This window comes from Bradyrhizobium sp. 87 (assembly GCF_023073015.1).
Taxonomy (GTDB): domain Bacteria; phylum Pseudomonadota; class Alphaproteobacteria; order Rhizobiales; family Xanthobacteraceae; genus Bradyrhizobium; species Bradyrhizobium canariense_D.
On record NZ_JADPIQ010000061.1, the window covers coordinates 57,672 to 104,001 of the forward strand.

47 protein-coding genes, 1 tRNA gene and 1 pseudogene (1 of these 49 running past the window's edge) are annotated in these 46,330 nt (G+C 63.9%); 27 read left to right on the top strand and 22 right to left on the bottom strand.

The genetic code is table 11. The annotated features are described in order from the left end of the window. Positions 1 to 1,333, bottom strand: the 5' portion of a protein-coding gene (locus IVB50_RS15245) for an ABC transporter substrate-binding protein (protein ID WP_018457598.1). 263 nt of this gene lie to the left of the window's left edge; the window shows 1,333 of its 1,596 coding nt (coding positions 1–1,333); it begins with the start codon at positions 1,331 to 1,333; its stop codon lies beyond the left edge, outside the window. Positions 1,334 to 1,543: 210 nt separating this feature from the next. Here IVB50_RS15245 and IVB50_RS15250 point away from each other — a divergent pair, with 210 nt between their 5' ends. The 13 genes from IVB50_RS15250 to IVB50_RS15310 all read left to right on the top strand — a co-directional run bounded on the left by IVB50_RS15250 (position 1,544) and on the right by IVB50_RS15310 (position 16,219). Beyond that, the gene (locus IVB50_RS15250) at positions 1,544 to 3,202 is read left to right on the top strand and encodes an ABC transporter substrate-binding protein (protein WP_018457597.1); all 1,659 of its coding nucleotides are present in this window, start codon (positions 1,544 to 1,546) and stop codon (positions 3,200 to 3,202) included. Positions 3,203 to 3,397: 195 nt separating this feature from the next. After that, entirely contained in the window at positions 3,398 to 4,351 is a 954-nt protein-coding gene (locus IVB50_RS15255) for an ABC transporter permease (RefSeq protein WP_085349306.1), read from the top strand. Between the two features lie 2 nt (positions 4,352 to 4,353). Continuing rightward, the gene (locus IVB50_RS15260; protein WP_018457595.1) at positions 4,354 to 5,256 is read left to right on the top strand and encodes an ABC transporter permease; all 903 of its coding nucleotides are present in this window, start codon (positions 4,354 to 4,356) and stop codon (positions 5,254 to 5,256) included. A 2-nt stretch (positions 5,257 to 5,258) separates the two neighbouring features. Continuing rightward, the gene (locus IVB50_RS15265; RefSeq protein WP_018457594.1) at positions 5,259 to 6,320 is read left to right on the top strand and encodes an ABC transporter ATP-binding protein; all 1,062 of its coding nucleotides are present in this window, start codon (positions 5,259 to 5,261) and stop codon (positions 6,318 to 6,320) included. Then, a complete protein-coding gene (locus IVB50_RS15270; RefSeq protein WP_018457593.1) occupies positions 6,317 to 6,511 on the top strand; it encodes a hypothetical protein in 195 nt (64 codons plus the stop codon). The genes IVB50_RS15265 and IVB50_RS15270 overlap by 4 nt, the downstream gene beginning before the upstream one ends. Continuing rightward, positions 6,508 to 7,923 carry an Asp-tRNA(Asn)/Glu-tRNA(Gln) amidotransferase GatCAB subunit A gene (locus IVB50_RS15275; protein WP_018457592.1) on the top strand — a complete coding sequence of 472 codons (1,416 nt, stop codon included), beginning with the start codon at positions 6,508 to 6,510 and terminating at the stop codon, positions 7,921 to 7,923. The genes IVB50_RS15270 and IVB50_RS15275 overlap by 4 nt, the downstream gene beginning before the upstream one ends. Further along, entirely contained in the window at positions 7,920 to 8,897 is a 978-nt protein-coding gene (locus tag IVB50_RS15280; RefSeq protein WP_018457591.1) for an ABC transporter ATP-binding protein, read from the top strand. Before IVB50_RS15275 ends, IVB50_RS15280 begins: the two co-directional genes overlap by 4 nt. Before the next feature lie 97 nt (positions 8,898 to 8,994). Next, entirely contained in the window at positions 8,995 to 9,264 is a 270-nt protein-coding gene (locus tag IVB50_RS15285; protein WP_007605178.1) for a GlsB/YeaQ/YmgE family stress response membrane protein, read from the top strand. A 260-nt stretch (positions 9,265 to 9,524) separates the two neighbouring features. Then, positions 9,525 to 11,270 (top strand): type I secretion system permease/ATPase, encoded by a 1,746-nt coding sequence (locus IVB50_RS15290; protein ID WP_018457590.1) that lies wholly within the window; start codon positions 9,525 to 9,527, stop codon positions 11,268 to 11,270. Then, positions 11,267 to 12,601 carry an HlyD family type I secretion periplasmic adaptor subunit gene (locus IVB50_RS15295; protein ID WP_018457589.1) on the top strand — a complete coding sequence of 445 codons (1,335 nt, stop codon included), beginning with the start codon at positions 11,267 to 11,269 and terminating at the stop codon, positions 12,599 to 12,601. The genes IVB50_RS15290 and IVB50_RS15295 overlap by 4 nt, the downstream gene beginning before the upstream one ends. A 175-nt stretch (positions 12,602 to 12,776) precedes the next feature. Then, the gene (locus IVB50_RS15300; RefSeq protein ID WP_018457588.1) at positions 12,777 to 14,255 is read left to right on the top strand and encodes an AMP nucleosidase; all 1,479 of its coding nucleotides are present in this window, start codon (positions 12,777 to 12,779) and stop codon (positions 14,253 to 14,255) included. Positions 14,256 to 14,332: 77 nt separating this feature from the next. Further along, positions 14,333 to 14,608: a DUF1488 family protein gene (locus IVB50_RS15305; RefSeq protein ID WP_026233404.1), complete on the top strand. Its 276-nt coding sequence runs from the start codon at positions 14,333 to 14,335 to the stop codon at positions 14,606 to 14,608. A gap of 240 nt (positions 14,609 to 14,848) precedes the next feature. Continuing rightward, complete coding sequence (locus tag IVB50_RS15310) at positions 14,849 to 16,219, top strand: hypothetical protein (protein WP_018457586.1); 1,371 nt, start codon at positions 14,849 to 14,851, stop codon at positions 16,217 to 16,219. Between the two features lie 27 nt (positions 16,220 to 16,246). Here IVB50_RS15310 and IVB50_RS15315 read toward each other — a convergent pair whose 3' ends face one another. After that, positions 16,247 to 17,335, bottom strand: a complete 1,089-nt coding sequence (locus IVB50_RS15315; protein ID WP_018457585.1) for a Zn-dependent alcohol dehydrogenase — start codon at positions 17,333 to 17,335, stop codon at positions 16,247 to 16,249. A gap of 44 nt (positions 17,336 to 17,379) precedes the next feature. Beyond that, entirely contained in the window at positions 17,380 to 19,164 is a 1,785-nt protein-coding gene (locus tag IVB50_RS15320; protein WP_026233403.1) for an acyl-CoA dehydrogenase family protein, read from the bottom strand. A 231-nt stretch (positions 19,165 to 19,395) separates the two neighbouring features. Between IVB50_RS15320 and IVB50_RS15325 the strand changes: the two genes are divergently transcribed. Both IVB50_RS15325 and IVB50_RS15330 read left to right on the top strand, forming a co-directional pair. After that, a complete protein-coding gene (locus tag IVB50_RS15325; protein WP_018457582.1) occupies positions 19,396 to 20,097 on the top strand; it encodes an SDR family NAD(P)-dependent oxidoreductase in 702 nt (233 codons plus the stop codon). A 111-nt stretch (positions 20,098 to 20,208) separates the two neighbouring features. Continuing rightward, positions 20,209 to 21,039, top strand: coding sequence for an enoyl-CoA hydratase (locus IVB50_RS15330; RefSeq protein WP_018457581.1), 831 nt, complete (start codon positions 20,209 to 20,211; stop codon positions 21,037 to 21,039). A 51-nt stretch (positions 21,040 to 21,090) separates the two neighbouring features. Here IVB50_RS15330 and IVB50_RS15335 read toward each other — a convergent pair whose 3' ends face one another. Together IVB50_RS15335 and IVB50_RS15340 are read right to left on the bottom strand one after the other, a co-directional pair. Continuing rightward, the gene (locus IVB50_RS15335) at positions 21,091 to 21,714 is read right to left on the bottom strand and encodes a GNAT family N-acetyltransferase (protein ID WP_018457580.1); all 624 of its coding nucleotides are present in this window, start codon (positions 21,712 to 21,714) and stop codon (positions 21,091 to 21,093) included. Positions 21,715 to 21,794: 80 nt separating this feature from the next. Next, positions 21,795 to 21,998, bottom strand: a complete 204-nt coding sequence (locus tag IVB50_RS15340; protein ID WP_007599575.1) for a DUF1127 domain-containing protein — start codon at positions 21,996 to 21,998, stop codon at positions 21,795 to 21,797. A gap of 110 nt (positions 21,999 to 22,108) precedes the next feature. On the opposite strand from IVB50_RS15340, the gene IVB50_RS15345 reads away from it, so the two are divergent. Continuing rightward, positions 22,109 to 23,008, top strand: a complete 900-nt coding sequence (locus IVB50_RS15345; RefSeq protein ID WP_026233402.1) for a transcriptional regulator GcvA — start codon at positions 22,109 to 22,111, stop codon at positions 23,006 to 23,008. 37 nt (positions 23,009 to 23,045) lie between these two features. Here the strand turns inward: IVB50_RS15345 and IVB50_RS15350 are convergent, their stop codons facing one another. From IVB50_RS15350 to IVB50_RS15360, 3 genes are read right to left on the bottom strand one after another with little or no spacing between them, the layout of a single operon-like run. After that, positions 23,046 to 23,459, bottom strand: a complete 414-nt coding sequence (locus IVB50_RS15350; protein WP_018457577.1) for a Rieske (2Fe-2S) protein — start codon at positions 23,457 to 23,459, stop codon at positions 23,046 to 23,048. Beyond that, complete coding sequence (locus tag IVB50_RS15355) at positions 23,459 to 24,568, bottom strand: amidohydrolase family protein (protein WP_018457576.1); 1,110 nt, start codon at positions 24,566 to 24,568, stop codon at positions 23,459 to 23,461. The genes IVB50_RS15350 and IVB50_RS15355 overlap by 1 nt, the downstream gene beginning before the upstream one ends. Positions 24,569 to 24,591: 23 nt before the next feature. After that, positions 24,592 to 25,650, bottom strand: coding sequence for an amidohydrolase family protein (locus IVB50_RS15360; RefSeq protein ID WP_247296268.1), 1,059 nt, complete (start codon positions 25,648 to 25,650; stop codon positions 24,592 to 24,594). Between the two features lie 169 nt (positions 25,651 to 25,819). Here IVB50_RS15360 and IVB50_RS15365 point away from each other — a divergent pair, with 169 nt between their 5' ends. Then, the gene (locus IVB50_RS15365; protein WP_018457574.1) at positions 25,820 to 26,302 is read left to right on the top strand and encodes a CinA family protein; all 483 of its coding nucleotides are present in this window, start codon (positions 25,820 to 25,822) and stop codon (positions 26,300 to 26,302) included. 57 nt (positions 26,303 to 26,359) lie between these two features. Here IVB50_RS15365 and IVB50_RS15370 read toward each other — a convergent pair whose 3' ends face one another. From IVB50_RS15370 to IVB50_RS15405, 8 genes are all read right to left on the bottom strand, one after another. Next, positions 26,360 to 26,713, bottom strand: a complete 354-nt coding sequence (locus tag IVB50_RS15370; RefSeq protein WP_018457573.1) for a nuclear transport factor 2 family protein — start codon at positions 26,711 to 26,713, stop codon at positions 26,360 to 26,362. Positions 26,714 to 26,723: 10 nt separating this feature from the next. Beyond that, positions 26,724 to 28,196: an amidase gene (locus IVB50_RS15375; RefSeq protein ID WP_018457572.1), complete on the bottom strand. Its 1,473-nt coding sequence runs from the start codon at positions 28,194 to 28,196 to the stop codon at positions 26,724 to 26,726. Between the two features lie 230 nt (positions 28,197 to 28,426). Next, positions 28,427 to 29,398 (bottom strand): iron exporter MbfA, encoded by a 972-nt coding sequence (mbfA, locus tag IVB50_RS15380; RefSeq protein WP_247296270.1) that lies wholly within the window; start codon positions 29,396 to 29,398, stop codon positions 28,427 to 28,429. Between the two features lie 62 nt (positions 29,399 to 29,460). Beyond that, the gene (locus tag IVB50_RS15385; protein WP_026233401.1) at positions 29,461 to 30,612 is read right to left on the bottom strand and encodes an alpha/beta hydrolase; all 1,152 of its coding nucleotides are present in this window, start codon (positions 30,610 to 30,612) and stop codon (positions 29,461 to 29,463) included. Between the two features lie 134 nt (positions 30,613 to 30,746). Beyond that, complete coding sequence (locus IVB50_RS15390; RefSeq protein WP_018457569.1) at positions 30,747 to 31,616, bottom strand: MBL fold metallo-hydrolase; 870 nt, start codon at positions 31,614 to 31,616, stop codon at positions 30,747 to 30,749. A 15-nt stretch (positions 31,617 to 31,631) separates the two neighbouring features. After that, positions 31,632 to 32,243: a glutathione S-transferase family protein gene (locus IVB50_RS15395; RefSeq protein WP_018457568.1), complete on the bottom strand. Its 612-nt coding sequence runs from the start codon at positions 32,241 to 32,243 to the stop codon at positions 31,632 to 31,634. Between the two features lie 156 nt (positions 32,244 to 32,399). After that, positions 32,400 to 33,242, bottom strand: a complete 843-nt coding sequence (locus tag IVB50_RS15400) for a fumarylacetoacetate hydrolase family protein (protein WP_018457567.1) — start codon at positions 33,240 to 33,242, stop codon at positions 32,400 to 32,402. A gap of 128 nt (positions 33,243 to 33,370) precedes the next feature. Next, positions 33,371 to 34,219 carry an MBL fold metallo-hydrolase gene (locus IVB50_RS15405; protein ID WP_026233400.1) on the bottom strand — a complete coding sequence of 283 codons (849 nt, stop codon included), beginning with the start codon at positions 34,217 to 34,219 and terminating at the stop codon, positions 33,371 to 33,373. A gap of 136 nt (positions 34,220 to 34,355) precedes the next feature. Between IVB50_RS15405 and IVB50_RS15410 the strand changes: the two genes are divergently transcribed. After that, the gene (locus IVB50_RS15410) at positions 34,356 to 34,832 is read left to right on the top strand and encodes a DUF3775 domain-containing protein (RefSeq protein WP_018457565.1); all 477 of its coding nucleotides are present in this window, start codon (positions 34,356 to 34,358) and stop codon (positions 34,830 to 34,832) included. Between the two features lie 12 nt (positions 34,833 to 34,844). Here the strand turns inward: IVB50_RS15410 and IVB50_RS15415 are convergent, their stop codons facing one another. From IVB50_RS15415 to IVB50_RS15425, 3 genes are all read right to left on the bottom strand, one after another. After that, complete coding sequence (locus IVB50_RS15415) at positions 34,845 to 35,834, bottom strand: NADPH:quinone reductase (RefSeq protein WP_018457564.1); 990 nt, start codon at positions 35,832 to 35,834, stop codon at positions 34,845 to 34,847. Beyond that, positions 35,831 to 36,613 carry an SDR family oxidoreductase gene (locus IVB50_RS15420; protein ID WP_007605221.1) on the bottom strand — a complete coding sequence of 261 codons (783 nt, stop codon included), beginning with the start codon at positions 36,611 to 36,613 and terminating at the stop codon, positions 35,831 to 35,833. The genes IVB50_RS15415 and IVB50_RS15420 overlap by 4 nt, the downstream gene beginning before the upstream one ends. 127 nt (positions 36,614 to 36,740) lie before the next feature. Next, positions 36,741 to 37,253, bottom strand: coding sequence for a CvpA family protein (locus IVB50_RS15425; RefSeq protein WP_018457563.1), 513 nt, complete (start codon positions 37,251 to 37,253; stop codon positions 36,741 to 36,743). A 118-nt stretch (positions 37,254 to 37,371) separates the two neighbouring features. Here IVB50_RS15425 and IVB50_RS15430 point away from each other — a divergent pair, with 118 nt between their 5' ends. Continuing rightward, entirely contained in the window at positions 37,372 to 38,133 is a 762-nt protein-coding gene (locus IVB50_RS15430; RefSeq protein ID WP_247296272.1) for an SDR family NAD(P)-dependent oxidoreductase, read from the top strand. Between the two features lie 64 nt (positions 38,134 to 38,197). Here the strand turns inward: IVB50_RS15430 and IVB50_RS15435 are convergent, their stop codons facing one another. Continuing rightward, complete coding sequence (locus IVB50_RS15435; RefSeq protein ID WP_018457561.1) at positions 38,198 to 39,790, bottom strand: choline dehydrogenase; 1,593 nt, start codon at positions 39,788 to 39,790, stop codon at positions 38,198 to 38,200. A gap of 120 nt (positions 39,791 to 39,910) precedes the next feature. Further along, positions 39,911 to 41,368, bottom strand: coding sequence for a coniferyl aldehyde dehydrogenase (locus tag IVB50_RS15440; protein ID WP_247296274.1), 1,458 nt, complete (start codon positions 41,366 to 41,368; stop codon positions 39,911 to 39,913). A 312-nt stretch (positions 41,369 to 41,680) separates the two neighbouring features. On the opposite strand from IVB50_RS15440, the gene IVB50_RS15445 reads away from it, so the two are divergent. Together IVB50_RS15445 and IVB50_RS42690 are read left to right on the top strand one after the other, a co-directional pair. Continuing rightward, a tRNA-Met gene (locus IVB50_RS15445) sits at positions 41,681 to 41,757 on the top strand. A gap of 127 nt (positions 41,758 to 41,884) precedes the next feature. Beyond that, positions 41,885 to 42,262, top strand: a complete 378-nt coding sequence (locus IVB50_RS42690) for a hypothetical protein (protein WP_346658721.1) — start codon at positions 41,885 to 41,887, stop codon at positions 42,260 to 42,262. Between the two features lie 36 nt (positions 42,263 to 42,298). Here IVB50_RS42690 and IVB50_RS42695 read toward each other — a convergent pair. Then, a pseudogene (locus IVB50_RS42695) lies at positions 42,299 to 43,372 on the bottom strand (recombinase family protein); the annotation flags it as partial. A gap of 556 nt (positions 43,373 to 43,928) precedes the next feature. Here IVB50_RS42695 and IVB50_RS15455 point away from each other — a divergent pair. The 6 genes from IVB50_RS15455 to tnpB all read left to right on the top strand — a co-directional run bounded on the left by IVB50_RS15455 (position 43,929) and on the right by tnpB (position 46,303). Continuing rightward, positions 43,929 to 44,231, top strand: a complete 303-nt coding sequence (locus IVB50_RS15455; protein WP_026233395.1) for a hypothetical protein — start codon at positions 43,929 to 43,931, stop codon at positions 44,229 to 44,231. Next, positions 44,228 to 44,677 (top strand): type II toxin-antitoxin system VapC family toxin, encoded by a 450-nt coding sequence (locus IVB50_RS15460; protein ID WP_018457557.1) that lies wholly within the window; start codon positions 44,228 to 44,230, stop codon positions 44,675 to 44,677. Before IVB50_RS15455 ends, IVB50_RS15460 begins: the two co-directional genes overlap by 4 nt. Then, positions 44,674 to 45,078 carry a restriction endonuclease gene (locus IVB50_RS15465; RefSeq protein WP_018457556.1) on the top strand — a complete coding sequence of 135 codons (405 nt, stop codon included), beginning with the start codon at positions 44,674 to 44,676 and terminating at the stop codon, positions 45,076 to 45,078. Before IVB50_RS15460 ends, IVB50_RS15465 begins: the two co-directional genes overlap by 4 nt. 129 nt (positions 45,079 to 45,207) lie before the next feature. Beyond that, entirely contained in the window at positions 45,208 to 45,450 is a 243-nt protein-coding gene (locus IVB50_RS15470; RefSeq protein ID WP_018457555.1) for a hypothetical protein, read from the top strand. Positions 45,451 to 45,534: 84 nt separating this feature from the next. After that, on the top strand, positions 45,535 to 45,915 hold the full coding sequence (locus IVB50_RS15475) for a transposase (RefSeq protein ID WP_247296276.1): 381 nt from the start codon (positions 45,535 to 45,537) through the stop codon (positions 45,913 to 45,915). A 34-nt stretch (positions 45,916 to 45,949) separates the two neighbouring features. Then, entirely contained in the window at positions 45,950 to 46,303 is a 354-nt protein-coding gene (tnpB, locus tag IVB50_RS15480) for an IS66 family insertion sequence element accessory protein TnpB (RefSeq protein ID WP_247296278.1), read from the top strand. Positions 46,304 to 46,330: the final 27 nt, after the last annotated feature.

Below are 46,330 nucleotides of genomic sequence, written 5' to 3' on the forward strand. Positions count from 1 at the left end.
AATGGAAGAAGCGGACGATGGCGTAGAGCGGGTCAGAGGTGACATAGGCGATGTTGTTGGCGGTGATGCCGGCGTTCATCTCGTCGGCCGCGCCCTTGCGCCAATGCGTATAGAGTGTCTCGAGCTCGACGACCTTGAAATCGATGTCGATGCCGGTCTCCTTGAAGCTCTGCTGCAAAAATTCGTTCATCGGCAGCGACAGCATCTGGCCGGTGCCGCCCTGTGCGATGATGAAGGTCGCTTTCAGCGGCTTCGCCTTGGAGTAGCCGGCTTCCTCGACCAGCTTCTTGGCGGCTGCGACATCGTATTTCAGCTCGAAGCTCGGCTTGCCGAACCAGGGGCTCGACGGATCGACCTGTCCCTTGGCGGGTTTCGCAAGGCCATTCATCAGGCCCACCACGGCTTCACGATCGATCGCGAGGTTCAGCGCCTTGCGCAGGCGGATGTCGGTCCAGGGCGAACCCGGCAGCACGCTCAGATGATAATTCCAGACATGCGGCGTAACGTTGTCGACGAGCTTCATGCCGGCGGCCTTGAGCTGCGGCACGGCATCCGGCGCCGGCGTCTCGATCAGATCGACCTGCCCGGCCAGCAGCGCATTGGTGCGCGTCAGCGCTTCCGGCATCGGCACCAGCACGAGCTTGTCGACCTTGGGAATACGCTTCTTGTTCCAATAATCCGGATTCTTCGTGAGCTCGGCGAGTTCGCGCGGCACCAGTTTTGTCAGTTTGAACGGGCCGGTCCCCGAAGGCTGGCTCGCGAACTTGTCCCAGTCCTTACCGAGCTTCTCGTATTGCGCCGGGCTGGAGACCAGGAACCACAGCATCTGATAGGGAAAGAAGGAATCGACCGTCTTGGTGGTGATCTCTACCGTGAAGTCGTCGATCTTGGCGTAGCTCGCGACCGAAGGCAGGCGGGTCTTGACCTGCGCACTCTGGCGCTTGTCGAATTGCGGCGCCTTGTCATTGAGCACCTTGTCCAGATTCCAGATCACGGCGTCGGCATCGAACTCGCTGCCATCGTGAAACTTCACGCCCTTGCGCAAGGTGAAGCGCCATTTGGTCTTGTTCTCGGCATCGACCCTCCACTCGGTGGCCAATCCGGGCACCAGCTTTCCCGGCCGGTCGGCGACGTCCATCTCCCACGCCACGAGCGGATCGTAGATGGTGTAGGCCGTGAACTGATAGGCGCCCGCGCCGCGATCGGGCTGGCCGGTCGTCAGCGGGATGTCCGCCATCGAGATGCCGTAGCGCAGCACCGTTTCGGCGCCCGCCGGAATCGCGGACAACGCCAGTGCAAGCACGGCGAAACAGGTCGATAGTCGGATACGCATGGGCCAAAGCTCCAAGGAAGAATTCAAGGACAATCGGAGCCAAACCTGCAATCTTGATGCCAGAATAGGCAGCGAGGTGCTTTCGCCGACGTGTCATCACAAGGACTTGTCGTCGCAGGGGCAATTTGCAGAATAAGTTTCCCCATTGGCATAGGCATTGCATACGATTGCATCAAAATTAGTCATCGAAGCCGGAAAAGGATTGAGTCAATGTTGATCAAGAAAAACAAGACCCGCGCGGCGCTGATCGCGTTGCTGGCGCTCAGTAGCGCGGCTGCGTGGCCGCGCGCGGCCACTGCCGAAACCGTGCTGCGCATCGCCATGACGGCTGCCGATATTCCGCGCACGCTGGGCCAGCCCGATCAGGGCTTTGAAGGCAACCGCTTCACCGGCCTCACCATGTATGACGCGCTCACCGGCTGGGACCTTTCCTCGGCCGACAAGGCGAGCGTGGTGATCCCCGGCCTTGCTACCGAGTGGAAGGTCGACGATGCCGACAAGACCAAATGGACTTTCAAGCTGCGGCCGGGCGTCACCTTCCATGACGGCTCGCCGTTCAATGCGGACGCCGTGGTGTGGAATGTCGAGAAGGTGCTGAAGCAGGACGCGCCGCAATTCGACGCCAGCCAGGTCGGTGTCACGGCCTCGCGCATGCCGACGCTGGCATCAGCGAAGAAGGTCGACGACATGACGGTCGAGCTCACCACCAAGGAGCCCGACAGCTTCCTGCCGATCAACCTCACCAATCTCTTCATGGCGAGCCCGGCGAAGTGGCAGGCCTTCTACGACAAGGCGGAGGGCGCCGACGCCAAGGCCAAGTCGCAGGCCGCATGGACCGCGTTTGCCAAGGACGCCGCGGGCACCGGCCCGTGGAAGATGGCGGGCTTCACCCCGCGCGAGCGGCTAGAGCTGGTCAAGAATGCGAGCTACTGGAACAAGGACCGCGTGCCCAAGGTCGACAAGATGGTGCTGTTGCCGATGCCGGAGGCCAACGCGCGCACCGCGGCGCTGCTTTCCGGGCAGGTCGATTGGGTCGAGGCGCCGGCGCCGGACGCGTTGCCCGAGCTCAAGCAGCGCGGCTTCAAGCTCTACGCCAACGAGCAGCCGCACGTCTGGCCGTGGCAGTTCTCGCGCGTCGAGGGCTCGCCCTGGAACGACATCCGCGTGCGCAAGGCCGCGAACCTCTGCGTCGATCGCGAAGGCCTCAAGGACGGCCTGCTCGCGGGGCTGATGGTGCCCGCGACCGGCACGTTCGAGGTCGGCCATCCCTGGCGCGGCAGACCGACCTTCGAGATCAAGTACGACAAGGCTGCTGCACAGAAGCTGATGCAGGAGGCCGGATTCGGCCCGAACAAGAAGCTGACGGTGAAGACCCAGACGTCTGCGTCCGGCTCGGGCCAGATGCAGCCGTTGCCGATGAACGAATATATCCAGCAGGCGCTGGCCGAATGCTATTTCGACGTGCAGCTCGATGTCATCGAGTGGAATACGCTGTTCACCAACTGGCGCCGCGGCGCCAAGGATCCCAGTGCCAACGGCTCGAACGCGACCAACGTCACCTATGCGGCGATGGACCCGTTCTTCGCGCTGGTGCGCTTCCTGCAATCGGGCATGGCGCCGCCGGTCTCGAACAATTGGGGTTTCATCAACAATCCCAAATTCGACGAGCTGGTGAAGAAGGCGCGGCAGACCTTCGATCCCGCCGCGCGTGACGCCGCGCTCGCCGAACTGCACGCGGCCTCCGTCGATGACGCGGCCTTCCTCTATGTCGCCCACGACGTCGGTCCCCGCGCCATCAGCCCGAAGGTGACAGGCGTCGTGCAGCCAAAGAGCTGGTTCATCGACTTCTCACTGGTGTCGATGCAATAGTTCCCGCCTCATACGCAGTGCACCCTCTCCCCTTGCGGGAGAGGGTGGCTTCGCGCAAGCGAAGCCGGGTGAGGGATCTCTTTCCGCGGATGACCCTCTCTCTTTTTCGTTAACACTGCATCCGGGGTTAGAGCCCTCATCCGGCGCTTTGCGCCACCTTCTCCCACAAGGGGAGAAGGGAAGAAAAGAAACAACGTGCTCGCCTATATCGCCAGACGCATCGTCTACGTCATCCCGATCGTCATCAGCGTCGCGCTGGTGTGTTTTCTGCTCGTGCACATCACGCCGGGCGATCCGCTCGTCGCGGTGCTCCCCGCAGACGCCTCGCAGGAGCTCGCCGCGCAGCTCCGGACAGCCTATGGTTTCGACCGCCCGCTGCCGGTGCAGTTCGGGCTTTGGCTGCTCCGCGCGCTTCATGGCGATCTCGGCAATTCCATCGCCACGGGCCGCCCGGTGCTCGCCGAGGTCATGCGCGCGGTCAGCAACACGGTCACGCTGGCGATTGCGGCGGCGATCATCGGCTTCACCATGGGCATCCTGCTCGGCCTGATCGCCGGCTATTTCCGCGAGACCTGGATCGACAAGCTGGCGACCTCCTTTGCCATCGCCGGCGTTTCGGTGCCGCATTACTGGCTTGGCATGGTGCTCGTCATCATCTTCTCGGTCCAGCTGAACTGGCTGCCCGCTGTCGGCGCCGGACCCGGCGGCTCGGCCGCCTGGGCCTGGGACTGGGCGCATTTGCAATATCTCGTGCTGCCAGCGATCACGACCTCGGTGATCCCGATGGGCATCGTCACTCGCACGGTGCGCGCGCTGACCGGCGACATTCTCAGCCAGGACTTCGTCGAGGCGCTGCGTGCAAAAGGCCTGCATGAGCGCGGCGTGTTCCGCCACGTCATCAAGAACGCCGCCCCCACCGCGCTCGCGGTGATGGGACTTCAGCTCGGTTACATGCTCGGCGGCTCGATCCTGATCGAGACGGTGTTCTCCTGGCCGGGCTCGGGCTTCCTGCTCAACTCCGCGATTTTCCAGCGCGACCTGCCGCTGCTGCAGGGCACGATCCTGATCCTGGCGCTGTTCTTCGTCTTCCTCAATCTGATGGTCGACATCGCGCAAGCCGCGATCGACCCGCGCATCAAACGGGGTTAGCGATGAGCGAGCTTCCGTTGTCCGTCACCAGCGATACGGCGCTTCAGTCCGCGCCCGCGACCAAGGCGCGCGGCTATTGGGCGACCGTCGGCCGTCGTATCTGGCGTGACAAGGTCAGCATGGTCTGCGCGCTGGTGCTGCTGCTGATCTTTCTCTCCGCGATCGTTGCGCCGTGGCTCGGTCTGGAAGATCCCTACAAGGGCTCGATGATCCGCCGCCTTCGGCACATTGGCACATCCGGCTACCCGCTCGGCACCGACGAACTCGGCCGCGACATGCTGGCGCGGCTGATCTATGGCGGCCGGTTGTCGCTTCTCATCGGCATTTTGCCTGTGATCCTCGCCTTCTGCATCGGCACCTCGCTCGGCCTCGTTGCCGGCTATGTCGGCGGCAAGCTCAACACCGCGATCATGCGCACGATCGACGTGTTCTACGCGTTTCCGTCCGTGCTGCTGGCGATCGCGATCTCGGGCGCGCTGGGCGCGGGCATCCTCAATTCCATCGTGTCGTTGACCGTCGTGTTCGTGCCGCAGATCACCCGCGTTGCCGAAAGCGTCACGACGGGGGTGCGCAACATGGACTTCGTCGACGCCGCGCGCGCCTCGGGCGCGGGACCGTTCACCATCATGCGCGTTCATATCCTCGGCAATGTGCTCGGTTCGATCTTCGTCTACGCGACCAGCCTGATCTCGGTCTCGATGATCCTCGCGGCAGGCCTGTCGTTCCTCGGCCTCGGCACCAAACCGCCGGAGCCGGAATGGGGCCTGATGTTGAATACCTTGCGGACCGCGATCTATGTCAACCCCTGGGTCGCCGCGCTCCCCGGTGCAATGATCTTCGCGGTCTCGATCTGCTTCAACCTGCTCTCGGACGGCCTGCGCAGCGCCATGGACATCAGGAACTAGCCATGAGCGAAACCAACCTCTCCGTCGCAATGCTGGAGCCGATCGAAGACCTCGGCGGCGTCGCCCAGCCGCTGCTCCAGGTCAACGGCCTCACCAAGCATTTCCCGGTTCGTGGCGGCCTGTTCGCCGCAAAGCGCACCGTGCGGGCGGTCGATAATGTCTCGTTCACCGTCGCCAAGGGCGAGACCGTCGGCATCGTCGGCGAGTCCGGTTGCGGCAAGTCGACCACCGCGCGGCTGCTCATGCATCTGATGCCGCGCGACACCGGTGACATCATCTATGACGGCATGAGCGTCGGCCAGTCGCTCTCCTTGCGCGAGCTGCGCCGCGGCATGCAGATGGTGTTCCAGGATTCCTACGCTTCGCTCAACCCGCGCCTGACCATCGAGGACTCGATCGCCTTCGGCCCAAAGGTGCACGGCATGGCCGACGGCGCCGCGCGCGCGCTGGCGCGCGAGCTGCTGGGCAAAGTGGGCCTGGTTCCTGCAAACTTTGCCAACCGCTACCCGCATGAGATCTCCGGCGGCCAGCGCCAGCGCGTCAACATCGCGCGTGCGCTGGCCCTGTCGCCGCGGCTGGTGATTCTCGACGAAGCCGTCTCCGCGCTCGACAAGTCGGTCGAGGCGCAGGTGCTCAATTTGCTTGCCGATCTCAAGAGTGAGTTCGGCCTGACCTATCTCTTCATCAGTCACGACCTCAACGTCGTGCGCTATATCAGCGATCGCGTGCTGGTGATGTATCTCGGCGAGGTCGTCGAGCTCGGCCCGGTCGACCAGGTCTGGGACCAACCGGCGCATCCCTATACGCGCGCACTTCTTGCCGCGATGCCGTCCTCGGATCCGGACCGCCGCACCGAGACGCCGCCGATCACGGGCGATCCGCCCAATCCGATCGATCCACCCTCGGGCTGCCGCTTCCACACCCGTTGCCCGTTTGCGGAGCCGCTCTGCGCAAATGCGACACCAAAACTCACCGCGCTCGATAGAATGGGCCACGAGGCCGCGTGCTACATGGCGATCCCGGGTTCAGGCCATCGCCGCGCGCCGAAGGAGGAAACCGCATGAGACCGACGACAAAAGAGATCAAGGCGACGGCACAGGTCGCCGGCGTTCCCGTCGACGACGAGATCGCGACGCGCATCTCCAATTCCATCGGACCGGCCTTCGAGGGCTTTGCGGCCATTGCCGGCACGTTGCCGTTCGATCTCGAGCCCGCGCTTTATCCGATCGCGCAGACTGCCAAGGTCTCGAAATGAGCACCGAGCCCGCATTGATGACGCTCACCGAGGTCGCGCGCGCGATCGCGATGAAGCAGGTGTCCTCGCATGAGGTGACGCGTGCGCTGCTGCATCGCATCGCGCAGTGGCAGCCGCACCTCAACGCCTTCATGTCGATCGAGGCAGAGGCAGCGCTGAAGGCCGCCGATGCCGCCGACGCCGAACTCGCCAAGGGGGAAGTCCGCGGTCCGCTGCACGGTGTGCCGCTCGCGCACAAGGATATGTATTACGACGCAGGTCACGTCGCGACCTGCGGCTCGTTGATCCGCCGCGACTTCGTTCCGACAGTGACCTCCACCGCCTTGCAGAGGCTGAAGGACGCCGGCCAGGTTCGCCTCGGCACGTTGCATCTCGCCGAATTCGCCTATGGCCCGACTGGCCATAACGCCCATTACGGCCCGGTTCGCAATCCCTGGAACGCTGCGCACATCACCGGCGGCTCGTCGTCGGGCTCGGGCTCGGCGGTCGCGGCGCGACTGACCTATGCGGCGCTCGGCTCCGACACCGGCGGCTCGATCCGCATGCCCGCACATTTCTGCGGCGTCACGGGATTGAAGACCACCGTCGGCCGGGTCAGCCGCGCCGGCGCGATGCCGCTGTCGCAGTCGCTCGACACGGTCGGCCCGCTCGCCCGCACCGCCGAGGATTGCGCGCTGCTGCTGGCGCTGATGGCCGGCCCTGATCCTGAGGATTCGACCTGCAGTCATGAGCCGCTGTCTGACTATGTCGGCGCGACCAAGGGCTCGCTGAAGGGCCTCAAGGTCGGCGTCCCCTCGTCCTTCTATGTCGATGATCTCGACGGCGAGGTCGCGCGCGTGCTGGACGAGACCGTTGCGGTGCTCAAGCGTGAGGGCGCCGACATCGTCACGGTCGAGCTGCCCGATCAGCGGCAATTGTCCTCGGCAAGCCAGCTCGTGCTCGCAGCCGAAGCCGCCGCCTTCCACAAGCGCTGGATGATTGAGCGGCCGCAGGATTATGGTCCGCAGGTGTTGATGCGGCTCCAGAACGGCCTCGCGGTCCCCGCCATCACCTATCTCGAGGCGATGCGCTGGCGCGGACCTGCGCTCGCCGCGCACAACGCTGCCACATCGGGCGTCGACGCGATGATCGCGCCGGCGTCCCCCGTGCCGGCGCCAACGATCGAGGAGAGCGACGTTGGCGGCGGGCCGAATGCGCCGGCGCTGTTGCAGCGGCTGACGCTGTTCACCCGTCCGGTGAATTACCTCGGCCTGCCGTCGCTCACGGTGCCCTCGGGCTTCACCAAAAGCGGTCTTCCGATCGGCATGCAGCTGATCGGCCGCTCGTTCGATGAAGCGACCTTGCTCACCATCGGCGCCGCGTTCCAGCGCGCCACCGACTACCACGAAAGGCTGCCGAAACTTCCGTCATGACAAAGCTCGTCGAGATCTCAGGCCTTAACATCCGCTTCACCGGGGAGCGCACGGTGTATGCCGTGAACGATCTCAGTCTCTCGCTCGGCGACGGCGAGGTGCTGGGCCTGCTCGGAGAGTCCGGCTCGGGCAAGAGCGTGACCTTGCGCGCGCTGATGCGCCTGTTGCCGAAGAAGCGCACGCAGATCACGGGCAAGGTCAACGTCATGGGCCGCGACGTGCTCGCCATGAACGACGAGCAGCTGTCGTCGTTCCGCGGCCAAACCGTGTCGATGATCTTTCAGGAGCCGGCGCTGGCGCTCGATCCGGTCTACACCATCGGCGCGCAGATCGCCGAAAGCGTGGTGCGTCACGAAGGCAAGTCGTATGCGGAGGGCAGGGCGCGCGCACTCGAAATGCTCGAGGTCGTGCGCATTCCTTCCGCAAAACGGCGGCTCGATGCCTATCCGCATGAGATGTCCGGCGGCATGCGTCAGCGCGCGATGATCGCGCTGGCGCTCGCGTGTCGTCCCAAGATATTGCTCGCGGACGAGCCGACCACGGCGCTCGATGCCACCGTGCAGATCCAGATCCTGCTGCTGTTGCGCGAGCTGCAGCGCGAGTTCGGCATGTCCGTCATCTTCGTCACCCATGACATCGGGGTCGCCATCGAGATCTGCGACCGGGTCGCGGTGATGTATGCCGGCCAGATCGTGGAGCAGGGCACGCTTCGCGACATCGTCCGCTCGCCGGTGCATCCCTACGCCAGGGGCCTGCTCGCCTCGACCGTCCACGGGGCCAAGCGGGGACAGCGGCTCGAGACCATCCCCGGCACCCCGCCGTCGCTGGGCGAGCGGCCGCACAACTGCTCCTTTGCGCCCCGCTGCGCCGCTGCCCAGCCGCGCTGCCTGGAGCAATTGCCTGGGAATGTGGAGGTCGGGCCGGGCCGGGCAGCACGGTGCGTGCTGGCGGAGCCGGTCACCGCGCTGTCATGATATTTGGACCGCCAGCGGGGAACGGGGGAACAGCATTCAGACCTCGTTCATCCCGGTTCCGCTTCCATGGAACCGTTCACGGAGAGGGACCTCATTTATGTACATTTCGAATGAAGGCTTGCTTGTCATCCTGTTCGTCGGCCTCGTCGCTGGTTGGCTGGCCGGCAAGGTGGTGCGCGGAACCGGGTTCGGCATCATCGGCGATATCGTGGTCGGCATCGCCGGCGCGCTGGTGGCAAGCTTCCTGTTTCCGAAGCTCGGCATTCACATCGGCACCGGGCTGATATCGGAGATCATCTATTCCGCCATCGGCGCGGTCATCCTGCTGCTGGTGGTGCGGCTGGTCCGCGGCGGCGGCCGGTTCTAATGGCGCCCGGGTTCAATTGATCGAACTTTTGACCTCTCCCCGCCCGGGGAGAGGTGACATGTCTGCAAGAAAAAGCCGCAAGATCGTGAGATTCCGGACTTGCGTGCAAGGTCGGTCGGGGGTGATGTGGGCCATAGGGGTCCCGGGTGTTCGACTGCGTTGAGCGATGAGCGCAAACGCGATGTTAATCCGGGTCAATTACTCCTGAATTTGCCTTTGAAATCAGGGACTTTGGCCCCTACCCGAAAGAGATCAGACTGATGGCAGCCGTTCCCGGCGTCCGCCGCTCAGAGCTCGGTGATGCGCTGCGCGCCTGTCGCACGGCGTTTGTCGGCGTCGGCTTGATGAGCTGCATGATCAACCTGCTCTATCTGACCGGGTCGATCTTCATGCTGGAGGTCTACGACCGGGTGCTGCCGAGCCGCAGTATTCCGACCCTGGTCGGCCTGATCGTCCTCGCCGGTTTCCTCTACATGGCGCAGGGCGTGCTGGACATGATCCGCAACCGGATCTTGGGCCGGGTCGGTACCGCCCTGGACGAAGCCTTGAACAAGCGGGTGTTCGACACCATCGTGCGCCTGCCGCTGCTGGTTGGCAGCCGCAACGAGGGGCTTCAGCCGCTGCGGGATCTCGACAATGTCCGTTCCTTCCTCGGCGGCATGGGACCGAGCGCGTTCTTCGACCTGCCCTGGCTGCCGCTCTATCTCGCCATCTGCTTCGCCTTCCACGTCATGATCGGCGTCACCGCGCTGGTCGGAGCCGTCATCCTGGTCGGGTTGACGCTGGTCACCGAGTTCATGTCCCGCCAGCCGGCGCGCGAGGCGATGGGGCTCGCCGCCCAGCGCAACGATCTCGCCCAGGCCAGCCGCCGCAATGCCGAAGTCATGGTGTCGATGGGCATGGCCGGCCGGATGAACGCGCGCTGGAGCGAGGCCAACGAAAAATATCTCGACGGCAACCAGCGTGCGAGCGACGTCGCCGGCGGTCTCGGCGCGGTCGCAAAAGTGCTGCGCATGATGCTGCAATCGGCCGTGCTCGCGGTCGGCGCCTATCTCGTCATCCACCAGGAGGCGACCGCCGGCATCATCATCGCCGGCTCGATCCTCTCGGCACGCGCGCTCGCGCCGGTCGACCTCGCGATCGCGCACTGGAAATCCTTTGTCGCGGCACGCCAGAGCTGGCATCGTCTGACCCGCCTTCTCGAGCAGATGCCGGCGCAGACGATGCCGACCCAGTTGCAGGCGCCCACCAGCCGCCTCTCGGTCGAAGGTATCGCCATGGTGCCGCCGGGCGACCAGCGCCTCATCGTGCAAGACATCACCTTTGCGCTCGAAGCCGGCAATGGCCTCGGCGTGATCGGACCGAGCGGCTCCGGCAAGTCGTCGCTGATCCGCGCGCTGGTCGGCGTCTGGCAGCCGGTCCGCGGCAAGGTGCGGCTCGACGGCGCGGCGCTCGACCAGTGGTCGTCGGACATGCTTGGCCGCCACATCGGCTATCTGCCGCAGGACGTCGAATTGTTCGGCGGCACCATCGCGCAGAACATCAGCCGCTTCGATCCCGAGGCCACGTCTGACGGCATCATCGGCGCCGCCAAGGAAGCCGGCGTGCACGAGATGATCATCAAGATGCGCGAGGGCTACAACACCCAGGTCGGCGAGCAGGGCACGGCGCTCTCCGCGGGCCAGGCGCAGCGCGTGGCGCTGGCGCGCGCGCTCTATGGCAACCCCTTCCTGATCGTGCTCGACGAGCCCAATTCCAATCTCGATACCGAAGGCGACGAGGCGCTGACCCGCGCCATCCGCGCGGCGCGCGAGCGCGGCGCCATCGTCATCGTAGTGGCGCACCGTCCGATCGGCGTGGAAGCGGTTGACCAGATCCTGGTGCTGCGCGACGGCCGCATGCAGGCCTTCGGGCCGAAGGAACAGGTGCTCGCCCAGGTGCTCCAGCCGCGCGTGACGCCGCCGGCGCCGATCAAGATCGTCAGCGAAGGCGGAGCCAAGGCATGAGCACGATGGCGCTCGGCGGCGCGAAGCCTGCCGCGAAGAGGACCGTACGGCAGTCGATCCGGTTTCACCTGATGCTCGGGCTTGGGATCGTGCTGGTCCTCCTGGTCGGCCTCGGCGGCTGGGCTTCGACGGTGCAGATTTCGGGCGCGCTGATCGCGCCGGGTCAGATCGTCGTCGAGTCCAATGTCAAAAAGGTGCAGCATCCGACCGGCGGCGTCGTCGGCGAGGTGCGTGCTCGCGATGGCGACGTAGTTAAGGCTGGCGACATCGTGGTGCGGCTCGACGACACCGTCACCAAGGCGAATCTCGCCATCGTCACCAAGAATCTCGACGCGGCGCAGGCGCGTGCGGCGCGGCTCCAGGCCGAGCAGCGCGGAATCGACAGGATCGACTACCCGCAAGCGTTGCTCGATCGCGGCAACGATCCCGACGTCAAGGCGCTGCTCTCCGCCGAAACCAAGCTGTTCGACGTCCGCGTCAACGGACGCGCCGGCCAGAAGGCGCAGCTGCGCGAGCGCATCCAGCAGCTCAATGAAGAGATCGAGGGCCTCTCCGCGCAGGAGCGGGCCAAGGACAAGGAAATTTCGCTGGTGCAGCAGGAGCTCGTGGGTGTCCGCGATCTCTATGACAAGCACCTGGTGCAGATCTCCCGTCTGACCACGCTCGAACGCGACAGCGCCCGCCTCAACGGCGAGCGCGCGCAATACATCGCCTCGCGGGCGCAGGCCAAGGGCAAGATCACCGAGACCGAGCTCCAGATCATCCAGGTCGACAAGGACATGGTCAGCGAGGTCTCGAAGGATCTGCGCGAGACCAACGACAAGATCGGCGAAATGATCGAGCGCAAGGTCGCCGCCGAGGACCAGCTTCGCCGTGTCGACATCCGCGCGCCGCAGGACGGCATGGTGCTGCAATCGACGGTGCATACCGTTGGTGGCGTCATCACCGCCGGCGACGCCCTCATGCTGATCGTGCCGCAGGCCGACGATCTCCAGGTCGAAGCCAAGGTCAATCCGGTCGATATCGACAAGCTCCAGATCGGCCAGAAGACGCTGCTGCGCCTGTCCGCGTTCAACCAGCGCACAACGCCGGAGCTCAACGGCGTCGTCAGCCGCGTCTCGCCCGACGTCACCACCGATCAGCGCACCGGCCAGAGCTACTACACCATCCGCGTCTCGCTGTCCGCAGAGGAGGTCGCCAAGCTCGGTGACTCCAGGCTGATCCCCGGCATGCCGGCGGAAGCGTTCGTCCAGACCGGCGATCGCACCATGCTGTCCTACCTGATGAAGCCGCTGCACGACCAGTTCATGCGAGCGTTCCGGGAGAAGTGACGCGCGAAAGCGCGTCATCCCATTCGTCATTGCGAGCGCAGCGAAGCAATCCAGGTCGCCTCCGTGGCGAGATTTCTGGATTGCTTCGCTACGCTCGCAATGACGGGCGGCTTCTTTCTTGCTTTAGTTTTCTTGCTATAGTTCGATTCAGCCCCAGCAAACCCGGCGTCGAACAATGCAATCCATCCAATCTCCACCCTCCGTCGCCACCGAATCCTATTCCGACGCCGGCCTCGCCGTCGCCCGCCTCGAAGAGATCTACGAGCGCAACACGAAGTTCCTGCGCGACCGGTTCGAAGCTTACGTCAACGGCGAGGCAATCACGACGCGGGTGCGGGCCTTCTATCCCTTCGTCCGTATCACCACCGCGACGCATGCGCGGCTGGATTCGCGGCTCGCCTACGGCTTCGTCGCGCGGCCCGGTGTGCACGAGACCAGCGTCACGCGGCCGGATCTGTTCCGGACTTATCTCACAGAGCAGATCGGACTGTTGATCCAGAACCACGGTGTCCCAGTCGAAATCGGCGAGTCCAGCGAACCGATCCCCGTTCACTTCGCCTATCGCCGCGACATCAACATCGAAGCCGCCATCACCACCAGCGAGAACTCGCCGGTGACGCGATCGCTGCGCGATGCGTTTGACGTGCCTGATCTGGCCACCATGGACGATGCCATCGCCGACGGCACTTTCGAGCTCCAGCCCGGCGCGCCCGAACCGCTGTCCCTGTTTCGGGCGGCCCGCGTCGACTACTCGCTGCGCCGGCTCTACCACTACACGGGCACGGATCCAGAGTATTTCCAGAACTTCGTGATCTTCACCAACTACCAGTTCTATGTCGACGCCTTCGCGCAGCTTTGCCAGCAGCGGCTTCAGGCTGGCGAGGCGGGCCTCGATGCCTTCGTCGCTCCAGGCAATGTGATCACGCGCAGCGGCGGCGCGACGACGGGCGTTGCGCCCGCGCGCACGCCGCAGATGCCTGCCTTCCACCTGGCCGCGCCCGGCTATCGTGGTATCACCCTGATCAACATCGGCACCGGTCCGTCGAACGCGCGCAACGTCACCGACCATGTTGCCGTGCTGCGGCCCCATGCCTGGCTGATGCTCGGCCATTGCGCGGGCCTGCGCAACACGCAGCGGCTCGGCGACTACGTGCTCGCCCATGGCTATGTGCGCGAGGACCATGTGCTCGATCGTGAGTTGCCGCTGTGGGTGCCGATCCCGGCGCTCGCGGAGATGCAGGTGGCGCTCGAGGAGGCGGTCGAGGACGTCACCGGGCTCGAAGGATTCGAGCTCAAGCGCCTGATGCGCACCGGCACCGTCGCGAGCGTCGACAACCGCAATTGGGAGATCAGCGGGCCCGATGTCATTCGCCGCTTGTCGCAATCGCGCGCGGTTGCGCTCGACATGGAATCGGCCGCGATTGCCGCCAACGGCTACCGCTTTCGCGTCCCTTACGGCACGCTGCTGTGCGTCTCCGACAAGCCTCTCCACGGCGAGATCAAGCTCGCAGGCATGGCCAGCGAATTCTACCGCCGCCGCGTCGGCCAGCATCTCGAGATCGGCTTAAAGGCGCTGGAACGGCTCAAGCAGCAGGAATCCGAGCGACTGCATTCCCGCAAGCTCCGCAGTTTCGCCGAAGTTGCATTTCAGTAGGCCATGGATTGCCTTTGCTGCTGACAAGCAGCGGGATTTTCGGCATTTTCGGCGCGGGGGTCGACCGGGACGAATTGATGCCACTCATGCGCGACAGGATCATTGGCCATGATCTCGAACGGCTCGCCTTTCGCTTCACCATGCTGAACGACGGCGAGGTCGTGCAGTGCCAGATCAGCGACGCCGCCATGGACGAGCTTGCGGGCATGCAAGGCACCGAAAGCAGCGCGCGGCAGGCCCAGTTCCTGTCGCTGCGCGAGACCATCGAGCGGCTCGCCTCAGACCTCTACGACGAGGCGCCGCGGGTCAGGGGCCATGTGGTGCGGATCTTCACGCGACATTTGCAGCGATAGTGCCGCTCCAGCCTCCGCCGTCATGCTCCAGGACAGTTCATCAGTTGGTCAAGATTTGGTCTTGCCGGGCTTACCTTCCCGCCGGCAGCCATTTCGACGAGCGTCAATTCCTCTAAAGCATTCGCTAACCAAGCAACCGTTTCGCGGCAATCTTAAGACCTGCGAAACCAGACGTTATCCAGCTATGAATTGATGGCCCGTAGAGGTTGGGTCACGAAATGGAGCCTCACGAGTGATCGCGTGACAAAAGACATTGTTGGAATCGACGCGATCCGCGGGCCCGGTCATGACGTCAATCCGAACAAGACGCAGCCAGAGAGTTGGCGGCTTGCAATCGCCGTCGCGATCGGATGTGGACTTGTCGGCCTTGCGCTCCGCTACGTTGCCCGGGAACACGCGACCGATGACGCCATTCAGCATCTGATCCCCTGGTATGTCTTTGCTCGCGATCACGGAGTCGCCGGGCTGGCCGAAGCCTTTACCAACTACACGCCGTTCTACAGCTACCTCCTGCTGATTGCCGCCCGATTTGATTGGCTAGGCGAGCCACTTTCCCTCGTGAAAGCGATCTCGGCAGTATTCGAGTTGGGCTGCGCGATCACTGTGGCCCAGATCGTCTGGCGAGCGACAAAGCTGCCGTTGCGAGCTTCCCTGGCCTTCTGCGCTGTCTGGCTTGCACCGACGGTGATCTTCAACGGCGCGGTGTGGGCGGAGAGTGATTCGATCTGGACGTACTTCACGCTGGTTTCCATCGCGCTGTTCATGCGGGACCGAAATGGCGTTGCGTCATTTGCGATGGCATTTTCGGTGAAGGCTCAGGGCGTGTTCCTGGGACCCTTCGTGCTCGGCATGATTCTGCGCCGCAGGATCCACCCGGCATGGCTCGCCACCGTTCCCGGGATCTATGTGGTTCTCGCCATTCCGGTTCTGGTCGCCGGTAGATCTTTGGCCTCCGTGTTCGCGGTCTATCTGGACCAAGCTCACACCTTCAATCGCCTCACCATGAACGCAGCGAACATCTGGGTGCTGGCTGGCGGACTGCCGTACGCGATCGGAGTCGCCGTCGGCATGGTGCTCGCGGCCGCGAGCGGGCTCGCCTTGTCGATCTTCATCGCGCGCTCTCGACGGGCGGGGCCGGAGTTTATTCTGCTCGTCGCCTGTGTATCGCTCATGCTCATGCCGTATCTGCTCCCGAAGATGCACGAGCGGTACTTCTACGCGTTCGAGCTTGCGTCGATCGCGCTGGCCTGCCTCAATCCGCGCTATGTGCCCTTCGCGGTGATTGCTCAGGTCGACGGCGTGTTATCCTATCTCGCGTTCGAAAACGGAATCGTCCTGGGCGTGCTGCCGGCGGCACTCTGCAACAGCCTTCTCGTGTACTACCTCGTGCATGATCTTTGGCGCGGCGAACGTGGATTTCGCTTTCCGAAGCTTGCTTGGCTCGGCTTCATCGCGTCGACCGCGGGATTGTTCTCCTATCTGGTCATCGAAGGGCCCGGTTTGAACATATCGCCCCTGTACCTGCTCGCCACGGGTCTCGTGACAGCTGCGGCGCTGCTGCTCCTGAAAGAGTCGCGTGGCGACTTGGCCGGCCCGGACCAGTTGCCTTAATCCTGGGCGACCCGCGTCATCGAGCCATCAGCTGTCAAACATGATCACGCTGCGCAGCGTCTTGCCGGCCTTCATGTTGGCAAACCCTTCGTTGATCTCGGAGAGCTTCAGCTTGGCCGAGATCCAGTCTTCCAGATGCAGCCGGCCGCGCAGGTAGAAATCCACCAGCCGCGGCATGTCGACGCGAAAATGGTTCGAGCCCATCGATGAGCCCTGGATCCTGCGCTCGCGCAGGAAGTCGAAGCCGTGCAGCTCGATCTTCTGGCCGAACGGAATCATGCCGACGATGGTGGCCGTGCCGCCCGAGGCGAGCATGCCGAAGGCCTGCTCCGCGGTCTCCTTGCGGCCGAGCACCTCGAAGGAATGATGCACGCCGCCATTGGTGAGATCGCGCACCTGCTTCACGACGTCGCCGTCTGCCGGATTAATGATGTCGGTGGCGCCCAGCTTGGTCGCGAGCTGGAGCTTGGCCGGGTTGGTGTCGATGGCAATGATGCGGCCGGCGCCCGCGATCTGCGCGCCGTTGATCGCGGCCATGCCGACACCGCCGCAGCCGATCACGGCCACGGTCTCGCCGGCCGTCACCTTCGCCGTGTTCACGACCGCGCCGTAGCCGGTGATGACGCCGCAGCCGATCAGCGCGGCCAGATCGAGCGGCATCTCCTTGCGGATTTTGACGATCGCGTTCTCGTGCACCAGCATCTGCTCGGCGAAGGACGAGAGGTTGAGGAACTGATGCAGCTTCTCGGAGCGAGCCCATTGCATCCGATTGGACACCCCCGGCAGCAATTTCACCGTGGTGTCGGTGCAGAGCACCGTGCGGCCCGTGGTGCAGTTGTCGCAGGTGCCGCAGAATACCGAAAGACAGGTGACGACATGATCACCGGGCTTCACATAGGTGACGTCGGAGCCGACCTGCTCGACGACACCGGCCGACTCGTGCCCGAGCACCGCGGGCAGCGGATGCGGATAAAGGCCTTCCATGAAGTGCAGATCGGAGTGGCAGAGACCTGCGGCCGAGGTCCGGATCAGGACCTCGCGCGGGCCGGGCTTCGGCAGGCTGACATCCTCGATGACTAGGGGCTTGTTGACTTCATGGAGGACGGCCGCCTTCATCGAGCACTCCCTATCGCTTTTTTTGCTTCGAACGTGGGTGCAGCCTACGCTGCCAGGACCAGTTCGCCAACCTCGCTCATGCTGCCTGCACGATCGCCGAGCAGCAGCGCCGCGATCTTCTGCTGCACGGCATTTTCCGTCAGCCGGAACGGATCGCTCGGCGACACCCGGTGATCGATCACCAGCCGCGACAACAACAGCCTGCGCGCATCGCCCCGCATGTCGTGAATACGATGCGCCTCCCAGGCGAGCGCGACGGCACCGGCGACATGATAGAGCAGGCTGGTGGCGCGGCGCGCATCGGCCTCATTGTCGGCCTTTCCCGCGACCTCGCGTGCGAAGCCCACCGCACGATCGGTGAGCGTGTGCAGCCGGTCGCGCCAGGCCTGCGGCACCGAGGGGCTGTCATCGAGGCGAGCATGCAGATCGGCGGCCAGCGCGGATTCGGCGCCGTGGCGGCCGACCGCACGCCTCAGCGCATCGATCGCGACGATGTTGCCGGTGCCTTCCCAGACCGAACCGAGATGCGCGTCGCGGAGCAGGCGGGCGGTCGCGAATTCCTCGATATAGCCGATGCCGCCGCGCATCTCGAGCGCATCGCCACAGACCTTTCGCGCATCGCGGGTGGCGCGGAATTTCAAGGTCGGCGTCAGGATGCGCAGCAGTGCGGCCGCATCCTGGCTGCCGGCCTCGGCGCGGTCGAGCGCGTCCGCAGTGAGAAAGCTCATCGACAACGCCTGCTCGACCGGCAGCATGATCTTCAGCATCTGGCGCCGACCTAGCGGCAGGTCGATGATGCGGTTGCCGAACACCACGCGGTTTTTCGCCACCGTCATCGCGTCATGGTAGGCCCGCCGCATCAGCGCGGTGGATTTGACGCCATTTGAGAGCCGCGACGAGTTCACCATCTCGGCCATCTGCACGAAGCCGCGGTCGAGCTTGCCGACCGCGTAGGCGATCGCGCCTTCGAGCTTGATTTCACCCGAGGCCATCGAGCGCGTGCCGAGCTTGTCCTTCAGACGCACGATCCGGTAGTGGTTCTGCGAGCCGTCGTCGAGGAAGCGCGGCATCAGAAACAGGCCGACTCCGCGCGTGCCGGGGCCGGCACCTTCGGGGCGCGCCAGCAGCATCACGATCTTTGCGTCGGCGTTCGAGCAGAACCATTTTTCGCCGGTGAGGCGCCAATGGTCGCCTTCCTGCACGGCCGTCGTGGTCAGCGTGCCGACATCGGAGCCGCCTTCCTTCTCGGTCATGAACTGGCCGCCCTGGGTCAGCTTGCTCATGTCGGTCTGGGTTAGTCCGTCGAGATATTTCGCCTTCAGCGCCTCGCTGCCGAAATTCGCGAGCAGCTTGGCGCAGCCGTCGGTTACGTTGATCGGGCAACCCATGCCGAATTCGGTCTGGTTGAACAGGAAGGTGAAGGCGTGCTTGGCGACGACAGGATATTTGTCCGGCCAGCCCATGATGCCCTTGCGGATCGAGAGCGCGTGGATGCCGAACTCGCCGAAGGCGGCCTTCTCCAGCTCGCGATAGGCCGGGTGGTATTCGATCCACTGCACGTCGCGACCGAACTTGTCGCGCTGGTGCAGCACCGGTGTGTGCCGGTCGGCGAGCCGCGCGCATTCATCGAGCACGCCGCCGGCGAGTTCGCCCAGCCGATCGAGATGCGGCTCGATGTGGCGGAATAGCGTCTCCGGTAGATGAATGCGGAGGAGATCGGTGAGTGCCTGATCGGCGCGGTAGAAATTCATGCCGGTGGTATCGGGAGCCAGCAGTCCGGATGGTGCGGCCGCGACCTGTTTTGGCTGCGCGGGGGCCGGCTGTCGCATGATCATCCTCTTCGTTTCCGCCTTGCGGTCATTTTGCGCTGATTTGGCGCTTGCCGCTTGTGATGATGTCGATCATGCTCCAGTCGCGAAAGCGGATAAAGCCGCAAATTGTCAGGGAGGCATGATCGCCGTGAGGGCGCAATTCGCTCTGCGGAATTATGATCGTCCCGGCTGGTTGTCCGCGCGGACCGTGCATAGATCAGCGGCTTCCCGTCTTCGAGAGATCACGCCATGGAACACCCGAAATACAAGATCGCCCTCATCGTCGGCGCCGGCGAAGGCCTGAGCGCCTCGCTGGCGCGGTTGTTGTCCGCCCAGGGCATCCGCGTCGCGCTGGCCGCGCGAAAAATCGAGAAGCTCGGCGCGCTCTGCAGCGAGACCGGCGCCAAGGCCTATGCCTGCAACGCCACCGAGCCTGATGCGGTCGAACGCCTGTTTGGCCTGGTCGAACGCGAGATCGGCATGCCCGACGTGGTCGTCTACAACGCCAGCGGCCGCGCGCGCGGGCCGTTCGTCGATCTCGTTCCGGCCGACGTGGCGAACGCCATTGCGGTCAGTGCCTATGGCGGCTTCCTGGTGGCGCAGCAAGCGGCCAGGCGCATGCTGCCGAACCAGCACGGCGCGATCCTGTTCACCGGCGCTTCGGCAAGCGTCAAGGGCTATGCGCAGTCCGCGCCGTTCGCGATGGGCAAGTTCGCACTGCGCGGGCTCGCGCAGAGCATGGCGCGCGAATTGTCGCCGCAAGGCATCCATGTCGCCCATTTCGTGATCGATGGCGGCATCAGGAGCGCAGCGCGCACGGAAGCGCCGGAGAAGCCGGATTCAATGCTCGATCCCGATGCCATCGCGGAGAGCTACTGGAACGTGTTGCAGCAGCCGCGCAGCGCCTGGAGCTGGGAGCTGGAGCTGCGGCCCTGGGTGGAGAAGTTTTGAGGCAAGCTGCCGTAGGGTGGGCAAAGGCGCATAGCGCCGTGCCCACTATCAACGACGAAACAGCAATTGGTGGGCACGCTTCGCTTTGCCCATCCTACAAGGGCGGGAATCATGTCCACGGAAACCACCATCGATACCGGCACCAGTGAACTCCTCTGCGTGATCCGCGATCGCGTCGCATTGATCACGCTGAACCGGCCCGAGGCGCGCAACTCGCTGTCGGACGCGCTGACCCCGGCGCTGCGTACGATGATCCGCTCCTGCGGCGAGAACCCCGATGTCGGCGCGCTGCTGATCACCGGCGCCGGCGAAGCGTTCTGCGCCGGCGGCAACGTCAAGGGCATGGGCGCGCATCGCGACCCGAAGAAGCTGGAGATGTCCTTTGACGACAAGGTCGCCGATCTCCAGGAGCGGCAGCGCCTGCTCACCGGCGCGCTGGTGTCGGTGCGCAAGCCGACCATCGCGGCGCTGCCGGGGCCGGCGGTCGGCGCGGGGCTCGCCATCGCCATGGCCTGCGATATCCGCATTGCCGCGCAATCGGCCTTCGTGGCCACCGGCTATGCGCGCATCGCGCTGTCCGGCGACTATGGCATCGCGTGGCTGTTGACGCGCCTCGTCGGCACCGCGCGGGCGCGCGAGCTGCTGTTCACCGGCGATCGGGTCGATGCTGTCAGGTGCGAGGCCATCGGCCTCGTCAACCGCGTGGTGCCCGATGACAAATTGCAGGCGGAGGCCTTTGCACTGGCAAAATCCCTCGCTGAAGGTCCGCGCCTCGCGTTGCGCTACATGAAGGACAATCTCGACGAGGCCCTGCTGTTCGACTTCGAGACCGCGCGCGACCACGAGGCCGAACGTCTGGTTCGCCTGACCACGACCGCCGATCACAAGGAAGCGGTGCAGGCCTTCATCGAGAAACGCAAGGCGGTGTTCACGGGGAAGTAGCGGCGCAAAAATGCCCGGCTCTGGTTTTCGCCAGGCCGGGCTCGAGTGGTGTCAGGCCGAGGCTGAGGGGCTATCGGCCTGACGGGAAAGAGCGACGAGGCGCCAGCTCGCGCAGGGAATGTCTTTCGGTGCGACGGAGATCTCCTTGTCGAAGCGCACTAGCTTCCAGTCGTCCGGATGGTTGACGAAGGCGAAGTCCGATTTACGCGCGACCGAGATCATGGCGGCGTTGGAGCGCAGCGTGTCGCCGAACATGTGGTCGGCGCCGAGCGCGGCCGCGCGGCATTCAAGATTCTTCATCAGCACGGTGGCGATGCCGTGGCCCTGCCAGCGGTCGGCAACCGACAGACCGAATTCAAGCGTCGCGGTTTCGGCATGCAGCGCATAGCGCGCTTCGGCGACGATGGTCTCGAAGCCGTCGACCATCATGGTCGCCACCACGGTAAAACGTTCGCGCTCGCCGATTTGAAGGAATTCGTGCAGCAGGCCCTGCGGCAGTTCGCTGATCGCGCCGAAGAAGCGGTTGTATCGGGACCGCGTCGAGAGCGAGCGAAAATAGTGCTGGAGCTCCTCGGTGTCGCGCGGCTCGACGAAACGAACGCGCAGCGCCTCGCCGTGTCGCGTGCGCAGCGTGTCCGAATATTGCTTCAGATCTTCCAGGCGAAGGGTGCTCATGACACGCGCCCCCAAGGGGACCAAAGGGGAAAGGGACCGCCGGCGCCCCCACAGTCAGGCGGCGCCGGCCTGGCGGCCAATCAGGCCCGCCAGAAGGGTTTGTCGGCCTCGTAGGCGACATCGCTCCAGGACAGTCCGACGTCCTGAAGGTCGCGCGCGGACCAGTTGGTGAGCTCACGCCGGGTCCGGTAACGCTCGTGCCAAACGTGAAGCGTCTCGCCGATCTGGTGGATCAGCCCTGGCGCATGATGATTTGTCATCGAATTCTGGGTCAAAGTAGACATTGCCAGCTCCTGGAGCTAAGTTGACCGCTAATATCTGCTTCCGGGTGCACTGCGACAAACGACAATTTGTACTCTTTCGCATGAAATAACGTCATGTATCCTGCTGCCAGATGACTGCCAGATTGCCCTCCCTGAATGGATTGCGGGCCTTTGAGGCCGCCGCGCGCCATCTCAGCTTCACGCTGGCGGCGTCCGAGCTGAACGTGACCCAGACCGCGATCAGCCACCAGATCCGCAGGCTCGAGGAGGAGCTCGGCATCCGCCTGTTCGTCCGGCAGAACCGCGCGCTGGCGCTGACGGCCGAGGCGCGCGACTATCTGCCGGGCGTCCGCGCCGCCTTCAACGACCTCCGGCTTGCCACCGATCGGCTGCTGCGCAAGGACGATGACAAGGTGCTGACGGTCTCGACGCTGGCTTCGCTCGCCGCAAAATGGCTGCTGCCGCGGCTGACCGATTTCCAGGAGCACCATCCCGGCATCGACGTCCGTATCACGACCTCCACCAGCCTCGTCGACTTCCAGCGCGACAATGTCGATGCCGCGATCCGCTACGGGCGCGGCCAGTGGCCGGGCTTGCGCGCCGACTGGCTGATGGCGGACGAGCTGTTTCCGGTCTGCAGCCCGTCTCTGCTGCGTGGCGACAAGCCGTTGCGCTGTCCCGAGGACCTCAAGAGCCACATGCTGCTGCACACCTCCAACGCCAACAGCGACGACTGGCGGCTGTGGTTGACGGCGGCGGGTCTGCCGGCCGACATCGCCAGGCAGCCCGGCATCACCTTCGACATGATCTTCATGACCATCCAGGCCGCGATCGACGGCATCGGCGTGGCGATGGGGCGGACCTCCTATGTCCAGGACGACATCGCCAAGGGGCGACTAGTGGTCCCCTTCAAGATCGCGCTGCCGGCCGATGCGGGCTTCTACCTGGTCGCGCCGGAGGGGCGCCGCGAAGCGCCGAAGCTCGCCGCATTCCGTGAGTGGATGATCGCGGCAACGCGGAATAAGGCCTGAAATCGTGCCGGCGCATGTCCGCGCAACCTGCTTCTCGCTACAGCTCCACCACGACGTAGTCGCTCTCGATCTTCACGGGTATCGTCTCGGCGACATACGGCCCCTTCACCACGCTTGCACCCGGCTCGACATGGGCCGGGTAGGCCTTCACGCGGAAGCGGCGAGGGTCGCAGTAGGACTGGCCGGTGCGGATGTCGAACTCCCAGCCATGCCAGGGGCAGCGAATGATCTCGCCGAGCTTGGTATATTCGATCTCGCCCGGATCCTTCGATTGCGCGAGCCCGATCAAGGGTCCCTCGCACAGCGCAGCGCCCTGATGCGGGCAGCGGTTCATCAGGCCGAAATATTCACCCTTGATGTTGAAGATTGCGATCGGCCGTCCGTCGATCTCCAGAAATTTTCGCGTGCCGGGCGGAAGCTCGTCGACCGCGGCAATCACATGCCGCGCCATCAACTGATCCCGTACAGCTTCTTCGCATTGCCGAGATAGAAGGCCTCGCGGTCGTCGTCGCTGACGCCCGCGGGCAGCACGCGCGACGGCTCGTCGTAATCCCAGTGCGGATAGTCGGTCGCGAACAGTAGCCGGTCCCAGCCGATCCACTTGATGACATCGAACAGATCCTCGCGCCGCTCCGGATCCTCCATCGGCTGCGTCGTCCACCACACCTGCTCGCGGATATATTCGGACGGCGGCCGCTTGACATGCGGCACCTCGCTGCGCAGGCGCTGCCAGACTTTGTCGAGCCGCCATGCTAGCGACGGCGCCCAGCCGAAGCCGGCCTCGATCATCACCATCTTCAACTTCGGGAAGCGCTCGAACACGCCCTCCAGCACGAGGCTTGCGAGCGCCGATTGCTGGCACTGCGAGTGGCCGACCATCTCCTCGATGTAATAGGAGGGCCAGCCCGACGGCGTGATGGGGTTGCCGCCGAAGCCGAAGGCGTGGACGCCGACGGGAAGGCCGGCCTCTTCCGCAGCCTGATAGATAGGCCAGTAGCGACGCTGGCCGAGCGGCTCGACATTGCGGCTGAGCAGCAGCACCTGCACGAAATTCTTGTCGCCGGCACGCTCGCGGATTTCCGCGGCGGCTGACAGCCCGTCCTCATTGCCGACGACGATGGACGCCTTCAGCCGCTTGTCCTTGCTGGTCCATTTGTCGATCTGCCAGTCGTTGATCGCCGAGCACAAGGCCGCCGAAAGCTCGTGATTGCGGATGCCTTGCCCGGTGTTGAGCGGATTGAGCACGCCGAGCTGCACGTTGTTGGGATCGAGCAGCTGCTTCTGCATGAAGGACAGCGAGGAGCCCTGCGGCCCGCCTTCCGGCGGATAGGCGTCGCGGCGCGAGGCGTTGGGCTGGGCCTTCGGATAGGGCGGGCCTTCCATCATGCCCTGATAGGCATGGACGCCGTACACTTCGAGATGATGCTGCCAGCGTTTGGCCAGGTAGGGATAGAGCTCGGCGCGGGTCGCGCGTGCCGGATGGATGTCGCAGTCCGCGATCGCGGTTTTGACGGCCAGTGGGGAAGCGGCTTCGGAGCTTTCGCGGAACTGAATATTCATCGCCTTGCCTCCTTTGGCAGCGGCTAAGTCAGGCGGGGATAGGTCGCATGCGGATTATCGATCATGATCTTGCGCACGAGATCGGGGGTGAGACCTGCGGGCAGCGCCTCCTGGCCGTCGAACTGCCAGTGCGGATAGTCGGTGGAGAATACGACCAATTCGTCGGACTGCATATGATCAAACAGGCGAATTAATGTCGCCTCATCCGGCGGTGCATCGAATGGCTGCAACGAGAAGCGGATGTTGCTGCGCACAATGTCCAGCGGCGCGCGATCAACCCACGGCGTCTCCATCCGCACCCCACGCCAGAACTTGTGCAGGCGCCATAGAAATGGGGAGATCCAGGACACCCCGGATTCAAGCATCACCATCTTCAGCCGCGGATATTTGACCAACACGCCCTCGACGATCAGGCTGGTGAGCTGGGTCTGGAACGCCTGGGCCTGACCGGCATAATCCTCGATGTGGTAGGAACCCCAGCCCACGGCGGTCGGCGGATTGTGATAGGCGGAACCGGCATGAATGCCGATCGGTAATTCCAGCCGTTCCGCCGCCTCGTAGATCGGCCAGAGCGCGCGCTTGCCGAGCGGCGTATCGCCCATCACGAGCATCAGCACCTGCACGAAGCGGCGGTCCGTCGCACAGCGCTCGATCTCGGCGACGGCCTTCTCGACGCTTTGGGTGGGGATCACGATCGAGCCGCGCAGCCGCGGATCGCGATCGAGCCATTCCTTCACGAGCCAGTCGTTCAGCGCGCGGCAGAAGGCGGCCTGCAGATCCTCTGAAAACACCATCTGCACGCCGTAGAGCGGATTGCAGATGGCGTGCGAGAGCTGGAAGGGATCGAGCACATGGCGCTGCATGTCCGCCAGGCTTTCACCCGGCTTGCCGCTTTCGGGGCGCCAGTCGGGCCGCGCCGTGATCGGCGAGTTCTGCGGGTAGGATTGCGAGATGAGATCGACCATGCCGCGCGTCGTCACCTGATCGCGCCAATACTCGTTCAGGTACGGCAGCAGGCTGGTCAGATGCGGCACGGCCGGATGCACATCGCAATCCACTCCGCCGGCGATCAGGGACGCCATGACGTGTCCTTCACGTTTCCTCGTCGCGTCTTTCCCGCGGGCAGAGCTTGGCCGCTCCGCCCTTTGGCCGCCATTCAAGCAGGCCTGCCCGTTGGCTGCAACTCGGCCAACGGCGCTGTCATATGCTAGAAAGGCCGAGCTCGGTTGCGAAGCAATAAGGGGTCAAGGAATGAAAGAGCTCGTCGGCATTGCGGAACAGGTCGCAGCGAAGCTGATCGCGCGCAAACAGACCATTGCTGTTGCGGAATCCTCGACCGGCGGCCTGATCTCGGCCAGCCTTCTCGCGGTGCCCGGCGCGTCCGCTTATTTCCTCGGCGGGGCCGTGGTCTACACTCGCGATGCCAGGCGCGTGCTGATGGATATTTCGGACGAAGGAATGAAGGGCTTTCGTTCCTCCTCGGAGCCCTACGCGCAATTGCTGGCCGGGCAGATGCGCAGCCGTTTCAACTGCGATTGGGGCCTGTCGGAGACCGGGGCGTCCGGTCCCACCGGCAATCGCTACGGCGATGCGGCGGGCCACAGCTGCATGGCGGTCGCCGGGCCCGCAGTCGAGGTGATGACGCTTGAGACGGGCAGCAACGACCGCTTGGCCAATATGCAGACCTTTGCAGCGACAGCGCTGAAATTGCTGCTGAAGAATCTGGAGCGGTGAGCTCGCGGCCTCCCGAATATCTGGCTGTGCCGGAGAATGTGTGGTGTGACGCGCTCTTTACCGCGACACGTGCGCCGACACCGCCAGCCACGTCCCGTTCGTCTTCGCCCAGCAATCGGTATAGCGCCCGGTGGCCTGCTGGCCGTCCGCATTGGTGTAGCTCGTTGCCGCGTGGATGATGGCGAAATCACCCATGATACGGATGATGACGTCGTGCTCTCTGAGGTTTCGGATCGCAATCGGCCGCGCCGTCTGCTTCAGGAAGGCCTCGCGATCGACCAGCGTCTTGTCGGGATTGGAGCAGTAGAACTCCGGCGCCAAAATCTCGTCGAAGCGCTTGACGTCGCAATTCTGCACCGAGGCCACATAGTCGCGGTTGAGCGCGGTGAGCTGTTCGAGGTCGTTGCTCATGGGGTTTCTCTCAGTCATTGAACAAGGGCGGCGGCACGAACCCGCCGAACTCGCGTTCGATCAGCTCGGCGAGCTTCAACGGCGTGTGGTCCTCGAGGAAGGGCCCGATGATTTGCACGCCGACCGGCAGGCCGTCCTTCGATAGGCCGAGTGGAACAGCCGTTGCCGGCAGGCCCGTCAGCGTGGCGATGCCGGGCCACGCAAGCTGGTCCGGATAGGCGTGGTCCTTGCCATCGATGTTGATTCGGCGCTTTTCCTGCTCCGGCGAATGATCATGCGGATAGGCCGGCGTGGGCATGATCGGACAGATCACCGCATCGAATGTCTTGAACAATTGCCGCCATTGCGCGCGCAGGCCGGCGCGGGCGCCCTCGTCGAATACCCAGGCCTGATGCGTGCTGGTGATACCACGCAGCCGTTCGGCAGCGAGACTCTTGTCGTCGGGTGAGAGCTGCGCTGCACCGGCACGCGCGCGCGCGAGATTGTCCGGCGGAAGGAAGGCGCCGAGGAAGCTCATCAGCATGCGCATGTAGAGGCGAGAAGCCTCCGTGAAGTCCGGAAACAGCGGACTTTCGCGCGCGACGCGCGCGCCCGTGCCCGTCAATTGCCCCGCCAGTTTTTCGATCGCGCCGCGAATATCTGCATTCGCAGGCAGCAGCGGATGGCTGTCGATCACCAGCACCCGGAAATCCTTCAGCGCGCGGTGTCGCGCCTCCGGCAGCGCGAGCTTGTATCCGATGCCCAGGTCCAACGGATCGGGGCCTGCCATCACGTCCAGGAGCAGGGGCAGGTCGACTGCGCTCCGCGCCATCGGACCGATCACCGCCATATCGCGCTCCATCGGGATGGCTGGAAAGGGCGGCGGCGTGTGGCCACGCGTTGGACAGAGATTGTAGGTCGGCTTATGCGCATAGACCCCGCAATGGAAGGCGGGCACGCGCAACGAGCCGCCGATGTCGGACCCAAGCGAGAGTGGTCCGTAGCCTGCCGCGAGCGCCGCAGACGAGCCGCCCGACGAGCCACCCGGCGTGCGGCCGAGATCGAACGGATTGTTCGTCGTGCCGTAGATCTCGTTGTAGCTCTGCCAATCCGCCAAGCCCACGGGGACGTTGGTCTTGCCGAGGATGACGCCACCGGCCTCCTTGACCCGGGCGATCGACAGCGCGTCCTCCGCCGGCTTGAAATCTTTCTGCGGCGTCCAGCCCCAGGTCGTGGGCAGGCCGGCGATGTTGTAGGATTCTTTCACAGTGATGGGGAGACCGAGCAGCGGCTTTCGCTCGCCGCGCGCCAATGCGGCGTCTGCCTCGCGTGCGGCGTCCAGCGCACGGTCGAAATCCCGGACGCAGATCGCGTTGACCTTGCTGTCGTGCCGTTCGATGCGGTCGATCGCATCCTGCGTGAGCTCGACCGCGGAAACCTTCTTGGCCGTCAGTGCCGCCGACAGCTCGACCGCGCTCTTGAAGCTCCATTCGGATTTGGCCATCCCGCATCTCCTGTTCTTAGCGTGGAACAATGATGCGCAGTTTGGCCCAGCACCGCAACCGCCGTTTGATCGCGATTGACATCTGAGCAAGACGGAACGCGGTGAGCCAAGCAACCACTCGCAGTCATCGCCCGGCTTGACCGGGCGATCCAGTATTCCACCGGCGCCGATTGGACACGGACAGGTCGCGGCGTGCTGGATGCCCGGTCAAGCCGAGGCATGAAGGCGTCCTACGCCGCTCCGATCAATATCCCCACCGCCAGCACGATCGCGCCGCCGAGCACGATCTGGAACACGGCCTGGAGGAACGGCGTGTCCATGTAGCGCGCGCGGATGAAGGCGATCGCCCACAATTCGAAGAACACGACAATTCCGGCGATTCCCGTCGCGATCCAGAATGCGTTGGCCCAGCTATCGGGCACGAGATAGGGCAGGGTGTGCCCAAGCCCGCCTAGCGTCGTCATCAAGCCGCAGGTGAGACCGCGCAGCCAGGGCGAACCACGCCCGGTCAGCGAGCCGTCATCGGACAGCGCTTCCGCAAAGCCCATGCTGATGCCGGCACCGATCGAGGCGGCGAGGCCGACCAGAAATGTTTGCCAATTCTGATGCGTGGCGAAGGCAGCCGCAAACAGCGGCGCCAGCGTCGAGACGGAGCCGTCCATCAGGCCGGCGAGACCTGGCTGCACATATTGCAGCACGAACATGCGCCGGTTGGTGCGGTCTTCCTCGGCGCGCACGTCTGAACTCAGGATCCGATCCGTCAGCTTCGCCGCCACCTCTTCGTGGCCCTTCTCGGCCTCGGCCAGATCGCCGAGCAGGCGGCGCACGCCGACATCCTGCGCCTGTTCAGCGGCCTTCACGTAAAAGCGCTCGGCCTGCAATTCCATTGTCTCGACCTCCTTGCGGATGGTGTCGAGCGACAGGTTTTTGGTGAGCCAGACCGGACGGCGGCGCAGGAAGCCTTTGACGTCCTCGCGGCGGATCGGGGGCAAATGCGGACCGAAGCGCTGCTGGTACATTTCCAGCAGCATGTGGCGATGGCCGCGCTCTTCCTCGGCCATCTGTTCGAAGATCTTGGCGGAGTCCGGATAGCGCTCCTTCAAGTCTTCGGCGAAGCTCATGTAGATGCGGCTGTCCTCCTCCTCGGAGGAGATTGCGACCGCAAGCACCTCGCGCTCGGTCAGATCGGCAAAATTCTTCACGGCGGCCCTGTCTGATTAGTTTAGAATAATTCTAAACTATATAGGGCGCTTGGGTTACCGGGTCAAACCACGCCGCGGCTCTTCGCCAGGAAATCGAGCAGCAGGCGGCTCACCTCGGCCGGCTGCTCCTGCTGCACCCAGTGACCGGCGCCATCGACGAGGTGGCAGCCCAGCAGCTTCGTGCAGGCCCGCGCCTGCATGGCCTCGAATACGCCGGGACGCTGATAGGTGCCCCAATCCTGCTTGCCCGAGATGAAGCAGGAGGGGATGTCGATGTTGCGGCCGGCCAGCAATTGGAGCTGGCTGTTGAATGCGCCCGATGTGCCGCAGCGGTACCATTGCAGGCCGCCCTGGAATCCAGTGCGGCCATATTCGGCGCTGTAGTAGCCGAGCTCGCGGTCGGGCAGCCATTGATTGGCGGCGATTGCGGCCTGCGAGGGCATCTCCTTCGCGACCGTCTCGGCCATGGTCTCGTTCAGGTCCATCACATAATAGGTCGGCAGCTTCGCAAGCTCGTTCGCCGACCAGGATTTCAGCGGATATGGCTTGTTGTCGGTCCAGTCCGCGCTCTTGTGATGATAGTAGGCGCGCAGGAAATCATGCACGCCCTGTGGCGCGCGGTGCATGTCGGCATTGGCCGGGCGTGTCGCATAGTACCATTGATAATGCTTGCGTGGACGCGGCAAGGCGGCGAGCTCGCGATGCACGGGGTCTTCGGCCGCTGGCTTTACCGGCGTGTCGACCGTGTTGAACGGCAGCGGCGGCGCTCCGCCGAATGGCGCGCTCATCATCGTCACCGAACGAAATACGTCGGGCCGCATCAGCGCGCACCAGGCCGCGACTGGGCTGCCGAAATCATGTCCGACCACGTCGACTTGCCTGTAGCCGAACGCCGACACCAGCCCGAGCGCATCCCGCACCAGGTTGAAGAGCGAAAAGGGCGCGAGATCGCCGTCATACTCCGCGCTCCATCCCGTCGTCCGGCCATAGCCGCGCTGGTCCGGCGCGATCACGTGATAGCCAGCCGAGCTCAGCGCCGGCATCACCTTTCGCCAGGAGAAGGCAAGCTCGGGAAAGCCGTGCAGCAGCAGGGTGCAGGGCCGCCCCTTGGTCTCGAAGCCGGCCTCCAGCACATGCATGCGCAGGCCGTTGATATCGTCGACATAGCGTGAGCGGATGCCGGCGGGGAGCGGGATGTCGGGGAGCATTGTCATTTGCTTTCTCCACACGGGTGGAATCGTAAGGAGGGCAAAGGCGCGCTTCGCGCGCCGTGCCTACCATCATTCTACAACGCGTTTGGCATGGTGGGCACGCTTCGCTTTGCCCACCCTACGATTGCGCCATTCGACTACACCGCCGCGCATACGAAGCCACTGCCCTTGCGCCGGATCTTCCCAACGGACGGCGACGGGAAATGCGCGGTGCAGCACAGCGTGTCGGTGTCGCAATAGCGTTCCAGGAAGCTGCGGCGCGTCGTTGCCGCCCTGGCTTGATCGAGGTCGAACTTGACCGACAGCTCCGGATAGAGCGTCTGGATCGGTGAGTGCATGAGGTCGCCGGAGAACACGGCGTCGTCCTTGCCGTGGCCCATCGTGATGGCGATATGGCCCGGCGTGTGGCCCGGCGTCGGCAGGATGCGGACGTGATCGCCGATCTGGTGATCGTTGCCGACAAGCTCGTGGCGTTTGGCCTCGACCACCGGCAGCACGCTGTCGGCGAAGGGCGGCACCTCCGCCTTCGCGTTCTGCTCGGTCCAATGATCGAACTCCTGCTTGGCGAAGACGTAGCGCGCTTTCGGGAAGGTCGGCACCCAGCGGCCGTTCTCCAGACGCGTGTTCCAGCCGACGTGATCGACATGCAGATGCGTGCACATCACGAAGTCGATGTCGTCAGGCGAGAATCCGGCAGCGTTGAGTCCGCGCAGATAGGTGTCGTCGGTCTTCATGTTCCATTTCGGGCGCTGCGGCCGCGGCTTGTCGTTGCCGATGCAGCTGTCGACCAGAATGGTGTGGTGCGGCGTCTTGATCACATAGGACTGGAAGCACAGCATCAATGTGTCGCCGTCATCCAAGGCTTTCGCCTCCCTCATCCACGCGCGGTTCTCGGCCAGCAGCTCCGGTGTCAGCCCCGGCAACATCTCCAGCGCCGGGACGAACGAGGTTTCCTGCTCGATGATGCGATGGATGGTGAGATCGCCGACCGCGTATTTCAGGCTCATATGAACTCCCGCGCTTTACGCCGCCGGCGGCACCGAGATCTTCACGGAGGGCCGCTCGAGCATCTTTTGATGGAAGGCATCGAGCTTCGGATAGGCCTTGCGCCAGCCGCAATCGGCGAAGCGGAAGTCGGCATAGCCGAGCACGCAGACGAGGCCGATCTGCGAGATGTCGAACGGACCGTTGAGGACATCGGGCATGTTCTCGAAGCGCGCCATGCCGGTCCAGGCCCGATTCCAATGGTCGTCCGACCACGCCTGCCATTGCAGGCCCTGCGGTCGCACCATCTTCTCGTAGCGGCACAGCAGCATGGAATCGAGCATGCCGTTGATCAGGGAATGATTGGTCTTGGCCTTCCAGCGCCGCGGACCGTAATCGGGGATCAGGCTGCCGCCGGCCATCTCGTTGAGGTATTCGACGATGACATACGAGTCCAGGATGACGTCGCCGTCATTGGTGATCAGCACCGGCAGCTTTTTCAGCGGCGTGATGCGTGAATAGTCCTCGTTGGCCGTGCCGGGCGCGACGCTCGCCGGCGTGAGTTCGATCTTGTCGATCAGCCCGAGCTCGATCGCGGCGATGCGCACCTTGCGGGCAAAGGGCGAGGCGGGGGAGAAGGTGAGCTTCATGGGACAATTCCCTGCGATCGGTCTTGAGCAAATGGTGTCTCGTCCGTCATGGCCGGGCTTGACCCGGCCATCCACGCGCTTCCGCGTGGCTAGACTGTGAGACGTGGATGCCCGGGACAAGCCCGGGCATGACGACGAGTGTGCGCTGGCCGAGGCTTACGCCGCGACGATCTCCTGGCGCTGCTCGCCAAGACCCTCGATGCCGAGCGTGATGACGTCGCCGACATTGAGGAAGGTCGGCGGCTTCATGCCGAGGCCGACGCCGGGCGGGGTGCCTGTCGTGATGATGTCGCCCGGCAGCAGCGTCATGAACTGCGAGACATAGGAGATGCACTTGGCCATCGAGAAGATCATAGTCTTGGTCGAGCCGGTCTGACGGCGCTGGCCGTTCACGTCGAGCCACATCGGCAGGTTCTGCACGTCCTTGATCTCGTCCTTGGTGGCGAGCCAGGGGCCGAGCGGGCCGAACGTGTCGTGCGACTTGCCCTTGGTCCACTGACCCAGGCGCTCGATCTGGAAGGCGCGCTCGGAGACGTCGTTGCAGACGCAGTAGCCGGCGACGTGGTTGAGCGCGTCGGCTTCCGAAACGTATTTTGCGCGGGTGCCGATGATCGCGGCGATCTCGACCTCCCAGTCGAGCTTGGTCGAGCCGCGCGGCTTCTCGATGGCGTCGTTCGGGCCGGACAGCGAGGTGTTGGCCTTCATGAAAATGATCGGCTCGCTCGGGATCTCCGCGCCGGTCTCCTTGGCGTGGTCGCTGTAGTTGAGGCCGATCGCCACGAATTTCGACATGCCGGTAACGGGGGCGCCGAACCGCGGCTTGCCGGAGACGGCGGGCAGCGAGGCGGGATCGAGCGCCGCCAGCTTCTTCAGGCTCTCGGGCGAATAGGCCTCGCCGGTCAGGTCCTTCACATGCGCCGATAGGTCCCGCAACTGGCCGGATTTGTCGATCAGGCCGGGCTTTTCCGCACCCTTCTCGCCATAACGAACAAGCTTCATTCTCGTTTCTCCCTGGAATGGACCGATCGGTTAAACAGCTTCATGGAACAGGGCGGCGGGAAATTCAACCGCTCAAAGAGGGCGCATTGCAGCCCTCTCGATTCGGGAGGTTCGTCCGGGGCACGAGACTAGGCCAGCGCCTCGAACCTGAATGCGTCCCCATCCCGCTTGATGTGCCCGGCCGAAAAGTGCCCGCCGATCACCAGCGTCGGGGTGTCGGCAAACCGGCCGAACAATTCGCGCCGCGTCGCGGCAGATTGGCTCTGATCGGAATCCGCGTTCGAGGACCAGCCGAGATGCGCCATCTGGCAGGGATGATGGGCGACGTCGCCCGTCAGCAGTCCCTGCTCGCCGTCCGACCGGATCAGAACGCTCATATGCCCGGGGCTGTGGCCGGGGGTTGGGATCATGCTGATCTCCTCGCTGAGCCGGTGGTCGCTCGCGACCAACTCCGCCCGGCCGGCATCGACGATCGGCTTCACGGAATCGACAAACACGGCCTGCTTGTCCGGCTCGGTGGAGTGGTCGCGCCAGTGCTGGTATTCGGTCTTGCCGAAGACGTAGCGCGCGTTGGGGAAGCTCGGCACCCATTTGCCGTCGACCCATTTCGTGTTCCAGCCGACATGATCGACATGAAGATGCGTGCACAGCACGGTATCGATGCTGTCGGGCGGAAAGCCCGCCGCAATCATCGTCTCCAGGAATGGTGTGGTGCGATTGTTCCAGGTCGGGACGTTGCGGCCCTGCTTGTCGTTGCCAAGTCCGGTATCGACCACGATGCGGCGCGAAGGAGTTTCGAGCACCAGCGAATGGATCGACATTTTCAGCCGGCCTTCTTCCGTGGCGAAATGCGGGATCAGCCAGGGCAGCTTCCGGATTTCATCGTTGGTTGCTGCCGGGAGGATGAAGCGGGTTGAACCCACCGTCTCCATCTCGACGAGTTTGGTGATCTTGACCCTGCCGACTTTCCACTGCATCCGGCGCATCCCCATGTTCTTGTTTGATGTTCTTGCTTTGCGGGGGAACATGCGCAGTTTCGCCCTCAGGCGCAATGGATCATCTGACGCCGTGCGGCGTTATCGCGGGAACCCAGGGAAAGACAAAGGGCCAGCCATGCCAGAGCTTGCGATTTCCGCGGAGAAGGTCGCCTTCATCATCGAAAAGGCGCGTGAATTCGACGTCAAGCAGGCGGATTCCGATCCGGATTCCGGCTCGAATGCGACTGATGACGATGCGGTCGACGTCCTCGAGGATGACGGCTCCGATCCGGTCGTCAACGAACTCGGAAGTTTCATCGTGGCCATGAACGAGGACGAGCAGATCGATCTCGTCGCGCTGACCTGGCTCGGCCGCGGCGACGGCACGATCGACGATTGGGACGATTTGCGCGCACGCGCCGTGGAGGCACGCGCGGAGTATCGCAGTCCCCGGCGCGAGACGGCGCATTATCTGCTCGGTGAGCCGATGCTGGGCGATCTGCTCGCCGACGGGCTCGATGAATTCGGCGTCGACTGGACCGACGGAGACCTGGTGGCCGATTCATCCGCTCCAAGCCAGCGGGACGAAGACGAGATCACCAAGCAGCGGTGATTCCGGCCGATATCAGCGCGCGCAGTCGACCACCACGGTGCCGAGCTTGTCGCCTTTCTCGACGGCGACATGGGCCTGCGCCGTCTCCGACAGCGCAAACTGCGCCGCGACATTGTGGATTCGCGGCCCCGCTGCCAGCCATTTCGAGATGTCGGCCTGCGCCGCCGCAAGCAGCGCCGGCGGCAGCGCGAACAAGACGAGCGAGCGGAGCGTGATGCACTTCTCCATCAGCTCGCGCATCGGCACGGTCGGCGTGCGGTTGCCGTTCGTGGCGTAGACCGCGATTGTCGAATTCATGGCCATCAACTTCAGGGTCGTCGCGATGTTGCCGCCGAAATCGACATCGACCAATTGGTCGACCCCGCGTCCGCCGGTGAAGGCCATGGCCTTGGCAACGACATCTTCGTCCCTGTAATTGACCACGAGATCGGCACCGGCTTGTCGCGCATGCTCGCCTTTTATCGCCGAGCTGACGGTCGCGATCACCTGCGCGCCGCCCCATTTCGCGAGTTGCACGGCGTAATGTCCGACTGCACCCGCGCCGCCGGTGACCAGCACCGACTTGCCGACGATCGGCCCGTCCGCAAACAGGGAGCACCACGCCGTCATTGCGGGAATGCCCAGCGTCGCGCCTTCCGCAAAAGAGAGATTGTCCGGCAACGGCGTCACCAGATGCTCGGCAAGCGCGATATATTCGGCCGCGGTGCCAAAGGCGCGGCCGTTACGCTGGCCGTTGAACAGCCAGACCCTGTCGCCGATCTTGAACCGCGTCGCGCCATCGCCGATCTGGTCGATAAAGCCCGCGCCATCGCTGTTCGGAATGACGCGCGAAAATTCCTTGGCGCGATAGCCGCCCCCGCGCCGGCCGACATCGGCCGGATTGACGCCGGAGGCTTCCAGGCGAATACGAACTTCGCCTGGACCTGCGACCGGCGTGGCCATCTCACCATAGGTGAGGACGTCCGCCGCCGGTCCTGTCTCCTCGTACCAGACCGCCCTCACAGCGTTCCCGGGAAGGCACCGCCATCGAGCAGAAGGTTCTGCCCGGTGATGAAGCCGGCCTTGGCGCCGCACAGGAATGCGCAGGCATAGCCGAACTCCTCGGGATCGCCGAAGCGGCCCGCGGGATTGAGCTTGGCGCGCTCGGCCAGAACCTGGTCCGGCGTGATGCCGCGCTTCTCGGATTCCCCCTTCGCGGTGCTGCGCAGGCGATCGGTCTCAAACGGGCCCGGCAGCAGGCCGTTGATGGTGACGTTGTTGATCACGGTCTTGCGCGACAGGCCGGCAATGAATCCGGTGAGGCCGGCGCGCGCGCCGTTGGAGAGACCGAGGATGTCGATCGGCGCCTTCACCGCCGCTGAGGTGATGTTGACGATGCGGCCGAACTTGCGGGCCATCATGCCGTCCACCGTCGACTTGATCAGCTCGATCGGGGTCAGCATGTTGGCATCGATCGCCTTAATCCAGTCGTCGCGGGTCCAGTTGCGGAAATCGCCGGGCGGAGGTCCGCCGGCATTGTTGATCAGGATGTCCGGCTCGGGGCAGGCCTTGAGCACGGCCTCGCGGCCCGCCGGCGTCGTGATGTCGCCGACGATCTCGGTGACGGTCACATCAGGATAGGCTTTGCGGATGTCGTCGGCCGTCTTCTTCAGGGCCTCGGCGCCGCGCGCGGTCAGCGTGACGTGAACGCCGGCCTCGGCCAGCGAGATGGCGCAGGCGCGTCCGAGGCCTTTGCTGGATGCGCAGACGATGGCGCGGCGGCCTTTGATCCCAAGATCCACTGTTTCACTCCCGTAATGTCAGGCAGGTTTTTAGAGCCGCTATTCTAGCCAACCTTGGCGCCGCTGATAAGGGATTGGCTCGCATCAAAATGCATGCACGCTTGCGCGGCGATGCAAATGCGCCTCATCAGATGCGCCGCTCCTGCTTGAGACGGTCGATCGCGGAGGCCGCCTCCGGCGGCAGCGACTTGAAGCCCATCTGGCCGACCGTCGAGAACAGCGGCCGCAGATGCGAACCGGCGAGGAACGGCGGCTGCCGGTTGGCCGGCACGATCTGGTCGAACACCAGCACCAAGGTGGTGGCGACGAGGCCGACCCTGATGGCGCCGAGCGCGGCGCCGCCGAGGCGGTCGCCGATGCCGGCGTCGCGTATCGTGTCGCTCAGCGCCAGCCGGCCGAGATGTCCAAACAGCATGCCGACCACCACGAAGATGCCGAAGAACCAGATCCAGTTCTGCAGCAGCGGCGCATTCGGATTGCCCGCGACCTGCGGGACGATCAGCGGCATCAGCGCAACCGCGATGGGGGCGGCGAGGAGATAGGCCAGGATCGTCATGGCGCTGCCGAGCAGGCCGGTCCTGAAACCGAAGCCGATCGCGATGGCGAGCGCCGCATAGACGGCGAGATCGAAACTGTTCATGCGCGGGAGCCTGCCATGGAACGAGTGAACGCAGAACCGATCATTCCGGTTTCAGATCGTTAAAATCGTCTGTATTGATGGCCAAAACCGATGACCCCAAAGCTCAGGGACGCGCCCAATGTCAGACCTATTCGACGTCAGTCGAGAAACCATCCTCGTCACAGGTGCGAGCCAGGGCTTGGGGCGGCAATTTGCCCGGGTGTTGGCGGCACATGGCGCGGCCGTCGCGCTCGCGGCGCGGCAGACCGACAAGCTGAAGAGCCTGGAAGACGAGATCCGCGGCAAGGGCGGCCGCGCCGCCGCCGTCGCGCTCGAGGTCACCGACATCGCATCGATCGCCAGGGCCCTCGATGCCACGGAAGCCGCGCTCGGCCCGGTCACGGTGCTGATCAACAATGCTGGCATCGCGATCGAAAAGCTCGCGACCGAGCAGACCGAGGCCGATTGGGACGCGGTGATGGGCGCCAATCTCAAGGGCGCCTATTTCCTCGCGACCGAGATCGCGCGCCGCATGATCGCGAGCAAGCAGGCAGGCAACATCGTCAACATCGCCTCCGTGCTCGGCACCGGCGTGCTGAAGGCGGTGTCGCCTTACGCGATCTCCAAGGCCGGCATCATCCAGGCGACCAAAGCGATGGCGCTGGAGCTTGCGGGGCAGAACATCCGCGTCAACGCGCTGGCACCCGGCTACATCGACACCGAGATGAACCACGCGTTCTGGGCGACGCCGCCGGGCGAGCGCCTGACCAAGCGCATTCCCCAGCGCCGCATCGGCGCCGAGTCCGATCTCGACGGCGCGATCCTGCTGCTGGCCTCGAAGGCCTCGCGGTACATGACGGGCAGTGTGGTGACGGTGGACGGCGGGTTCTTGCTGAATTGAGAAGCTGCTATCGTCCCGGCCCCCCATGCGCAATTGCGCACTAGGCCGGGACGACGAGGTAGAGTCACCGCATCTCGCCCCTGATCATATCCGCCGCCTTCTCGCCGATCATGATCGCCGGCGCATTGGTGTTGCCGCCGATCAGTGTCGGCATGATCGAGGCGTCGACGACGCGCAGACCTTCCACGCCGTGCACCTTCAGCGCCGGATCGACCACGGCCATCGCGTCGGTGCCCATCTTGCAGGTGCCGACGGGGTGATAGACGGTGTCGACACGCGCGCGCAGGATGGCGCGGATATCGTCGTCCGTTCTCACATCGGACGTGAACATGTCCTTCTTCTGCAACGCGCGCATCGCGGGCGTCTCCATCAGCCTTCGCGTCGTCTTGAAGCCCGCGACCATCGTCTCGAGATCCTCCGCCTCGCCCAAGAAATTCGGATCGATCAGCGGCGCTGCCAGCGGATCGGCGCTTTTCAGCCAGACGCTGCCACGGCTCTTCGGCCGCAACAGGCAGACATGGCACGAGAAGCCCGCCTCCTTGTGCTTCTTGCGGCCGTGGTCGTCGAGCGTCGCGATGATGAAGTGCAGCTGGATGTCGGGCACATCGAGGTCGGCCCGGGTCTTCAGGAAGCCGCCACACTCGGCGAAATTGGTGGTCATCAGGCCGCGCCGCTCCCGGCGGTATCGTTGGATGGCGCGGAGCAGGGATGGTAGCCGGCCGAGCGACGAATGGACGAAGTGTGGATAGTCGGAGGCGTAGACGAACACGAAATCCGGATGATCCTGCAGATTGCGTCCTACGCCCGGCAAATGATGCACGACGTCGATCCCGTGGGCGGCAAGCGCCTTGCCGTCGCCTATGCCCGACAGCATCAGCAATTGCGGTGACTGGAAGGCGCCGGAGGCGAGGATCACCTCGCGACGGGCGCGTAGCTTCTTTGTCTGCTTGCCCTGGACATATTCGATGCCGACCGCGCGCCCACTTTCGAACAGGATGCGCGTGGCATGCGCCTGCGTCTCGACACGCAGATTGGCGCGCTTGTCCATGTGGGGATGCAGATAGGCGCGCGCCGCGCTCCAGCGCTCACCATTGTGCTGGGTCACCTGGTAGCTGCCGAGCCCTTCGTGATCCTCTTCATTGAAGTCCTCGCGGATGCGGAACTGCGCCTCGCGGGCGGCCTGATGGAAGATGTCGTGGATCGGATTGTCCGCGCGCAGTCTGTTGACATGCAGCGGGCCGCCCTTGCCATGATAGGCGCCGTCGAAATCGGCGTTGTTCTCCGAGCGGTTGAAATAGGGCAGCACGTCGGCATATGACCAGCCGGCATTGCCGAGCGAGGCCCAGTGGTCGTAGTCCCATTTGTTGCCGCGGATATAGACCATGGCGTTGATCGCCGAGGATCCGCCGAGTCCCTTGCCGCGCGGTTGATAGCCGATCCGGCCGTTCAATCCCTTCTGCGGCACGGTATCGAAACCCCAGTTCGCCGCCTTGTATGGCAAAGCCAGTCCGAACGGCGTGGTGATCCGCCAATTGTCGTTCCGACCGCCGGCATCGAGCAGCGCCACGGATGTCCCCGCATCCTCCGACAGCCGCCCCGCCACCGCGCAGCCGCCGGAGCCCGCGCCCACGACGACGAAATCGAATGTGTCCGTCACTGATGTTTCCCCCTGCATTCATTCTTTCCGTCATTGCGAGCGCAAGCGAAGCAATCCAGACCTTTGCCGCGGAGGGATTCTGGATTGCTTCGCTGCGCTCGCAATGACAGGTGCTGAAACCTACGACACGAATCGCATCATCTTCTCCAGCCGCGCGATCTTGCCGCCATAAGGCGGATAGAGGTCGGCGAGGCGGTTGAATTTCGAGCGGTAGAACACCGGCTTCAGCTTGCCGAACGTGCGAAAGCCCCATTTGCCGTGATAGGCGCCGGTGCCGGATGCGCCGACGCCGCCCATCGGCTGGTTGATTTGCGCGAAGTGGAACAGACAGTCGTTGACCGTGACGCCGCCGGAGACGGTGCGCGCCAGCACCTCGTCGCGCGCAACGCGGTCCTTGCCGAACCAGTACAACGCCAGCGGCCGGTCGCGGGCGTTGACGAAGGCGATGGCGTCGGCCGGGTCGCGATAGCCGAGCACGGGGAGCACGGGGCCGAAAATCTCCTCCTGCATGGCCGCCATGTCTTCGCTCGCGCCCACGATCAGCGTCGGCGGGAATTTGCGGTGCGCCTTCCAGTTGGGATCGTCCGGCTTCGCCGGCTGCAGGATCTTTGCGCCGCGACGTGCCGCATCGGAGACGAGATTTTCCAGCCGCGCATAATGCCGGTCGGAGATCACGGAGGTGTAGTCCTTGTTCGAGGGGTCGGTGCCGAACATGCGTCGCATCTGCGCGCGAACTTTTTCGGCAAAGGCCTGCAACGCGCGCTCGGGCACCAGCACATAGTCGGGCGCGATGCAGGTCTGCCCGGCATTGAGCAGCTTGCCGTAGGCGATGCGCTCGGCGGCCTCTTCGAGATCAGCCGAGGCGTCGATGATAACAGGCGACTTGCCGCCGAGCTCGAGCGTGACGGGCGTGAGGTTACGCCCCGCGGCCTCCGCCACCAGCCGCCCCACCCGGGTCGAGCCGGTGAACACGAGATGATCGAACGGCAGATGCGCGAAGGCCTTTGCGACCTCGTCTTCGATGCCGGTGACGAGCAATTCCGCAGCGTCGAACCGCTCGGCGACCGTCTCCTTCAGCAGCGATGAGAAGTGCGGCACAAGCTCGCTCGGCTTGATAATGACGCGGTTGCCGGCGGCGAGCGCGCCGATCGCGGGCGCGAGCGTCAGCTGCAGCGGATAATTCCAGGGCGCGATGATGCCGACGACGCCGAGCGGCTGCGGCATCAGCCGGTTGCGCGCGGGCAGGAATTGCAGCGCCGTCGAAACGCGCTGCGGCGCCATCCAGCTCTTGAGGTGCTTGGTGGCATGACGGATCTCGGAGAACACCATCATGGTCTCGGCGATATTGGTCTCGACCGCGCAGCGGTGACCGAAATCGGCCGAGATCGCCTGCCGGAAGCGCTCCTCGTTGTCGGCGACGACAGTGCGCAACCGCGCCAGGCGGTCGAGCCGCTCGGCGAGGCCAGGCGCCGGCTCGGCCCGCGACCGCTCGACCATGGCATGGAAGGCGTCTTCGAGGCCCCGAAGCGGGGCGCTCGGCGGGGGGCGATCTGAGGGGCGATCCAAGGCGTGGTCCATGGCGTTCTCCCCCATTAAGTGGCGTTTCCGCCTGGTTTTGTTGCCGCAAGCTGGCCCCTTGTGGAACTTCTGGCAAGGGCCGGCCAAATAGGCCGCAAATTCGTCCACCGCGCTGTCATAAAGTCGAAAAAAACGTTCTCGCAGCCCTTTCCAAAGGCACCCCGGGTTGGTACATACCGCCCGCACCCAACGGGCTTTGCCCGGGGTTGCCTTCCAAGGAAGCCTTCGGGACGGACGAAGCAAGCCACGCGAACAGCGCCGGCCCTTCATTCACCGTCCCCGGCGCTTTCACGAAGGCAAAGCAACGGTTAACGCGGGGTGGAGCAGCCCGGTAGCTCGTCAGGCTCATAACCTGAAGGTCATAGGTTCAAATCCTATCCCCGCAACCAACGATTCTTGCGAAAGCAAGGCACCCAAAACCCCGGCCTCCGAAAGGACGTCGGGGTTTTTCTTGTTCGCGGCAAACTGAAGGATCGCGGCCAGATCGCCGCGCAGCACAATCGCCAGCTCCGCCTCTTGAGGCACAAGCGTCACCTGATCGACCAAGGTGCGAAAGACTTCCGCCGCCTCGGCCTTCCCGTCCCCATTCTGCAGGCTCTCATAGAGCGCCGCGATCCGCTGGCGGTAGATCTCCGTCGTGTTCGGATGCAGGAGGGGCGGCGGCTCTTCCGCATTCGCAAGCTGATCCTTCAGCTCGGCCTTTCGGGCCTCGAGCCGCTTCATATCCTCAACGATGGCTTCGATCGGACCGCCAGCCTTGATAGCAGCCAGCAACTTTCCGAGTTCGCGCTCGATGCGCGGAAGCTCGTCTCGCATTGCTGCGAAGCCAGCTCCACGCTCAATCCGCAACCGGTTCACCTCGCGGGTGAACTCGTCGCAGAATTCCTTGAATAGCTCGGGCTCCATTAGATGGGTCTGCAAGCCGCTGAGCACCGAGGCCTCCAGCGCGTCCCGCCGAATATTCAGCCGGTTATCGCAGGTGCCTTTGTTCCGTGTCGTCGCGCAGCCCAGCAGATCTTTCGAGATCATGGTGTAGCCGCCGCCACAGCAGCCGCACTTCAAAAGGCCGGCAAACAGATGTTTTGGCCGCCGACGCTCGTTCAACGCATTCTCGCCAGGCTCAGATGTCTCATAGGCGAGGGATTGTTGGCGGGCCTTCGCCGCATTCCAGACTTCCTGGTCGATGATGCGCATCTCCGGTACCTCCTGAATCACCCACTCGGATTCAGGATTGAGGCGTGACACCCGTTTTCCAGTATCCGGGTCTTTCAGATAGCGTAGCCGATTCCAAACGAGGCGGCCGACATACAGTTCATTGTTGAGGATGCCGACGCCGCGCTTCGGGTTGCCATGGATTGTTGACGGCCCCCATTCGGCGCCCTGCGGCCCAGGCACGCCTTCCTTGTTCAACTCAAAGGCAATCGTGCGGGACGACTTGCCGGCAACGTAGTCTGCAAAGATACGGCACACGACGGCGGCTTCCGCCTCGTTGATCGTTCGATCGCCGCGGATCGGCTCGCCATTTGCCGTGAACTGCTTCACCACGTCATAGCCGAAGCACAGCCCGCCTCCGGACTTGCCGTCCTCGACGCGGCCGCGCAGCCCGCGGCGCGTCTTGTCGGCGAGGTCCTTCAAGAAGAGCGCGTTCATCGTGCCCTTGAGACCTACATGCAGATGCGTCACGTCACCTTCCGACAGCGTGACGATACGCACTCCGCTGAACGCCATACGCTTGAACAGTCCGGCGATATCCTCCTGATCGCGGCTTAGGCGATCCATCGCCTCTGCGAGCACGACGACAAATTTGCCGCGCATCGCATCGCTGATCAGTTCCTGAATGCCAGGACGCAACAGTGACGCGCCGGAGATTGCGCGATCGGTGTAGCTGTCGACGACTGTCCAGCCTTGCTTCTCGGCGTGCAGGCGGCACAACCGCAACTGGTCCTCGATGGAGGCGTCTCGCTGATTCTCTGATGAGTAGCGGGCGTAGAGCGCGACCTTCACGAGGCGACGTCCTTACTCCGGAGGGGGGGCTCGCGTCCGGCTATCAGTTTGGGCTCGAACGAAATCCCTTGCGGCCTGTCGCGCCAGCAGTCGGACCAGATTGACGAGGCGAGGATCGGGGTTCGATGAGGCGAGCGCCGCCGGTTCGCGGGTAGCGTCGGCGACCACGCAAAGCTTTTCGGCTGTCGTGCGTCTCGGTCGCGCCACGATCGCGTCCTTGTCCTCGCGCGGAAGATCCCGCTGCGCGACAATGATGCCAAGTGACGGCGTATTGGCAAGGCAAAGATGTGTTGTAAATCAATGCCTTGTGGCGCATATGAGCAAGTGCAGGCGAGGGGCAGAGTAGTGCCGGGGCACGGGTCGACCGTTCTCGTAGCAATAATATTTTTGTGATCGCCCCCCTTTGAACAGGGGAGTCTCATCACGGTGGCAACCCCCAGCAGCCTAAATGCCCGGGAGAGGCCGTCTCTATCTGCCGGGATCGTTAACAACTCGATCAGCCTTGTGCTCCAAAGAAAACGCGGCTATATATCTGGATATAGCACGGAGGCACGCCATGAGCAACAGTGCGCAGAAGAGAGCCCTCGAGAATTATCGGTCCCGCCTGACTAAGCGTGGCATCGCTCGGTTCGAGATCCAGGCGCTCGACGCTGACCGCGATCTACTCAGATCTCTCGCCCGAAAACTGACGGAGGAAAGTCCGGAAGCCGGGCAGCTTCGTCGAACCATACAGCAGGCAGTGGCTGGTGAGCCTCCGAAAGCGGGCGGCATTCTCGCCGCGCTACGTCGCTCACCTATGGTCGGTGCAGATCTCGACCTTAGCCGTTCGCGAGAAGAGGGGCGTAAGATCGAACTGTGACGCGCTACCTCCTTGATACCAATATCATCAGCAACGTCATAAGGCCGAAGCCGTCGGCCTTGCTGCTGGCTTGGATGGGGGCTCAGAAAGACGACGACCTCTTCATTACTTCCCTTACTGTCGCCGAAATCCGCCGTGGCATCTTAGAGAAACCGAAGGGCAAGAAGCGCAGCAGCCTTGAAACGTGGTTCGCCGGCTCCGAAGGTCCGCAAGCGCTGTTTGCTGGCCGCGTCCTATCGTTCGACGAGAAAGCTGCCCTCGTGTGGGCGCGGCTGATGGCCAACGGCAAAGCCAAAGGCCGTTCGCGAAGCGCGTTAGACACAATCATTGCTGCTGTAGCCGAAGCCAATGAGTGCGTGGTCGTGACCGACAATGAAAAGCATTTCGAGGACGTTCAGATTGTCAACCCGCTCCGTAGCTCTCGGAGCCAAGAGGTAGGCAGGTGACGATAGCTCGAGCGGTCCGGCCAATTCACTTCGAGGATTTCAGCGGCACCGAGTTCGAACGCCTCGTGTTCGCCTACCACCTTTGCGATGGCTGGACTGATCTCGCTTGGTTCGGCCAGACAGGAAGCGACCAAGGGCGTGACATCGTCGGCACACGTCCGTTCGACGACCAACCGGACGAGCGCACCGTTATTCAATGCGTCAATCGTGGCAGTCTCACCCAAGCGAAGGCGGAGAAGGATATGGCCGCCGCGGTGAATGCGGTGACCGGCAAACCTGACGCCTTCAAGTTCGTATGCCGTGGCAGTGTCTCGCCCCAGCGTCGCGACGATGTTCGTTCGGCGGCCGCCAAACTTGGTGTCCCTAAAGTAGCGATCTGGTCTGGCGCAGAATTCGAGTAGCATCTTCGGCTGCGAGCTGAATTTCTCCTGCGGCGCCTGGTCGACGGCATTCCGTTTCCGGACAGCGAAGGCGAGCTGCACAATTTCGTTGATAAGTTTCAGGACGTCGATGACGAGCAAGCCCTCGCAATGTTTGTGCGCGCCTTCGACCGGCCGGCGTTTCGGACGCCGTTTCAACAAGAGAGCAATCTACACGCTTTCCAGCAGGCCATCGACGACACCATCCGAGTGCTCAGCACAGGCATCTGGCAAACGCGAGAAGGCGTCGAAATCCATCGGCTCCCCTCGCTGCATCACATCCGCGATGTGGGCATCCGCAGCGCTCTGGAGCTGACGGTCCGTGAACTGGATCAGCTTCGCCGCCGATTGTAAGCGTAGCGCCGCGGCCCTTTAGATTGTCTGTGCGCGATCTTGGGAGCACCGTTAGAAGAGTCATCTTCTGCAAGGGTGCTCATAATGGACGATCATTCGGACGACATAAGACGACCATTGACACAGCGTATCGAAGTGTACGCCGGCGCAGGCCGTAAGCAGTGGCCGGATGATTTGAAGGCCCGGATTGTCGCGGAAAGCCTTGAGCCGGGCGCGGTTGTAACAGATATCGCACGCCGGCATGGCTGCCGGCCACAGCAGGTGCATGACTGGCGGCGCCGGGCGCGTTTAGGTCAACTGGTGCTGCCAGCTGCGGCGGGTGCACTGTCGTTTGTGCCGTTGGTGTCGGAATCGTCGCCATCGGCGGCTGCCGCGCCCTCCTCATCGCCGGAAGCAGCCGTTGTGACGGTTGAGCTCCAGGGGGCACGAGTTGAGGTGCGAGGGACGCTGGCCTTGCTGTGTTGAGTGATGTGTTCTTGGCGATTCGACGGACACGTTCATGTTGACGCCGCCCGCCAGCCTCATGATTTACGTTGCGACCCGACCTGTAGACTTCAGGAAGGGCGCGGATGGCCTGGCGCTGTTGGCGAAGGAGACGCTGGGCCACGATCCGATGAAGGGCGTGGCGGTGGTCTTCCGTGCGAAGCGCGCTGACCGGGTGAAGATGGTGGTCTGGGATGGCAGCGGCCTTGTGCTGTACTGGAAGCGGCTCGATGGCAGCGGCTTCAAATGGCCGCCGGTTGTTGACGGCGTCATGCAAATGAACGCGGCGCAGTTGTCGGCGCTTCTGGCCGGCATGGATTGGACACGCATGCATGCGCCTCGAATCCCGCAGCCGAAAGCGCTTGCGTAGGACATAAAATCTTCGCTGCATCGGGGC

Excerpts from the sequence above, each read along its gene's own strand:
- IVB50_RS15360 (WP_247296268.1), bottom strand. The coding sequence starts at position 25,650 with ATGGCGTCCCTGATCGCCGGCGGAGTGGATTGCGATGTGCATCCGGCC.
- IVB50_RS15400 (WP_018457567.1), bottom strand. The coding sequence starts at position 33,242 with ATGAAGCTTGTTCGTTATGGCGAGAAGGGTGCGGAAAAGCCCGGCCTG.
- IVB50_RS15280 (WP_018457591.1), top strand. The coding sequence starts at position 7,920 with ATGACAAAGCTCGTCGAGATCTCAGGCCTTAACATCCGCTTCACCGGG.
- IVB50_RS15370 (WP_018457573.1), bottom strand. The coding sequence starts at position 26,713 with ATGAGCAACGACCTCGAACAGCTCACCGCGCTCAACCGCGACTATGTG.
- IVB50_RS15390 (WP_018457569.1), bottom strand. The coding sequence starts at position 31,616 with ATGAGCCTGAAATACGCGGTCGGCGATCTCACCATCCATCGCATCATC.
- IVB50_RS15475 (WP_247296276.1), top strand. The coding sequence starts at position 45,535 with ATGGACGATCATTCGGACGACATAAGACGACCATTGACACAGCGTATC.
- tnpB (WP_247296278.1), top strand. The coding sequence starts at position 45,950 with ATGTTGACGCCGCCCGCCAGCCTCATGATTTACGTTGCGACCCGACCT.
- IVB50_RS15375 (WP_018457572.1), bottom strand. The coding sequence starts at position 28,196 with ATGGCCAAATCCGAATGGAGCTTCAAGAGCGCGGTCGAGCTGTCGGCG.
- IVB50_RS15425 (WP_018457563.1), bottom strand. The coding sequence starts at position 37,253 with ATGAACAGTTTCGATCTCGCCGTCTATGCGGCGCTCGCCATCGCGATC.
- IVB50_RS15350 (WP_018457577.1), bottom strand. The coding sequence starts at position 23,459 with ATGGCGCGGCATGTGATTGCCGCGGTCGACGAGCTTCCGCCCGGCACG.
- IVB50_RS15410 (WP_018457565.1), top strand. The coding sequence starts at position 34,356 with ATGCCAGAGCTTGCGATTTCCGCGGAGAAGGTCGCCTTCATCATCGAA.
- IVB50_RS15330 (WP_018457581.1), top strand. The coding sequence starts at position 20,209 with ATGTCCACGGAAACCACCATCGATACCGGCACCAGTGAACTCCTCTGC.
- IVB50_RS15305 (WP_026233404.1), top strand. The coding sequence starts at position 14,333 with ATGCCACTCATGCGCGACAGGATCATTGGCCATGATCTCGAACGGCTC.
- IVB50_RS15470 (WP_018457555.1), top strand. The coding sequence starts at position 45,208 with ATGTTTGTGCGCGCCTTCGACCGGCCGGCGTTTCGGACGCCGTTTCAA.
- IVB50_RS15285 (WP_007605178.1), top strand. The coding sequence starts at position 8,995 with ATGTACATTTCGAATGAAGGCTTGCTTGTCATCCTGTTCGTCGGCCTC.
- IVB50_RS15260 (WP_018457595.1), top strand. The coding sequence starts at position 4,354 with ATGAGCGAGCTTCCGTTGTCCGTCACCAGCGATACGGCGCTTCAGTCC.
- IVB50_RS15335 (WP_018457580.1), bottom strand. The coding sequence starts at position 21,714 with ATGAGCACCCTTCGCCTGGAAGATCTGAAGCAATATTCGGACACGCTG.
- IVB50_RS15315 (WP_018457585.1), bottom strand. The coding sequence starts at position 17,335 with ATGAAGGCGGCCGTCCTCCATGAAGTCAACAAGCCCCTAGTCATCGAG.
- IVB50_RS15250 (WP_018457597.1), top strand. The coding sequence starts at position 1,544 with ATGTTGATCAAGAAAAACAAGACCCGCGCGGCGCTGATCGCGTTGCTG.
- IVB50_RS15270 (WP_018457593.1), top strand. The coding sequence starts at position 6,317 with ATGAGACCGACGACAAAAGAGATCAAGGCGACGGCACAGGTCGCCGGC.
- IVB50_RS15320 (WP_026233403.1), bottom strand. The coding sequence starts at position 19,164 with ATGCGACAGCCGGCCCCCGCGCAGCCAAAACAGGTCGCGGCCGCACCA.
- IVB50_RS15265 (WP_018457594.1), top strand. The coding sequence starts at position 5,259 with ATGAGCGAAACCAACCTCTCCGTCGCAATGCTGGAGCCGATCGAAGAC.
- IVB50_RS15440 (WP_247296274.1), bottom strand. The coding sequence starts at position 41,368 with ATGGACCACGCCTTGGATCGCCCCTCAGATCGCCCCCCGCCGAGCGCC.
- IVB50_RS15395 (WP_018457568.1), bottom strand. The coding sequence starts at position 32,243 with ATGAAGCTCACCTTCTCCCCCGCCTCGCCCTTTGCCCGCAAGGTGCGC.
- IVB50_RS15365 (WP_018457574.1), top strand. The coding sequence starts at position 25,820 with ATGAAAGAGCTCGTCGGCATTGCGGAACAGGTCGCAGCGAAGCTGATC.
- IVB50_RS15340 (WP_007599575.1), bottom strand. The coding sequence starts at position 21,998 with ATGTCTACTTTGACCCAGAATTCGATGACAAATCATCATGCGCCAGGG.
- IVB50_RS15290 (WP_018457590.1), top strand. The coding sequence starts at position 9,525 with ATGGCAGCCGTTCCCGGCGTCCGCCGCTCAGAGCTCGGTGATGCGCTG.
- IVB50_RS15385 (WP_026233401.1), bottom strand. The coding sequence starts at position 30,612 with ATGACAATGCTCCCCGACATCCCGCTCCCCGCCGGCATCCGCTCACGC.
- IVB50_RS15300 (WP_018457588.1), top strand. The coding sequence starts at position 12,777 with ATGCAATCCATCCAATCTCCACCCTCCGTCGCCACCGAATCCTATTCC.
- IVB50_RS15405 (WP_026233400.1), bottom strand. The coding sequence starts at position 34,219 with ATGCAGTGGAAAGTCGGCAGGGTCAAGATCACCAAACTCGTCGAGATG.
- IVB50_RS15275 (WP_018457592.1), top strand. The coding sequence starts at position 6,508 with ATGAGCACCGAGCCCGCATTGATGACGCTCACCGAGGTCGCGCGCGCG.
- IVB50_RS15325 (WP_018457582.1), top strand. The coding sequence starts at position 19,396 with ATGGAACACCCGAAATACAAGATCGCCCTCATCGTCGGCGCCGGCGAA.
- IVB50_RS15345 (WP_026233402.1), top strand. The coding sequence starts at position 22,109 with ATGACTGCCAGATTGCCCTCCCTGAATGGATTGCGGGCCTTTGAGGCC.
- IVB50_RS15455 (WP_026233395.1), top strand. The coding sequence starts at position 43,929 with ATGAGCAACAGTGCGCAGAAGAGAGCCCTCGAGAATTATCGGTCCCGC.
- IVB50_RS15430 (WP_247296272.1), top strand. The coding sequence starts at position 37,372 with ATGTCAGACCTATTCGACGTCAGTCGAGAAACCATCCTCGTCACAGGT.
- IVB50_RS15355 (WP_018457576.1), bottom strand. The coding sequence starts at position 24,568 with ATGAATATTCAGTTCCGCGAAAGCTCCGAAGCCGCTTCCCCACTGGCC.
- IVB50_RS15295 (WP_018457589.1), top strand. The coding sequence starts at position 11,267 with ATGAGCACGATGGCGCTCGGCGGCGCGAAGCCTGCCGCGAAGAGGACC.